Source organism: Robertmurraya kyonggiensis, assembly GCF_005116465.1.
In the GTDB taxonomy this organism is placed as follows: Bacteria; Bacillota; Bacilli; order Bacillales; family Cytobacillaceae; genus Robertmurraya; species Robertmurraya kyonggiensis.
The window spans coordinates 1-57,671 of the sequence record NZ_SWBM01000003.1 but is presented as its reverse complement, the minus strand read 5'-3'; the positions used below and the strand labels follow the sequence as shown (position 1 = coordinate 57,671).

The window sequence follows — 57,671 nt, the reverse complement described above, 5'->3', positions numbered from 1 at the left end:
TCTGCTCTATCTGATCGAAACGTTCATTCATTCGACCTTCTAATTGTTGTATTGCTTTAAGTATGTCATCCATTTTATTCACCTCCTTCTTATTCATTATAAATGTGGTTATACGAGATTGAAAGCTGGGAAAATAGGATAATATTTGAACATTTTAAGTCTGTTTCACATCCAGAAATCTTTTTCTATGAGCAAGAATTTCTTCTTTTAGGATTTGAAGCTGAAGTATTTGTTCATCTATTTCTTTTAGTTTCTTATCAGCGAATTCAATTATACGCTCTCTTTCCACTTTTCCCTCAGGGTTTGATTCATATAAATCGATCATTTCTTTTATTTCCTGAAGACTGAATCCGAGCTTTTTCCCGCGAAGAATCAGTTTTAATCTACGACGTTCGGTATTTGTATAGCTTCGTTGCTTTGTTAGGCTCTCTCGAGTTACGGAAGTCAGCATTCCCATTTCTTCGTAGTACCGAATAGTTCTAGAACTAATATCAAATATGTTTGCTAGTTCGCTAATGGTAAAATATCTTTCTTCTGACATAGAATACCCCTCCAAGTTGACGTTAACGTACACTTAGATATATAATAATTCTGAAAAATATAATTTGTCAAATTTGATGAAGGGGTGACATTCTATGACGTTGGCTCCAGAAGAATTGCAGACGAAAGGGTACAATTCCTACAGCTTCAATGATTTTGTTCAAAAACGAGAAGAGTTAGATTGGTACAAGGATGAACCATTCTTACGAAAAACAGTGGAAAAATTTCTAGGAAAAGAGTTCGATACAATTCATGAAAGACTCTTAGATTTTTCTCCGAAGGTATCAAAAGATTGGAATCGACTTGCAGAACAACTAGCAAGACCAGAAGTCCGTCCTTATATGTTACATTATGATGCTTTTAACAATCGAATTGATCGTATTGTGAGACCTTCTGAAACTCATCAGTTAGAACAAGCTGTGTTTGGAGAGGGCCTTTTTTCGAGCAAAATGTCACCATGGGAAAGCTTTGTTAAAAGAATACTCATTCATCAATTAGGAGAAGCAGGTGTCGCTTGTCCTTTGACATGTACACATGGCCTAGTGGCACTTTTAGGCCAGTTTCCAGATGATGAGTATCCTGAACTTCATGAAATCTTGCTGCATACAAAAGAAGGAATAGATGGGGACTTCGCGATTGGGGCTCAGTTTATGTCGGAGATTCAAGGAGGCTCTGACTTACCTGCCAACGTCTTAGAAGCTGTTCCAGAAGGAAAGTACTATCGTTTATACGGTAATAAATTCTTCTGTTCAGTTGCTCACGCCGATTATTCCGTGGTGACCGCGAAAATTTCGGGAACAGATAGGGTATCAACTTTTATTGTTCCATCATGGCTACCGGGCGATAAAGTGAAGGAAAAGAGAAATAGCTATCAAATAAATCGTATTAAATGGAAAATGGGGACTGCGGAACTACCAACAGGGGAGATTCAATATGATGGGGCGATTGCTTATTCAATTGGTCCTAAGGATAAGGGTATTGCTGTAGCAGTTGGAATTGTGTTAACCCTATCGCGACTCGAAATTGGGATTGCTTGTGCTGGGTTCATGCTACGTGCATCAAGGGAAGCGCATTTGTATAGCGATTTCCGTACCGTATTTGGGCAAAAAATCAAGGACTACCCTTTATCAGCTGGTAAGCTGAAGAAAATTGAAAATGCTGCTCAAAGAACGACAGCAGGAGCTTTTAAAATATATGATCTATTTTTGCAATTAGATAAGCCATTAAATCCAGGCTTAAAATCAGATCAACCACTTGAAGTGAGAAAGCAATTATTTAATCTAAGAGAATTAGTTTTACTGCAAAAAATTTGCACAACGAGTGAGGGAGCGGAAGTACTGAAGGAGGCTATTTCAGTATTTGGTGGACATGGAGTGATGGAGGAATTCTCATCACTGCCACGGATTTTCCGTGATGTAGTCGTTAATGAGCAGTGGGAAGGTCCAAGAAATCTTCTGCTGACGCAAATCTATCGAGATATAAGTAGAGTGGTGGATTGGTATGCTCCAGATGAATTTGTTAGAAACATCCTTGAAGGTGCATCTGAAGTAACGATAGAAAAATTCGCAGCTAAATTGACGGATTTGCTGAAGATGCCAGTTCTTGGCCATGTTTCAGATGAATCAATAGAAGCGGCAATAGAGTGGGATGCGTTTTGTAGCGCATTTTTTAAGGCTTATCAGGAAGTTGCGTTAAACGAGATTAGATTATAAAAGAAAAAGGTAGTTCCCAAAGGAGCTACCTTTCGTTATGAAAACGGTCTAAATGAATTTTTATGATAAAGGATGGCAAGTAGGAATAGCATGACGATATCTAAGCGAGCTTGGAAGGCGAACGTTAATATACCTGCATGAAGTAAAGGAACTTTTGTTAAGATAATGGCAGCAATCATTATTAGGATTAAAGGAATGGAAGCTGTTTTGACCTTTTTATTTGCTAAAATGAGACCTCCACAAACGATTTCAGTCAACGCGACTACATACATAAAATAAATTGGATAAGGAAGACCTAGGTTTATAAAGGTAGTTGCAAGTTCCTCACTTAAGATTTTCATTGTACCTGATATGATAAATACATATGCGACCGAATATCTGATGAAATTCATTGAATGCATATCATCCCTCCTCATAAAAACTATATGAGCATAAGGGACAAACCATGAGGATTATTTTTGTAGCCATAGGATCAAAAAAAGCAACCGATATGGTCGCTTTTACTATTAGTCTAAACTAATCCAGAAAGATGAATTTTTGATAGAAAGTTTGATTTTTGGAGCATCTTTAATCGCTTTTACATTATGAAGGAAATAATTGAAATTCTTAATGTCCTTCAATGTCTCCATATAACTAACTTCTGAAAAATTCTTGGAGTGATGAAATTTAATATAATTGCGGCAAACTTTCTCATCTATAAATTCAATATACATGACTTTTGTTTGCTCATAGATGAAAGAAAATAAACGGTTTAGTGACTTGCTTAGGTCGTCGTTCGTAAATGTTGGTGAATCCAAATTGAATTGAGCACGTAAAATATCATACCGTGTCGATTGATTCAAAAGTTTCAAGATCTATTCCCCTCTAACACAAAATATTTAGGTTTGAGCACCAAAGTGGGACATGTCTTGTCAATAAGGACCTTTTTCTTACATAATAAATAAACCCTCATAGCATGAGGGTTATACATTGAATAATGTATTTATTCATTCATGCAACTGGCTGGCATAGTATTTCGAATACGTTAGCCCCTATAGCTTTGCGTCCCCACTTTTCAATGGCTTTGCCTATTAAATTTTTATTATACAGGTATTATAACCTATAAGTATAAAAAATACGATACTAAAGTCTCTATTTGTAAGAAAATAACACTTTTTAGAAAGTATACTTTTTTCGGAAAATATGGTAAAAATATAGTATCATATTATTGGTATTTAGCCATAATATGAATGACTAAAGGATTTAAGGAGATTATTTTATGGAAATTGGAGTTCTTAACTAAACGTAATTTCATACGTGCGTGTCTCAAAAAAATCGTGTATAACTTGGGTTTCTTTAGTGATCACTTTTTTTGAAGACAGGAATGTTAAGAACACAATTTGCGCTTGCTCCTAATTCTGATGAAATGGGCTTAATGGTCTGTTTCGTTATACCTATACGATCAATCGCAAAGGGACAATTCTGTTCTTTTGCGATTTTTTTATGGAATAAAATAAATACGCTTTTGTTTCTTAATTTCCTCGCACGTGTATGGTTCATACCTAAAGGAGGAAGAAAAAATGAATTCACAAACAATTGAAGTTTTGCAATTTCATGATTTAAAAGAGGATATTGCATCAATGGCCATTTCAGAAATGGGTAAGGAACGGATTCAGAATCTCCAGCCATCTTTTGTAAAAAAACAAATTGAAGCATGGCTAAGGGAGGTCACTGAAGCAAAGGAAGTTTTGAAGATTAGTACGAGTGTCCCTATCCCTAGTTTAAAAGGAATAAGTACGATTCTTCGAAACCTTCATAAGGGGATAATCCTTAGACCGGAGCAGCTAATGGAAATTCATGAGCTCTTAGTCTGTATCAATCGAATTAAAAGATTTATGAAGGATACAGAATATAGCGCTCCGACCATAAGTACCTATGTGTACTCCTTGTACGATTTACAAGATATTGCAGATGAAATTATTCGCTGCATTCGCAATGGAAGAGTGGATGATTATGCGAGTAAAGAACTATTAAAGATTCGAAAACAAGTTTCGATTTTAGAAGAGAGAATTAAGGGACGTGTCGAGCAAATATTAAAATCATCGAAGAATAGTAAGTATCTACAAGAAAATATCGTAAGCGTACGTAATGGTCGTTATGTAATCCCAGTGAAAAAAGAATACAGAAAGAATATCAATGGGGTTGTGTTAGATACTTCTGCTTCTGGTTCTACGGTATATATCGAACCAGCGGAGATTGGAAGCATACAAGATGAAATTGAGCTTCTCAAGCTTCAAGAAGAGGCAGAGGAGCACCGAGTATTATCTGTTTTAACAGGACTGATTGAAGATAAAGAAACCGAAATCAAACTTGCAGTAGACATTATGGTTCAGTATGATGTGATTTTTGCAAAAGCGAAATACAGTAATCTAATTGGTGGTATTGCGCCACAAATCAATGAATATCACACAATCCGGTTAAAGAAAGCAAGGCATCCATTATTAGGAGAGAAGGCTGTGCCACTTGATTTTGTTATTGGAGAGGAATTTGACGCACTTGTGATTACAGGACCGAATACTGGTGGAAAAACGGTTACGGTTAAAACAGTGGGGCTATTAACAATGATGGCACAGGCGGGACTGCATGTCCCCGCGGAGAGTGGAAGTGAGATTGCCATTTTTGAAAAGATTCTTGTAGATATTGGTGATGGGCAAAGTCTTGAACAATCGCTAAGTACGTTTTCTTCCAGAATCAAAAATATTATTCAGATTCTTGGGGATACGACTCCCAAGTCACTTGTTCTATTAGATGAACTAGGTTCAGGTACTGATCCAGCAGAAGGGATGGGATTAGCAACAGTAATCCTAGAAGAACTCTATCATAAAGGTGCGACTTTATTAGCAACGACACATTATAGTGAGATCAAAGCTTATGCAGACGAGAAAGAGGGCTTTGAAAATGGAGCGATGGAGTTTGATATGGATACCCTCCAACCAACATATCGCTTGATTATTGGAAGAGGTGGCGAAAGTCAGGCCTTCGATATTGCTCTAAGACTCGGTATGCATCCGAAATTGATTGAAAAAGCGCATGGGATTACCTATAAGGAAAACAGAGATTACGAGGCATCGCCTAAGTACTCAAAACAACAGTTAGAAAAACAATTAGCGCTAAATACCAAGCATATTTGGAAAATGAAGCATGGTCACAAAATAGAGAAGTCTCTTGAAGCTATTCCATTTAAACGAGGAGATAATGTCCAGATTCCTTCGATAAACGAGATGGGAATAGTCTCAAAGCCAGCAAATGAAAAAGGTGATTTGGAGGTTTTAGTGAAAGGGGAAATGATGATTTTCAATCATAAAAGGCTCGTCATGTATATTCCTGCGGAGGAGCTCTACCCAGAGGACTACGATATGGACATCATCTTTGAAACGAAAGAGAATCGCAAGCTACGTCATGCAATGAGTAAAAGACATATCGACGAAGTGATCGAGGATTGAAAAAAGGTACCTGGTACTGAATGATAAACATTCAGCGCCGGGTACCTATTATTATTTTCTATGCATCTTAAATTGTAAGAAGAAATCGTTGTACATCGCGAGATTCTTTTTACCGAGATTTTCGTAAACTTCAAGTTTCTCCGTTAGTTCAGGTGATGGATAGAAACGTTCATCCTCAACCATTTCCTCCGGCATAAACTCTAATGCTGCTTTGTTCGGTGTAGAGTAGCTGACCCATTCTGTATTTTGGGCAGAAACTTCTGGATCGAGCATGAAATTAATGAATTGATGAGCTGCATCCACATTCTTCGCAGTCTTTGGAATAACCATGTTATCAAACCAAAGATTTGAACCTTCGGAAGGGACGACATAATCTAGGTTTTCATTTTCCCACATCATGTCAGCGGCATCCCCTGACCAAACGACACCAACTGCTGCTTCTTCATTAGCGATGAGGATTTTGATTTCATCTCCGACAATTGCTTTGATATTAGGTGTCAAAGAATCCAATTTTTCCTTCGCTTCTTTTAAATGCTCTTCCTTCGTGTCATTGAGTGAGTAGTTTAAACTGTTTAATCCCATTCCCATCACTTCACGGGCACCATCGACTAAAAGAATTTCATTTTTTAAGGCAGGGTCCCATAAATCACTCCAACTAGTAATCTCGATATCATCTAGCATTTTGGTATTGTACACAATTCCGACAGTTCCCCAAAAATACGGAACAGAATATTTGTTAGTAGGATCAAAAGGAAGATCCATGAAGCGTTCGTCGATATTTTTCAAGTTGGGAATCTTTGAATGATCCAAAGGAATCAGTAAGTCTTCCTCACGCATTTTATCAATCATATATTCAGATGGTACCGCAATATCATAGGTCGTTCCACCTTGTTGGACTTTTGTTAACATCGCTTCATTGGAATCGAATGTTTCGTAAATGACCTTAATACCTGTTTCTTCTTCAAAACGGTCAATTAGTTCGTCGTCAATATAATCGCCCCAGTTGTAAATGGTTAAGGTATTATCACCAGCGAAGCCTTCTGCTTTATTTAAGCGATTGATAGCAAACAATAGTAGGGCAGAGGCGATAACTACTGCTAAAAAGACGCGGATTAGTCTGTTCATTTTCTAATCCCCCCAATTTGAGCCTTATTGTTACGCTGGGTGATGAAGTAATAGATGACGACAAGAATAATCGTAAATAGGAAAAGCAATGTTGACAGGGCATTAATATTTAGCGATATTCCTCGACGTGCTAAAGAGTAAATTTCTACAGATAGGGTTGTAAAGCCATTTCCTGTGACGAAAAAAGTTACCGCGAAATCATCGAGTGAATAAGTTAAAGCCATGAAAAATCCTGCGAAAATTCCAGGAGTAATAAACGGCAAAATGACTTTCGTTAATACGTTTAAGCGGTTTGCGCCAAGGTCACGGGCCGCATCAATTAAGGTTGGACTCATTTCCATAAGCTTTGGTAGCACCATTAAAACAACAATCGGAATACAAAAAGCAACATGGGAAAGTAGGACGGAATAAAAACCGAGCTTTAGTCCTGCCATGGTAAACAGAATTAAGAATGATGCCCCGATTATAACGTCTGGGCTCACGATTAACACATTGTTTAAGGAAAGAAGCGTATTTTTTGTCTGACGCTTTTTCACTTGGTAGATGGCGATTGCACCGAGTACCCCAATGATCGTGGATATTAGGGATGAAAGCAGCGCTATGACAAGTGTATTTAAGACAATGATTAGTAATCTTGTATCCTGGAATAACTCTTTGTACCAATCAAGAGTAAAGCTTTCAAAATCAAACATTGTTCCACCACTATTAAAAGAGTAGAACACTAAAAAGAAAATCGGTGCATAGAGCACAAGAAAGATTAGAAACAAGAATCCTTTTGCTAAAGGGGATATTTTTTTCTCCAACTTAGATACCCCGCTTTCTAGTTCCAGTGACACTCATAAATAGGAACATAATAATAATCAAGAATACCGCAATCGTTGAACCCATACCCCAATCCTGTGTGACAAGAAAATGCTGCTCAATCGCTGTACCAAGTGTAATGACACGATTTCCTGCAATTAAGCGAGTCAGCATAAATAGGGATAGTGCCGGGATGAATACGACCTGACAGCCCGATTTTACGCCATCAATCGTTAATGGGAAAATAACGCGACGGAACGTTGTCCACTTCGATGCACCTAAATCATTGGCTGCATCAATGAGTGTTGGATTCAATTCGATGAGCGAGTTAAAAATCGGTAAAATCATAAATGGAATAAAGATATAAACCGATACAAAAATAAAGCTAAAGTCGGTAAATAAGATTTGTTGTGAGCCAATGCCAATCACTTCAAGGAAGCTATTCGTAATCCCATAAGTACCGAAAATACCAAGAAAGGCATATGCTTTTAACAATAAATTGATCCATGAAGGAACGATGATTAATAATAGCCATAATTGCTTATGTTTTGTTTTCGTTAATAAATACGCTGTTGGGTAAGCGACGATTAAGGAAATTAAGGTAATCAAAAAAGCATACCAGAATGAACTTAACGTCATTTTTAAATACACTGGTGTGAAAAACTTTTGGTAGTTAACGAGTGAAAGATTGCCCTCAATATCGAAGAAAGAATAATAAAGTACAAGTAGGATAGGGGCAATTACAAACAAGGCAATCCACAGTGCATAAGGGACCATGTATATATTGCGTGTGAACTTATTTTCCATGGCCTGCTTCTCCATCTGTATAAGCTTCTAAACGCTTATCAAATTCTTCTTCCGTCTCACCAAGTCTCATTACGTGAATCGCTTCTGGGTCAAAATACAGTCCGATTTCATCGCCAACATTTGCCGCTTTTGTAGAATGGACAAGCCACTCGTTGCCGTCCTTGTCATAGCAACTAATTTCATAGTGAACGCCACGGAAAAGTTGAGAGTCAACACACACCTGAAGTTTGCCACGCTCGAGCGTTGTGATTTCTAAATCTTCTGGTCGGATAACGATTTCGATTGGCTCATTTTTATCTAAGCCTTGGTCGACACATTCGAATTGCTTTCCAACAAACTCAACTAAATAATCATCTAGCATACGGCCTTTAAGAATATTGGATTCTCCAATAAAATCAGCAACGAAACGGTTGATTGGTTCATCGTAAATATCTTTAGGTGTTCCACTCTGTTGGATTTTTCCTTGATCAAGAACAAAGATTTCATCTGACATGGCCAGTGCTTCTTCTTGGTCATGAGTGACAAAAATAAAGGTAATGCCAAGGCGACGTTGTAGTTCACGAAGCTCGTATTGCATCTCGTAACGAAGCTTTAAGTCTAGGGCAGATAGTGGTTCATCTAGAAGTATGACCTCTGGTTCATTGACAATTGCACGGGCAATGGCCACACGTTGTCTTTGACCACCAGACATTTCACGAATTTCTCGATTCTCATAGCCCTTTAGGTTCACGAAGCTAAGTGCCTCTTTGACCTTTTTATCAATATCTATGTTATTCATTTTTTTAATCCGAAGTCCGAATGCGACATTTTCATATACATTCAAATGAGGGAATAGGGCGTAATCCTGAAAAACGGTGTTCACCTGCCTCTTATTAGCAGGAACATCATTGATTTTTTTACCGTTAAAAAAGATTTCACCATTTGATGCTTCTGTGAAGCCAGCGATCAGTCGCAGAATCGTCGTTTTCCCACACCCAGAAGGACCAAGTAGGGTATAAAACTTTCCTTTTTCAATCTCGAAGCTTACATCATTGAGGACTGGTGGATCGTTATCGTACTGTTTTGTTACATTTTTAAATTGAATAATTGCCTCGTTTTTCAAAATATTAGCAACCTCCCTCGTATAAAAATAAACGTATCCTATGATACGATTGGGTTGAATCTACTATTATTATTCGATTCGGAATAATTATACATGAAAAGACATCTCATGCCATATTTTTTGATTTTAAATTTCAGAAAAGCTGTTAGGGGATCTTACAAAGATAAAATTAAAAAATTTGCATAAACCCCATTGACCTTCACGCGACGTAAAGGTGTATCGTTATCTCATAAGGAGGTGAGCAACCGTGGAATATACAGTGCAGAAATTAGCGCAGTTGGCTGGAGTGAGTTCAAGAACTCTTCGATATTATGATGAAATTGGGATTCTTAAGCCGGCAAGAATCAATTCATCTGGTTATCGAATCTATGGGCAAAAGGAAGTGGACCGCCTACAACAAATTCTTTTTTACCGAGAATTAGGTGTGAACTTAGAGACGATTAAGGACATTATGACATCTCCTTCTTATGACGGAGCCAATGCGCTGAAAGAACATCGGGAGCAGCTCCTTGAAAAACGCAAACAGCTAGATTTGCTGATTTCAAATGTAGAGAAGACAATCGCTTCAACAGAAGGGAGAATAGATATGAGTAATAAAGAAAAATTTGAAGGATTTAAGAAGAAAATGGTCGAAGAGAACGAACAAAAATACGGCAAAGAAATTCGTGAAAAGTATGGGGAAGAAACAGTTAATAAATCGAATGCAAAGCTATTGAATATGAGTGAAGAGGATTATAAGGCTGTAACCCAACTTGAAGCACGATTGTGGGAAACCCTGGCTGAAGCTTTCAAAATTGGTGATCCTGCGAGTGAAACAGCTCAGAAAGCAGCCGATTTGCACAAACAATGGCTCACGTACTATTGGGCTGAATATAGCAAAGAAGCCCATGCAGGACTTGCACAAATGTATGTGGATGATGAAAGATTTACTGCTTATTATGACAAAGAGCAACCAGGTACCGCAGAATTCTTAAGAGATGCCATTCATATTTACACAGGACAAAAATAATCAAAATGTAAAAATCGATTGGGGACGCCTAATCGATTTTTCGTTTATAATGAGATGGAAGAAAGGTAATTTTGAAGGTGATAGCATTAAAAAACTTATAAACGTTATATTCATTGTTGCTGGGTTCTTGAGCCTAGGAATTGGTCTGTTAGGCATCATCTTACCAGTTGTCCCGACAACACCGTTACTCCTATTAGCATCCTTCTGTTTTATGAAGGGCTCAAAAAAATTCGAAGCTTGGTTTAAAGGAACGAAAATATACAGGAAGTATTTAGAACAGTTTGTGAAAAATAAAACGATGACTCGGAAACAAAAAGTAATCCTAAACTTAATTGCAGATAGTATGATTGCAATCGGATTTTTTTCGGTTGATAACTGGATTGTACGAAGTATTTTGATTCTAACAGTGATATATAAATATTATTATTTCTTCACCAAAATAGAAACAAGAAGGGCCCCAAGATAGGGGCCCGTTCTCATATTATTTAATACCCTTCATAAAGGTCTGAATTTTTGGTGCAAGGATTAATAGAAGGATACCTAAAACAATCGCAACTCCACCGATAACTCCAAAGTAAAGCATTTCTGTTTCTGGAGAGTAGAATTTAACTACTTGTGCATTTAGCGCCTGTGCAGCAGCACTTGACAAGAACCATAGGCTCATTGTTTGCGCTGAGAAAGCAGAAGGAGCTAATTTTGTTGTAGCAGATAATCCAACTGGAGATAAGCAAAGTTCACCAAGTACAACGATGAAGTAGCTTAGTACTAGCCATAATGGATTTACTAATGATTCTGTTCCTGCAAAGTATGCTGGTAAAAGAATCACGATAAATGATAAACCGGCAAATAATAATCCAAATGAGAATTTTTGCGGGATTGTTGGTTGACGTTTACCAAGCTTCATCCACATCCATGCAAAAATAGGTGCAAAAATGATAATAAATAGTGGATTTAAAGATTGGAATAAAGCTGGTGAAATAGTGAAACCAGCGAAATCAAGTTGAGTTCTTTTATCAGCGTAGTTCGCTAAGATAGTTGACCCTTGTTCTTGAATTGCCCAGAACATAACAGATGCAATGAATAATGGAATGTACGCTAAAAGACGTGAACGCTCAACATCTGTAGTTTTGTTACTACGATACATCACTGTGAAATAAATAATTGGTAAGGCAACACCTAAGATACCTACAAGTGCAACAAAGCTATCAAAAGTAAGTAGTCCCATTGGAATAGATACAGCAACAAGGACTGCTAATATCACAACTGCAATTGCGATGATTGTGAAGATTTTTTTCTTCTCAGAAGTAGATAATGGATTGTTTACAAATGTACCAGCTAATCCAAGGTTCTTTTTCTTAGTAAATAAGAAAAGAAGTAATCCTAAGAACATACCGACTGCGGCAACACCAAATCCTAGATGGAAAGAATGTTTCATACCGATTTCACCAGTAATTAGTGGTGAAATGAATGCACCAAAGTTAATTCCCATGTAGAAAATACTAAAGCCTGAATCTCGGCGCTCATCATTTTCGCTGTAGATTTCTCCAACAATGCTTGAAACGTTTGGCTTAAGTAATCCAGTACCTAAAACGATAAACACCATTGATACAAAGAACATCGTGATGTTTCCAGGAATAGCTAAGGCAATATGACCTAGCATGATCAAGATACCACCATAGAAAACCGCTTTAGAGGTACCGAAAATTCGATCGGCTAACCATCCACCAATAATACCAGACATATAAACTAGGGAACCATAGATAGAAACAATGGCTAGAGCAGTAGACTCATCAATTCCTAGTCCGCCTTTTGAAACCTCGTAATACATATAATAAACGAGGATAGCTTTCATACCATAGTATGAAAATCTCTCCCAAAATTCTGTAAAGAATAGGGTGAATAATCCTTTAGGATGCCCAAAGAAACCTTTTTGTGGCACACTTGCTACAATTTTCTGTTTATTTTCGTTTGACATGATGCAACCTCCTTAACATTATTCCATAATACTTTTAATAGTTTAGTATTGTCAAAAAAATTTTTTAGTCTGGAAGGAAATACCTTTGAGTTAATCGCTTTCATTGTATATAATGTAAAAATTTGTTTGGAAAACATATTATTTCAAGATAGGAAACACATTTAATAAAGTTCTCATAGGTCTAGAAATTTATTCCATTGGGACCAGAAAATCAGTAAAATAAAATAGAAAAAGAAGAAACAAAAATGTTCACCTCAAACAGACAAAAAAAGCAAAATGTCTACAGACGGTACCAGGTACCTTAGAGTAAAGGGGGAGTTATGTGTGATTGTTGGGAAGGTTCAAGAGATTGTACGACATCCTGTGAAATCATTTCGCGGGGAAAGTGTGGAAAAGACGAGGGTAGAATCTTATGGTGTGTATGGCGATCGAAGTCATGCATTTTTAGATGACACAAGACCAGGAAAATATCTAACTTTAACTCAAGAACCAGTATTGGCTAAATATCATGCAAAGTTTGTGGGTGAGGAAAACTTAGAAAAGTATCCCATCGTTAAAATTACATCACCCTCTGGCAAGGAATACGAGTGGGGAGAGGAAGAACTTTTACAAGAACTGGAACAATTCTCTGGGAAAAGTCTCACGCCCATTCAATATTCACCTGACTATGTACCTTTAGGTGCAATAGAAGAAGACGACTTACTGATCACAACAAAGTCATCGATTAAGAAAATCGAGGAACTATGGGGAAGTAAGGTGGATGTCCGACGCTTCCGACCGAATTTCGTGCTGTCTACTGAAAGTGATGAACCATTCATAGAGGAGACTTGGTTAGGAAAAAAACTTTTAATCGGAAATGTCAAAGTAATTGTGAATGGACTGTGTGAAAGATGTTCGATAATCAATATCGATCCAGATAGTGCGACCATTGACACGTCTATGTTAAAAACGGTTTATAAGGAACGAAATAATTGCTTCGGAATCTTTGCGTCTGTAATTAAAACTGGGGAAGTAAATGTTGGAGACGAAGTTACACTTCTATAATTAAAAGAAGAGCTGCCTTCTTTGGGCAGCTCTTAAAGGTTTTCTAGTTGCTTATATAGTTCTTTTAAGTCGGTTTCAATTTGACCGATTTGTCTTTCCAATGGAGAAAGGTTTCCGTGGACAGATTCAAGCTTTTCTAAATCATTTTGTAGCCGAACATACTCCATTTTCAAATCCTGAATCTTATATTCTATTTCTTTACGCTCCAATTTCAGCACCTCGTTTCTTTACTTCAATAATTTCAACAGACGCTTCTGATTTTCATCAAAAAACTCTCAGACTTTTTTTAGAAATTAATCGGCTTTGCTTTTTCACTAGTCTCCAGCACATATTGATTTCGGCCCGCCCCGTATCCAACGACAGTCATGATAATAGTTACGAGAATTAATAGTAGCAAAGGAACTGTCCAGGAATGAAGGGTGTCAAAAAGAAATCCTAAGAAAAATGGTCCCAATGCAGCTAAAAAGTAACCAATCGATTGGGCCATTCCCGATAAGTTGGCGGCTTGCTCCGCATTTGCAACGCGAAGTCCCATTAGTGTTAACGCAAGACTTATTGCAGCCCCTGTCCCCATCCCGATACACATAATCGACATCGTGATAAGAAAAATGTTGTCTCCAACAAGGAGACCGAGAATCCCAATCAAGCATAAAGCCCCAATTCCAATTGCCAAGGCTTTCTGATTGGAAAGGCGATCGGCTATTACAGGGATAATGAAGTTTGCTGGAATTCCGGAAAATTGAAAGATAGATACCATCCATCCTGCCGTTGCTGCACTAATTCCCTGACTATAGAGCATTTCGGGAAGCCACGTAATAAAGCAAAAATATATTAACGATTGGAGTCCCATAAAAAGGGTTACCTGCCACGCCAGTGCTGAAGAAAGCATCGATGCTTTTTTCGAATCATTAGCCATTGTTTTCTCTTTATATCTTCTTTTTCTCACCTGAGGAAACCACACAATAAGAGCCAATCCCATTAACACGAGCCAAACACTTAATGAACCTCGCCATCCCATATGTAATGTGTCTGCTAACGGAAAGCTAATCCCTGGGGCTATACCTGCAAATGTCCCCATTGAAACCGTGTATATTCCGGTCATTAACCCAACTTTACCCGGAAAGCTTTGTTTAACGATTCCAGGCAAAATAACATTACAGAAAGCAATTCCTAACCCTACAATCGCTGTACCGAGGAATAAAGTAAAAACCATTCCAGAAGAACGAATGACTAACCCAATTCCTAAGAAAATGAGAGCCAGAAAGATTGTCATTTCCTTTCCGATTTTTTGCGCCAGTTTTGGTGCTAGTGGGGAAAGAAAGGCAAATGCAAGGAGTGGTAAGGTTGTAATCAAACCAGCCACACTATTTGACATCCCAGTGTCTGTCCGAATGGCGCCAATTAAAGGCCCAACTGCCGTAATTGAGGGTCTTAGATTAAAGGCGACAAAGATTATCCCAAAGATTAATAGTGTATTTTTTGTCGTGATATTCTCTGATTTTAATAGTGACACCTTTTGCATAATCCGCCTCCTTCTTATAATTGGAAGCTATCATAAATTTGATTATTTAGGAACTGAGTAATTGCGGATAATGAAAAAGGCAGGGAATCCCTACCTTTTTCCATTCTATTCGGCTCTTTCCTCGAATAATCTTAAAATCTCCACAATCACATTCGTAGCTTTTTCCATATTGTCTACAGAAACATATTCGAACTTACCGTGGTAGTTCTCGCCGCCTGTAAAAATGTTTGGAGTCGGCAATCCCATATAGGAAAGCTGAGAACCATCAGTACCACCGCGAATTGGTTCAACGATTGGTTCAATTCCAAGATTGGTCATCGCATCGTGAGCAATATCGACGATTTCCTTCACCGGTTCAATTTTTTCACGCATGTTGTAATACTGGTCGTGTAAATCAAGAATAATGTTATCTTCTCCGTATTTTGCCTTCATATCAGACACAATTTTTTTAATCGTCTCTTTTCGGTTGTTAAAATTATCTCGGTCAAAATCTCGAATTATGTAATAGAGCGTTGTTTTTTCTACATCTCCATTATTCGAAAGAAGGTGGTAAAAGCCATCATAGCCATCTGTATATTCAGGGGCTTCTTCGACAGGTAATTTACTGTTGAACTCCATCGCGATTTTACCAGAGTTCACCATCTTTCCTTTTGCAGTACCTGGGTGAATATTATTGCCCTTAAAGGTGATTTTCGCAGCTGCTGCACTAAAGCTTTCATATTGAAGCTCGCCAAGTGGTCCTCCATCAATCGTGTAAGCATATTGTGCGTCAAATGCTTCTACATCAAATTTATGTGGCCCTCTACCAATTTCCTCGTCTGGCGTAAAGGCAACTCGAACTTTGCCGTGCTTGATTTCAGGGTGCTCCATTAAGTACACAAGGGCGGTTACAATTTCAGCAATCCCGGCTTTGTTATCTGCCCCTAGTAATGTAGTCCCATCAGTTGTAATCAGCGTATGTCCAACATATTTATTGAGGTTTGGATATTCCTTTGGTGAAAGAACAACCTTTAAGCTTTCATTGAGGACGATATCATTGCCATCATAAGTCTCGACAATTTGTGGGTTCACACCAGCACCGGTAAAATCGGTTGCCGTATCGACATGAGCTAATAATCCAATCGTAGGAACGTCCTTTGTAGTATTGGCAGGAAGTGTAGCCATCACATAGCCGTTCTCGTCTATTGTCACTTCTTGCATTCCGATAGTCTTCAATTCATCTACCAGCATATTTGCCAGAGTGATCTGACCAGGTGTGGAAGGGCAAGTCTCAGAATCTTCATTGGACTGAGTATCAACCTGTACATATCTTACTAATCTTTCAATTAATGCTTCTTTCAAAATTGTCCACTCCTCTTTATTAGTTTCGTCACATGGCTTCATTATACTATCGTTTCAAGCGGAAGCATAAATAAAAGTTTCGAAATTTTTCATCAATAGATTGACGCATGTGTTTATTTAACTCAATATAATTTAAGTTGGATTAATTTGGATTTTTTTTGCAACTTTTTACGATCGTTAAACGTGGATATAGTGAAAGGGGGAGCGTGGTTGGACTTAGATGAAGCTTATCAAGAATATGTGAATGACTTATATCGCTATCTCTTTTCCCTTTCGAAAGAGCATTATACAGCAGAGGATTTGGTTCAGGAGGCTTTTTATCGAGCATATCTTCACTTGGAAAATGAAGAAATACTGAATATAAAAGCATGGCTGTTTAAAGTAGCGTACAGGGTGTTTATCGACTACTCTCGAAAGCAAAAACGGGTTGTCGTTAGCGAAAAGGTAGGAGAGGTACAGGATAAGGAAGTACAAATGACTACACCAGAGAAGAGTTTATTAGAAAAAGAGAATTTTCGTCTCCTGCTTGATGACATACATACTTTGAAAGAGCGGGAACGAGATATCGTGCTTTTGTGCGATCTCCACAAAATGAGTTATCAGGAAGCGGCCGATATTTTGGAGATGAACTTGAATACTCTTAAAAGTCATTTGCTTCGAGGTCGAAGAAAAATAATCGCTCGAGTTCAAGAAAGGAGGAAGCGTGATGACAGAGAATCATAAGGACGAATTAGAAATATACGAGTCAATACTCAATGAATCGATACAAGAGTTTGAAGAAACGCATTCTCATAGTGAAAAGGAACAAAAAAGAATCATTAAAAAAGGGAAAAATACAGCTATAAGAACGAATATCCTGATTAGTTTAGCGGTCATATTATTGATTGTTCCGGTGTTGACTCTTAGTACATACTTGTACTACGCCATTGGTGGAAAGGCCAATAATGCCATTGATGTTGCAGCAAAGACGATTTATGTCACAGAACCAAACATGAGCTTAGAAGAAATGGAGATAGAAGAGGATATCGGCTTCTTTTCTATGTCGATTGCACTTGATGTTTTTAAAAGAATTGGTAGAGAGGATTACAAAGCAGGTGATTATGAAATCTATTTTGCCTTTGATAGTCCAAGTTTTCCAGAAAGAAGGATGTTACTAGATAGACCAATGCAAGAAATAGCAAACATTGATACAGAATGGTTGGTGCATCCTGATGCCCCTATTCCATATGGTCGAAGTGATGAATGGGATATTTTAAAAGGACTCCCAGATGGAACGGTAGGGGAAGTTTATCTTTCATTGGCTGAATTAATGGAACCGAAGGAATTAGAAGAAAAGCTTGGTAAACAGATTGAAGTTCGTTGGCTTGCGGTGGATACGGGCTTTGAGGAAAGGCAAGTCGATAATGAAGGGGTTCCTGTTGGCGTGATTGGTTATCCTGCCCAAATTGATTCAACAACCTGGTCTCCTTTCAATGGTAGAGAACAATCGAATAAAGAAGTATTCATGGAAATTTTAGAACTATTAGAAAAAAATGAAGAGACTGCAACGAAGATTGCGAGAAGTAAATCGCTTGTTCTTTCTGAACGAATAAATTATTTAAAAGAAAATGGAATTCATGTGTATGGAGCTGTTGTTACCGGACCTACACCTGAATTACGTAAATTAGAAAACAATGAACTTATTCAGAGTATAAAAGTAGGGGAAGTGAAGCTATGGAATTGGAAATAAATAAGAAACGCGTCGGGATTACAACAATTACTGGACTACTCTCTTTCTTAGTTGCACTGGTTTCTTTGGCCGGATTGAATATAGGTCTCTTATTAGATTCCGATGAATTTCCGGATTTTTTCCTTGTGAAGCTTCCGATGGTAGGGTTAATTCTGGGTTTGATAGGGCTTGTTACAAAAGGACATTCTCGTCTCTATGCTATTTGGGGGATCGGTCTTTGTCTATTTATCTTCATATTTACTTTTATGATGTTTGGTTTAGCGTGGGTGATTAATCCAAAACCTTAAAATAGTTGGATGGATGATCTCAATCACTTCTGAATTACATCAGACCGATTATGATGAAGTTGTAAAACATTAACCGTAATTGGAAAGGTGTGCTGACATTGAAACAAGTGAACCTACATGATTATATAGAATATAGTGAAGAAAAATTTACAAAACGGATTGTTTTTAAAGAAGGAGAAAGTACCGTTTTTGTCCTTAATTTTTCTCCGAAACAGGCATTGCCTCCCCATAAACATCCAGGTACAAATGTATATCTCCTTGTTGTGGAAGGAGAAGGAACGTTCACGATAGACGGAAATGAAGTCAAAGCAAAGAAGAATGACGTTATTGTAGCAGATGGTGACGAAGAATTTGCTTTTGTGAATGATAGTGATAATAACACAAGTCTTTATGTGATGTTGAACAAAATACCAAGTGAGCAATATGCACCAAAATATTTGAAATGAAATGTACCCAATGGTCATCTAGTTGGGTACATTTTTTTGAATAAGTCTGATGCGCAATGGCTCTAAATGTTAAAATAGATATCAGAAAGTTCTGGTGATAAATGGAGGGGATTACGATAAAAAAATCGATGCTGTGGATGTTTTGTTGTTTGCTGTTCCTCGTGACGGCTTGTTCTCAAAGTGGTGAAGAAGATACAGAGAAAATTTCAGGGGTAATCAGTAAAGGGCAAGTTTTGGGGTATGAATATGAAACAGCTATAGAAGGAAGTTCCTTTTTATGGAAAGTTGGTCATAAACAAGATAGTTTATATATCAAAGAGAGTGATAGCAACAAGGAGATTTTAGAGGATTTTATGGTGGCCGTTAATAAAGGAACATCTGTCCTAGTAACATTAATGATTTCTTTGGGGTACATTGTGATTATTGCTATAACAACCTTTATCCTTTTTAAGAAAAACAGAAAAATAATTAAAGCTAGTAGTGGGATTCTAATTGCATTTTCAGTTATTGCAATGTTCATTGCCTTTGAATCAGCCACTGATTTTAATCGAATATTACATGATGCTGAATACTATTTTTTAGTATTAAAAAATATTTAAAGAGAGGTTGGAATCCTACTCCCAACCAACCTCTCAATATTCTACTTTCCCTTTACTTATCATTTCAATTAATAACCTCGTCACTAAAGAGAGTGTCTTCATTTCGTTGTAGACAAGATAGAAATAGCGCTCATCATGAAAATCTTCAAGCTTATGTATTTGCAAGTTTGTGCCTGTACAATATTCCTTCGCAGCAATTTCGGAAATAATTGCGATGCCGATCCCTTGCTTTACAAATTCAATAAGTGATTGGCTACTTTCTGTGTAAGCTACTACATTTAATTGTTCCTCTTTGATCTGCTGCTTCTTTAAAAACTTCTCTAAAATGGCTTTTGTACCAGAGTCTGAGCTTCTCATAATAAAAGGATTGTGAATAATATCATGAATCGAAACAGACTCAGCAAGAGCAAACTCTTTGGATGAAATTAGTACGAGCTTTTCCTTCATTAAAGGGATGTAGTGCAGCTTGTCATTCTCGTACTTTTCGCCAAGGAAGCCCATATCGACCGTTCCGCTCATAACTTTTTCTGCGACTATCTTGGACGGATATTCGCTAAGCGAAAACGTCACATTTGCATACTCCTTGCGGAACTTCTTGACGATTTTTGGAACGAGAAACTGTCCCGGAACAGAACTGACTCCCATATGAATGACACCTTTTAATTCCGTAACACTTTCTTTGATATCAAAAAGAGCTTCGTCTTTTAGCTGCAATAATTTAAGGGCCCAATGATATAACCGCTCACCATAAGGCGTAATAACGGTTTCTCTTCCAACTCGGTCAAACAGCTGGACATTCAATATTTTTTCCAAGGATTGAATATGGGAGCTAACAGTTGACTGACTTAAATAAACCGCTTCAGCTGCTTTGGAAAAGCTTTTATGCTCTACTACTTTTGTGAACACGTATAACTGATGTAAATCCATCTTAACACCCCTAACTATTTGCCAAAACGATTTGTTTCAATTGATTTCATCGATAACGTAAATTCATCTTATCATTTTTTCATAAAGTAGGGAGTGTATTATGTCTATTCATTTGTGATTTCAATCTAGCACCTTCATATGATTCATTAAGGTTCATCCACTAACGACAGCTCTGGGAATAAATTATATTCAGCCAATTTCATGCCGAACTTATCGGATTTTTCTCGAAAATAAGCATTGTCATCCAACATAGCACGATTTCCATCCTCAAATACCAATTCAAATTCGGAGAAGGTTCCGATTTCATTACGATAATGAATGACTTTTTCAATGTCTTCCCATTGATACGTATGCTTTTTAAATTCGAACAGAGAGCTATAGGAAATTTTATCGTTTGATAATGCAACAAATGACTGAGAAGCAATATAGAAGGTAAATAATCCTAAGCATAAAAAGAAGATGCTTATAGCTTTGGATAATTTTCGTATATTTAAAAAGAAAAGGAGAATAGAAGCGATAAAGAGAAACCCGCAACCAATGGCGAATGAAGTAAAATTCTCTTTTGGAGTCGATACATACCAGGTGTCTTCTTTATAATGGACGACATCTCCCAAAGTTTGTGGAACAAAAAAATAAAAAATAGGGGAGAGTATAGCTATTAAAATCGCGATGGTAAAATAGATATGTCTTGTTTCATAGTTTTTCTCCATTCGAAACACACCTTCCAAATTAATCCTTTTTTATAATTGAATCAAAAATTATAACCTTTGTATACTATGAAAATTGTTAATTTTTATCAAATGATAGGAACGCGTTTAATAATAGAAGGAAAGGGAGTATGATAGAGAAAATATCTCGTTTCATTTGGATGGAGTGGTAAGAGATGAAAATTTTTCGAATTACTTGGTATGCAGTTGTTGAAGATGATTCTGTATTAGAGGGTCGCAGTCTCATTTCAGCAGAAACACAAGAAAACGCAATTAGTGAACTCATTTCCAAAAAAGCAAACGAATATCGCTTAAAACCGTATATGGTTAAAATTCAATCCATCTTTGAAATATGAGCATAAAAGAAAGATTACCCACAACCTTATCCACACAAAAACATGATAAAAATAACCTTTTATGAAGTTATTAACAAAATCCACAAGAGAAGAACGAGTTTCTTATACACAAACAAGAGGCTTTCTATTACCTGTAAACCGTTGATTTTGAAATTTTTATCCACATTACCCACAACCTTGTGGGTATCTTTGTTCACAATTCTGACATCAATAAAAGAAATATTGTGAAATAAATGTGACAGCTATTGTTTTCACTATTATCAAGGTATATATTATAAGTGTAAAGAGAAAGTGAAAAACATCACAAAACAAATTAAATCTCTTTACCACAGAATAAGCGGGCCAGCTTAAACAAGAACTTATAACAAAATTTTTTAAGATAATATGTGAATAATTTCACAAAGGAGAGATTTATCATGAAATGGATGAAAAACCCAAAAGTAGCGGTTGCTTGGACAATATTGAGAGTATGGTTAGGAATTCAATGGATAGAAGGTGGCTTAGGCAAAATAACTGGCGGAGGATTCGATGCTAGTGGATTTATCAAAGGTGCGATAGCTGGAGCAGGTGGCGACCACCCAAGTGTACAAGGTTGGTACGCAGCATTTCTTGAAGGAGTAGCATTACCAAACGCAGAAATATTCAGCTTCTTAGTACAATGGGGCGAAGTATTAGTAGGTGTTGGACTTATCCTTGGAGCAGCAACAATCCCAGCGTTAATCGCAGGTGCATTCATGAACTTGAACTTCATGTTAGCAGGAACAACTAGCACAAACCCAATTTTATACACAGTAGCAATGATTCTATTATTCGCAGGAACAGCAAGCTACTATTACGGAGTAGACAGATTCGCAGTACCATTCCTTAAAAAACAATTAAACAAGAACGAAAATAACGATGTCATAGCAAACAACTAACAATAACTTATAATAAGAGGGCGGAGCCAAAAGGTTTCGTCCTCTTGTTTTGCTTTCAAATCGTCTATAATATAGAAAGTATTATAACTGCCTCGGGAAGGAGTCCTGCATTTTGGCTATCAAACTAAGTCCGAAAATTATTAAAGAAATGTGTGGAGACATCTCCTTCAAGCGAGGAGAAGCGTTTTATCGCGGGAATAAAGTTCAATTTCAAAACGATGCACCTCATTCTTCTGAAGCAATCGTCAAAGCTGGAGAAGATTTTTATGTAAAAGTTGAAACGAAAGAAAATGGGGAAATTCAAACGAGCTGTAGCTGTCCGACACTAGCATCTTTTCAAAAGGATTGTCAGCATATCGCAGCAGTCTTGATTGCGATTTATGAAAAACAAAGAAGAGGGATCGGCTCGATAGACGAGTCTGAGGACTCAAGCTTAGCAGAAGGACTGCTAACGATTTTTCAGGAGCAACCGAAACGTTCTAGTGGGCATCAGCTCCATTTTGAAGATAGGCAAGTTCTAGATACAAGATTTATTTGTAAAGTGCTACAAATGGACAATGGTGAGCGAATGTTTGGTATAAGCATTGAGATTGAAGAGACATCTGTCTTTCATATTCGCCGTTTCTTGGAGGATGTGAGAGAAGGGAATCAAAGTGTGTTATCACCGATCTTCACCTATGATCCGCGCATTCATTGTTTTGACCGCTCCGTGGATGAAATTCTTCATCAACTCATACCAAACAATCATAAGAAGAATCCTTCATCCTATAAAAGCACATTAGCCATTCCCGCATCCGGATGGAAGAGGCTAGTGCCTTTACTCGTAAAAGAACCTAATGGAAGAATCGAGTATTATGGAGAAGTATTTGAGGGACCAAAAGTAACGGAGGAAACACTCCCTTTACACTTTGATTTTCAAACTGAATCAAGTGGCTACCAGCTTTCAATCAAGGGCTTCGAGCAAATTGTCATCATGGATTCATATGATTGTGTTCTTAATTGTGGGAACGTGATTCCTTTAGAACATGCCGATTGCAAGAGGCTGTTAAGCTTAAAGGAAATGCTCGATAGTTCTGGAAGGAATCGAATACCTATTCCAAAAGAGCAAATGGATTTTTTCCTAGAAAAAGTATTACCTGGTTTGAAAAAGCTAGGAGTTGTAACAATTGCGGATGAAATAGCAACAAGGTTAGTTCAAACTCCGCTTGTACCTAAGCTTTATTTAGATCGTGTGAAAAACCGTTTGCTTGCTGGCTTAGAATTTCATTATGGAAACATCATGATTAATCCGGTTTCCAATGATAAGGAATTTGCTCGTGCGTTGCTTGTGAGGGATGACAGAAAAGAGGATGAAATTCTTCAATTAATGGACGAGAGTGAATTTGCGAAAACAGATGGAGGATATTTTTTACAAAACGAAGATCTTGAGTATGAGTTCTTGCATCATATCCTGCCAAAGCTACAGAAGCTTGTTCAGGTATATGCAACGACAGCGATTCGCAATCGGGTTTTTAAAGAGAATTCTCACCCTAATATCAAAGTAAAAGTGAAAAAAGAACGAACCAATTGGCTTGAATTTAAATTTGAAATGACCGGCATTCCAGAAAACGAAATTCGGGATTTGTTGCAAGCCTTAGAAGAAAAACGAAAATATTATCGTTTGCGTAATGGTGCACTTCTTACGTTAGAAACGAAAGAGTTTGAAGAAATGGACCGATTTTTAAGGTCACTTCCGATCGATTATGATGAAATCGAAAAAGGGCTAGATATGCCTGTCCTAAAGGGAATCACTTTTCTTGATTCGATTATGGACAATGAAGTGTTTTCTCCCGAGGAATCTTTCCGACAATTTCTAGAAGAGATAACAAATCCGCATCAATTTGAAGTGCCGAAAAGCTTTGAGTCGATTTTGAGGGATTATCAAAAGCATGGATATCAATGGTTGAAGACTCTTGCTAGCTATGGTTTTGGTGGGATTTTAGCCGATGATATGGGGCTTGGGAAAACAGTCCAGAGTATCGCCTATATTGAGTCTGTTCTTTCAGAGGTGAAAAAGGATAGTCGACCTGTCCTGATAGTCTCTCCCTCGGCAGTTACCTACAACTGGCTCCACGAGTTTATCAAGTTTTCACCTGACACAAGGGCGGTTGTAGCAGACGGCGTGAAAAAAGAGAGGCAGAAGGTGTATAAGGAAATCAATGAAATTGACGTCTTGATCGTTTCTTACACACTGCTCCGAAAAGATATCCATTGGTTTGAAAGCCAGGATTTCCATACGGTGTTTTTTGATGAAGCTCAAGCTTTTAAAAATCCGATTACCCAAACAGCTAAGTCTGTAAAGAAAATAAAAGCGAATCATCGCTTTGCTCTAACAGGGACGCCGATAGAAAATTCTCTAGAGGAGTTGTGGTCGATTTATCACGTCGTTTTTCCAGAGCTGTTTCAGGGTTTAAAAAATTACAGTCAATTGACACGAAAACAAATTGCGAAAAGGACGAGTCCGTTTCTTCTAAGGAGAATGAAATCAGATGTCCTTCATGAGCTGCCGGAAAAAATGGAGCTACCAGAATATGTGGAACTCTATCCAGAGCAAAAGAAGCTGTATGCTGCGTACTTAGCGAAGCTTCGCCATGATACCTTAAAGCATCTGGACAAAAACACGATACGAAAAAACAGAATCAAAATTTTAGCAGGCTTAACAAGACTGAGACAAATATGCTGCCATCCTGCTTTGTTTGTTGATGGATATAAAGGAAGCTCAGCGAAGTTGAATAAGCTCATGCAAATTGTTGATGAAGCCAATCAAGCAGGGAGAAGAGTGTTGATTTTCTCTCAATTTACAAAAATGCTTGAACTGATTGGACGGCAATTGGCGTTAAAAGGGATAACATTTTTTTATCTTGATGGTCAAACGCCTGCAGAGGAGCGAGTTGAATTGTGCGCCCGCTTTAACAAGGGCGAGAATAGCTTTTTCCTCGTTTCATTGAAAGCCGGGGGCACAGGTTTAAATTTAACGGGAGCGGATACGGTTATTCTCTATGATCTATGGTGGAATCCTGCTGTAGAGGATCAGGCAGCCGACCGAGCTTATCGGATGGGGCAGGAGAATACGGTGAGAGTCATCAAGATGATTACCAAAGGAACTGTTGAAGAAAAAATGGATGAACTACAGGATAAGAAGCGAAATCTTGTTCAAGAAATCATCGATACAAAGGAAAGCAATGCATCCACGTTAACAGAGGATGACATTCGGGAGCTTTTAACGATTGAATATGCGACTAGGTGAATCCGCTATGGATTCACCTAGAGTGTGTTATTTTTTCTTTTTCTTTGCTCTTTTATCTGCTGCGTTCGAGCGAGCCATCGCCTCTAAATCAGCATGGTCTGCTAAATCACGGTCAAACTCCACATCGCGGCCATCTGATTTCATATTTTTTGGCACTTGTGGAAGACTTGCTTTATTTTTGTCTCTTGTTTTTCGGCCTTGTCCACGTCCCAATCGTAAAACCCCCTTCAAAATGAAAAGTACGAAAAAACATTTACGTTTTTCCGTACTTATTTTTCACGATTGTCATGGAATTTATGAATTAATGTCGCGCCTTCTTCTTTGTGAATCCTCCAGCTTGGTCAGCCATTTTGAACTCATGTGAATAATTCATTTCTTGCATACTGGACAATGTACTTTTAGACTTGTCTTTTCGTTTCTTATCAGACATTCGCAACATCCTCTCTTCACAAATTAATAAGACTACACTTCCTATTTTTCCCTTATTTAAAAGGATTGATACTTAAGCTTGATAAATATTTACTAAAGCTTCTTCTACTTTTTCAAAAAGAAATTGGAATCCTGCTTGTTGTAATTTTTCCGGAAGGACACGTTGTCCTTCTAAAACCAATAGACTCATTTCACCTAGGGCTATTCTTAAAGCAAAAGTGGGAGCAGGCATCCAATGAGGACGTTTCATAGCTTTTCCAATGGCTTGCCCTAATTCCTTCATCGAGACTGGGTTTGGGGCAGTAAAATTAACAGGCCCAGCAATCTCTTCATGCTCAATTAGAAAAAGAGTCGCTTCGACAACATCTTGAATGTGAATCCAGGACGTCCATTGCTTTCCGCTACCTACCGTTCCGCCAGCAAATAATTTATAAGGTAGTACAATTCGCGGCAAGGCTCCTTCTGTTTTGTCTAAAATAATCCCATATCGACATAACACCGTACGAGTAGTGGATTTTAAGGCTATTTCTTCCCATTTTTTAACGGTGGTGGCTAAAAAATCTGTTCCAGCTGTTTCATTTTCTTCTGTAAATTTATCCGTTAAAGAAGTGCCGTAATAACCGATGGCGCTGGCGTTAATGAATGTCTTAGGAGGGCTCTTTTTCATGAGGTCGAGAACTGCTTCTGTTGCTTCCATACGACTGGAGAGAATCCGTTCCTTTCGCTCTGTCGTCCAACGTCCACTACTAAGCGATTCACCTGCTAAATTTATCATGACGTCAAGATCTTGTATTGTGGGAGTTTTTCTTTCGTTTAACCATTGAAGGTATGCCGGATTTCCTCCTATTTGTGACTTCTTTCTTGTTAAAATAATGACCTCGTGTCCTTTTTCTATTAACCGTTTTGTTAAGGCTTTTCCTACAAAGCCAGTTCCGCCTGCTATCACAATTTTCATGAGTATATCACCCCTATGAACTAATTAGCTTTTTATCATGGAAAACCCTGTTTTTGAGCGGAGATTTTTCAAACAATGTGGTACATTTATAGGGAGGTGAGGACATGGCTACGATTACAAAAATCACCGTCCAAAAAAAGAATACGGATCGATATAATATCTTCTTAGATCATGGAAAAGGTGAGGAGTACGCTTTTAGTGTCGATGAAGATGTTTTAATTAAGTTTAATTTGAAAAAAGGTATGGAGTTAGACGACTTCGCTTTAATGGAAATTAATTATCAGGACGATATACGAAAGTCATATAATTTAGCGATCCACTATTTAACACGTGTTATGAGAACGGAGTTTGAGGTGCGCAAGTACTTAGCGGATAAGGAAGTTGAAGAACCTGTTATCCAAGAGGTTATCCATAAATTGTACGAATATCAATTTCTAAATGATAAAGAATATGCGAATGCTTACGTTCGTACACAAATAAATACATCCGATAAAGGAATTGTCGTAGTTCGAAGAGACCTTCAGGAGAAGGGGGTTGCCGCTCCGCTCATTGAGAAAGCACTAAAGCAGTTTTCTTTAGAAAAACAGATTGAGAAAGCAAAAGTACTCTGGGAAAAAACTGTGAATAAAAGCGCTAAAGAATCGGAACGAATCCTGAAGCAAAAGGCTGAGCAATATTTGCTCAGAAAAGGCTACCCATTTGAAGTAATCTCCATCGCCATGGAAATGGCAGAATCAAAAAAAGATGAAGATGATGAAATGGAAGCTTTACGATATCAGGGAGAAAAAGCACATCGGAAGTACGCACAATTAGATGGCTATGAATACGAACAAAAAATGAAGCAGGTCCTATATCGAAAAGGGTTTTCAATGGAGAAAATCGAACAATTTTTAGCTGAGGAAAAAGATTATTAATATAGTAAAATAAGGTTAGAACTTCATAAGGGGTGAGCAAAGGTGGAAGAAAAACGCTACAGTACGATGACGGAGTATGAGTTGAAGCAAGAGATCTCTAAGCTCCATGAACAAGCACGTAAAGCTGAACAAATGGGGATGGTAAGTGAATTTGCCGTATTAGAAAGAAAAGCAATCATGGCTAAGGCTTATTTGCTAAACCCTAGAGATTTTAAGAAAAAAGAAATCTACGAAATCGATGGTGACCCAGGAAAGTATTTTCAGATTGAGTATATGAATGGCGTATTTGCATGGGGATATCGACTAGGAGAGAGTAAAGAAGAAGAAGCTTTACCGATTTCTATGCTGAAAGTAATTAAGTAAACCAGAGCCCTAAAAAAGGCTCTGGTTAAAGCTTTACGAATTTTTTCTGATTTGGTGATGGAGAATAATGATGTCTTGCGTTTCTTTTGTTTCCCCATTAACTTGAGAATGGGCATGCTTCAAACGAACATTTGGTGAAGTAAATGGGCTTGAGTAAGGATTGTTGTCAAAGAAATTTTTACTTTTTCCCATTTTATTCAGCCTCCCGTAGTAGTATTTCTACTCAAAAAGCTCTGACGTGTCAGATTCTCTATTGCTTGAGGCCCTCATCCGTTCTTGAGGATGAGTATTTGTCGTACCATTCGCTCTTTTAGAAGCATACTCAGCTTTTGCACGAGGTTCACCCTCGAATTTATTTTCTCCTTGATATGGGAAATTCTTTGCTTTATTTCGCAATACAAGACCCTCCCTAACAAATCATATCCAACGTGATAAGCACTGCTGATCAATGCTTATCACGTACACATAGTATGAACCCAATTAGGTTGAAGTATCAGCATTCATCATGATAAAAAGTTGGCAAAAGAGGTGATTAAGTTTGAATGAATATCAACAAAAGCTAGTTGAATTATTATTGGAAAAGAACCCTTCATTATCTGTGCATCAGGCGCAAACTTGGGTTGAACTTTTATGGGATGATTTTGAAACTACCCGTGCAAAGGCAGGAAGAGAATATAAGGGGAGTGAAATGACGGAACGAATTGTGCGGCAATTAATTGAAAATCATGGAGCAAGGCTTCATGAATTTTTCGCGACAAATCCAAAGTACAAACATTTATTTGAAAATGGACAGGAGCATTAATAAAAGCGAGGGCATAGCGCCTCGCTTTTTTAACCTGGTAATATCTCCAGTTTTTTTCTAAGTTTTTCTTCACTAAAAATCCAGCCTGTGTAAGAGGATTGGATATTCAAGTCTAGGTCCAGCTGAACAACAGCCACAAAAGGATAATGGTCCTTGCTTCGGTAACGCAAATCAATGAATTTTACTTCATAATAATCATCGTATTCATCCACTTCCCAACGATAAACGGGAGAAAAGGATAAGAAGGCAGATAAATTTTTATCCTTTTTCGCTGCTTCAATCACGGGGGAAGAAGGAACTTTCACGCGATTAAATTGGTCAAGTATGGTCACATCATTTTTGTATGCTCGACCAACAAAAAATTGTTGCTTATTCATGACTGCAATTCGCCATTGAGAAAATTTCATAGTCGGCGAGATGATGATATCGGTCGCGTCTGGAATTAAGGTTTTTACCTCTTGAACAACCCTTTTTTGTGCGAAAAAACGTATAATGTAGTAGCCAACAAGAACAGCATAGACGACTAAAAATGTGAATCCAGGGTGTGCGCCTAGTCCCCAAACAATTAATCCAAGGACATGCAAGCCAAAAATAATCGGATCAAACGTATTGATCATGCCGAGAGCAACCCATTTTGGAGAAAAAGGGCGTAGTGCTTGCGTGCCATATCCATTAAAAATATCGACGAAAACGTGTAAAAATACAGCTAAAAAGGTCCAAAGCCATAAATGTAACAAATTGGTCTCTGGTAAAAATGGATAAATTACTGCTGTTATTGCAATTGGCCATAGTAAGACGGCTGGAATTGAGTGGGTGATTCCCCGATGATTCCTTATATAAACAGCGTTGTTTCGAAGTTTAAGTACTGTATCGATATCTGGAGCTTGTGATCCGACAATGGTTCCTATCATGACAGCTGTTGCAGTTGTTGAATTTGCAGCAACTTCTGGGTCTAATGTTGCGAGTCCAGCAAGGGCAAGCCCCATAACTATGTGAGTACCTGTGTCCAAAAGGTAGAACCTCCTTAGAATAGGCTGATGTTAAATTAATTTTATCAGCAAATGGGTTGTAAATGTTGAATTAAATCGATATTTTAAAAAGAGTTAAAAAATGTTCACATGGTTTATATATATGTTTAACAGCAGGTGGTGTAATCATGACAGATTCCTTAAAAAATCTAAAATTAGTTAACAAAGATGCCTTTCAACACGACTTGATCGAGTGGTTTTCAAACGAACAAAGAGATCTACCGTGGCGCAAGGATAAAAATCCATATAAAGTTTGGGTATCGGAAATCATGCTTCAACAAACGAGAGTGGATACGGTTATTCCATATTTTAACCGATTCATCGAACAGTTTCCGACCATCAATGATTTGGCAGATGCAGAGGAAGAAAAGGTTTTAAAGGCATGGGAGGGACTAGGATATTACTCTCGCGTGCGAAATCTACAATCTGCAGTGAAGGAAGTAAAAGAAAAGTACGGTGGGAAAGTCCCAGATACGAAAGAAGAAATCTCAACTTTAAAGGGAGTCGGTCCTTATACAGCTGGAGCGATTTTATCAATTGCTTATGGAGTCCCAGAGCCAGCAGTAGACGGTAACGTGATGAGGGTGATTTCTCGGATCTTGTCCATTTGGGAAGACATCGCGAAGCCTTCCACACGTAAAACGTTTGAAACTGCTATCTATGAACTCATTTCTCATGAAAATCCGTCCTATTTCAATCAAGCATTAATGGAACTTGGGGCATTGATTTGTACACCAACCTCACCATCTTGCTTGCTCTGTCCAGTGCGTGAGCATTGTCACGCTTTTCATGAAGGAGTTGAGAATGAACTTCCTGTAAAAACCAAGGCGAAAAAGCAACGTCAAGTGCAATTAGCATCCGTTGTGATTCGCGAAGATGAAAAGACTGTTATTCATAAGCGCTCGAGCAGTGGCTTGCTCGCAAATCTTTGGGAATTCCCAACAGTTGAAGTAACCTCGCCTTTTATGTTTGATAAAAGTTATGTAGAGGCTCTTTTGATGGAGGAGATCGGAATTGAGGTTAAGTTAGGACAAGCTGTCGGTAAAATTGAACATGTCTTTTCTCATTTAAAGTGGGATATTCAAGTATTTGAGGGAGAGTTAAAAGCTCCGATTAAAGAGGATGAAAATTTAAAAGTAGTCTCACCCGAGGAAATCGTCGAGTATCCGTTCCCTGTGCCACATCAGAAGATTATGAAACAGTACTATCATGAGGAGTAAGAAGTTTGTTGTTTTCGGTAGGAATGAGTGACAGAATTGCTGTTGGAAAGTGAAATTCTGTCACGCAAAGTGGGAACTCGTGACAGAATCCCGGGTAAAAAGAAAAATCTGTCACCCAAATCAACAATGCAGGACAGAATCCCAACCCGACAAGCAAATTCCGTCCCAAAAGCAGGCACCCACCAAAACTAACTCATTGATCACCCTTAATTCCACCGCGATTTTCAATTTCCTCAATGATTTCACGGTGGATGCTTTGGCCCTCTGAATTTAAGTACGGCATGATTTGCTGAAATGAATGATGAAAATAAGCTAATTCGCTATCATTCCAATCTGCTTTGGACATCATGGAAAGCTCTGTCATATCGCGGCCAGAATACATTCAAGAAACCTCCTAGAACTTAGCTTTTCTAAGGTTAGTGTTGTATTCCGTGTTGATATCTATTCATATAATGTCTAAAATGAAAACAAAAGAGAAGAAAGGAATCAAACATCATGACAAAGGTTGCATTAGTTACAGGAAGTAGTCGTGGAATTGGGAAAGCTACTGCCCTTCGATTAGCAAAAGAAGGTTACGATATCGTTGTCAATTACGCACGAAGCAAATCAGCAGCATTGGAGACAGCTGCTGAAATTGAAGCGCTTGGTCGTAAAGCACTTCTAATTAAAGCAAACGTTGGAGACGTGGAAAAAATCAAGCAAATGTTTGTAGAAATTGATGAAACATTTGGACGTCTTGATGTATTCGTCAGCAATGCGGCTTCAGGTGTTCAACGTCCAGTGATGGAGCTTGAAGAGTCTCATTGGAATTGGACAATGAATATTAATAGTAAGGCCCTTCTTTTTTGTGCCCAAGAAGCGGCGAAGTTAATGGAGAAAAACGGTGGCGGAAAAATTGTCAGCATCAGTTCTTTGGGAGCGATTCGATATCTTGAGAACTATACGACTGTTGGAGTATCCAAAGCGGCTGTTGAAGCCCTTACACGTTATTTAGCGGTTGAATTAGCAGAAAAGAATATTGTCGTCAACGCAGTTTCTGGTGGAGCGGTTGATACAGAAGCACTGAAATCCTTCCCGAACCGTGAAGAACTCCTTGCTGAAGCAAGAGAGAAAACACCTGCGGGAAAAATGGTTGAAATCGACGATATTGTGAATGCTGTTATGTTCCTAATCAGCGATCAAGCAAGTATGATTAGGGGGCAAACAATTATTGTGGATGGCGGAATTTCTTTACTTGTCTAACTAATTTTTTCCAAAAAAATATTTGGATAGTAACCTCTGCGCATGGACAAATTAATATGCGTGGAGGTGATAACATTGGCAAAACAACCAAACAAATCTCAAGCTGGAACTAACATTCAACAAGTACGCCAGCAAAATGCACAGTCTGCATCTTCTGGTTCACAAGGTCAATTTGGTACCGAGTTTGGTAGCGAAACAGACGTTCAAAAAGTGAAACAAGCAAACCAACAAGCTGAAGCTAAAAAATCTCAAGGTTCCGGCCAAGCTGGTCAATCTTAAAGAGAGCATATACTTAGACGAGCGAGCCCTTTCAAAAGTTGAAAGGGCTCGTCTTTTGTACGGACATTTTTCGACAAAACTTCCATTAACCTTACATAACTAGTCAAAGGAATAGTTGTTTATCCCTCGAATATATTAAAAGCGTGGAATGAATACGACTATAGGGCGGTGTGAAACATGAATCAGTTTAACCGTTTAGTAAGTGCACAAATGGAGACAATGGAAAAATTATTATTCCTTCAATCAGAAATAGAGCGTTGTCAAGGCTTAGAGGAGGAACTAAAAGAGCTTCAACAAGAGACAAAGCTAGAAAGCATCCAGGAAGATATTGCGAGAATGAAGGCAGAATTGAAGGACATTCACGAGACATTTGAAAAACAAACCGAGGAATTGATACAATCTTATCAGGAAGTCAGTACAGTCGGATAATGATCCTTAACAAAGGTGCTAAAAGTGTAGTCATTGAAATATTTCAATGGCTCTTTGTTTTAAATTCTAACTTTTACCGTTATAATAATAGAAAGAGAAACTGGACAGGCCGATTTAAATAAAGGTTTTAGAGTGTTCGGAGAATGAAAGTAGGGAGAAGAAATGGACGTACCTGTGGAGGGTGAACCGATACAAATTCATAGTTATAAGCACAATGGACATATTCATCGAGTTTGGGATGAGACAACGGTTCTAAAGGGATCGCAAAATTTAGTCATTGGTGCAAATGATCGGACAATCGTGACAGAATCCGACGGCAGAACGTGGGTTACAAGAGAGCCTGCGATTTGTTATTTTCATTCGCAGCTATGGTTTAACATCATCGGGATGATTCGTGAAGATGGAATTTATTATTATTGTAACCTGAGCTCTCCATTTATTTTTGATGGGGAAGCATTAAAGTACATAGACTACGACTTGGATATTAAAGTCTTTCCTGATATGACATTCAATTTGCTTGACGAAGACGAATATGAAAGACATCGTAAGGAAATGAATTATCCGGAAGTCATTGATCAAATATTGAAGGCAAATGTTGATAAATTGATTCGTTGGATCCGCCAAGGAAAAGGACCATTCGCGCCAGATTTTATCGACATTTGGTATGAACGATACTTAACTTACAGACGCTAAATAATGTAGTGAAAAACGCCTGTTGATCTTGATTCAACAGGTTTTTATACGTAATCTAGTTTCATCTAGGGGGGAACAGGTTGGACAGCATACGTAGATACATGAATTTTGTTAAGCCTTATAAGTTCCAAATTTTTGGAACCATTCTTATTGGGATCTTGAAGTTTGCCATTCCACTGTTGATTCCGTTGCTCATTAAGTTTGTACTTGATGGTATCGTGCAAAACGTTGAATTAACAACGGATGAAAAAGTAGGCAAGCTCGTCATGGTCATGTCGATTATGGTTGTTATTTTTCTCATCTTACGACCACCAATTGAATATTACCGACAGTACTTTGCCCAATGGACAGCGAGTAAAATTCTATACGATATTCGCGATCAGCTTTTTACACATATTCAAAAACTAAGCTTTAAATATTACGCGAATACAAAGGCTGGAGAAGTTATCTCTCGAGTGATCAACGATGTTGAGCAGACGAAGACATTTGTTATCACAGGATTGATGAATCTATGGCTAGATGTTGCAACGATTGCCATTGCGGTTGCGATCATGATGACGATGGATATAGAATTAACGATTGTTTCCCTTATCCTCTTTCCGTTTTATGCTTTTTCTGTGCGTTACTTTTTTGGCAATTTAAGAAAGCTGACGAGAAAAAGATCGCAGGCCCTTGCAGAGGTTCAGGGGTATTTACATGAGCGTGTTCAAGGGATGCCAGTAATTAAAAGTTTTGCGATTGAAGATGAAGAGCAAAAACGATTTGATGCGCAAAACAACAACTTTTTAACAAAAGCCATTGATCATACGAAGTGGAATGCAAAGGCTTTTGCCGTCGTCAATACGATTACCGATATTGCTCCATTGCTTGTGATCGGCTTTTCTGGCTACCAGGCGATTCGAGGAGATTTATCCATCGGGGAAATGGCGGCATTCATCGCTTATATTGATCGTCTCTACAATCCTTTAAGACGCCTAGTCAATTCTTCAACTACTCTAACCCAATCGATTGCATCGATGGATAGGATGTTTGAATTAATTGATGAAAAATACGATATAGATGACAGTCCTGATGCAATTCCTTGTGAAAATGTTCGAGGACACATTCAGTTTGAGAATGTGAGTTTTTCTTATGAAGCAAATGAAGAGACCATTTTGAAAAATATTTCCCTTGATGTTAAGGAAGGGGAAACAATTGCCCTTGTTGGAATGAGTGGTGGAGGAAAGTCTTCTTTGGTAAGTCTCCTTCCGAGATTTTATGATGTCACAGAAGGAAGAATTCTTCTTGATGGAACAGATATCCGTTCTTTCAAGGTTCGTTCTTTAAGGGATAAAATCGGGATGGTTTTACAGGACAATATTCTATTTAGTGAATCCGTTAAATCAAATATTTTAATCGGAAAACCAAATGCGACTGATGAAGAAGTGATAGAAGCTGCCAAAGCTGCCAATGCACATGATTTTATTATGAATTTACCTCAAGGCTACGATACAAAAGTTGGCGAGCGTGGTGTGAAGCTTTCTGGTGGTCAGAAGCAACGTGTTGCGATTGCACGGGTATTTATTAAAAATCCGCCAATACTTGTTCTAGATGAAGCAACATCGGCATTGGACCTTGAAAGTGAACACTTATTTCAAGAGGCACTTGAAAAGCTAGCAAAGGAACGAACAACCTTTATTGTTGCCCATCGTCTATCTACGATCACCCATGCCGATCGAATTGTCCTGATTGAAAATGGTGAAATTGTCGAGATTGGCCGTCATGAGGAACTAATGGAGAAACAGGGAAATTATCATAAGTTGTTTCAAATACAACAATTAGAGCACTAAAAAGGCGCCCAAAAGGGTGTCTTTTTTTGCGCGAAAAAAGTTTATCGAAATAGTATTTTAAAGCACTAAAACCTAGCAATAATAGGGTTCTTAATCAAAATTTATATTAATGCAAAAATTTATTATTTAATAATAATTCAGATAAATAGTAGACGGATTGAGATTTTTTTTATAAAATGGACAATATTAGAAAAATCAGAAAGCAACAAAGGAAGGAGTAAAAGTGTGACTCAAGCTCCAGTTTTAGATGTAAAAGAACTAAAAACCTCTTTTTTCTCTTCAGATGGTGAAGTTCCTGCAGTAGATAATATCAGTTTCTCTGTAAACAAAGGAGAAATCCTCGGGATTGTCGGCGAATCAGGGTGTGGAAAAAGTGTAACATCCTTATCGATTATGAAGCTCATTCCTCAGCCACCAGGAAAAATCGTCGGCGGAGAAATCCTCTTAAATGGTGAAGATATCGTACCTGCTTCCGAAAAAAGAATGCGTGAAATCAGAGGAAATGATATCGCGATGATCTTTCAAGAGCCAATGACTTCATTGAACCCATTGTTCACAATCGGAAATCAGCTCGTAGAAGGGATTATTTTACATAAAAAAGTAAACAAGAAAGAGGCCTTCAAAATCGGGGTAGAGATGCTTAAGCTTGTTGGTTTGCCAAGAGCAGAGCAAATCATGAAGGAGTATCCGCATCAGTTATCAGGTGGAATGCGACAAAGGGTTATGATCGCGATGGCTCTCTCATGTGACCCGAAGCTCTTGATTGCTGATGAACCTACAACCGCATTAGACGTAACCATTCAAGCTCAAATTTTATCCTTAATGAAAAACTTAAATAAAAAACTCGATACAGCAATCATTATGATCACTCATGATTTAGGGGTTGTCGCTGAGGTTTGTCAACGAGTTATTGTTATGTACGCCGGAAAAGTCGTGGAAGAGGCTAGTGTTCGAGACATTTTTAAGAATCCAAAGCATCCGTACACAGTTGGTTTACTAGAATCAATTCCTGATGTTCGAGAGAAAAAGGAAAGACTTTATTCGATTCCAGGGAATGTACCGAAGCCAGGTGCTATCAAGCAAGGCTGCCGCTTTGCTGCACGATGTGCGAATGTACACGACCGTTGTTTCGTAGAAGATCCACCTTTATACAAAGCTGCTGATGGGCACCATGTTCGATGCTTCCTCCATGCAGCAGGAGGTGAAAATTAATGTCTGAGGTTTTATTAAAAGTAGATAAATTGAAAAAATACTTCCCGATTACTGGCGGAGTTTTAGGCAGAAAAGTTGGCGAAGTAAAGGCTGTTGACGATGTGAGCTTCTTTGTAAACAAAGGAGAGACACTCGGGCTAGTTGGGGAATCTGGCTGTGGAAAATCGACGACTGGTCGTGTCCTTATGAGATTACTAGAACCAACAGAAGGAACTGTCGAATTTGAAGGACAGGACTTAACCAAGCTGAAGGCAGAAGACATGAGACGAATGAGAAAAGAAATCCAAATGGTGTTTCAGGACCCGTTCGCTTCATTAAATCCTCGTCATACAGTGGAGAAGATTCTTGAAGAACCACTCATTGTTCATGGAGTGAAAGATAAAGAAGAGAGAAAACGTAGAGTAAGAGAAATGCTTGAGGTCGTTGGCTTGAATAGCTACCACGCAAAGCGTTATCCGCATCAATTCAGTGGTGGACAAAGACAACGTATTGGGATCGCTCGCGCGTTAATGACGAAGCCGAAGCTCATTATTGCTGATGAACCAGTATCTGCGTTGGATGTTTCCATTCAATCACAGGTTTTAAACTTACTAGAGGACTTACAAAAAGAATTCCAATTAACTTACATATTTATCGCTCATGACCTTGGTGTCGTCAAACACATAAGTGATCGTGTCGGGGTGATGTATTTAGGTAGATTAGTAGAAATTACCGAGGCAGATAAGCTTTACGAAAAGCCCTTACATCCATATACGAAGGCACTTCTAGCTTCGATTCCAATTCCAGACCCAGATGTGCAGCAGGAAAAGGAGCTATTAAAAGGAGATCTACCAAGTCCAGCAAATCCTCCACTAGGTTGTGCATTCCATACGAGATGTAGTGCATGTATGGAAGTATGTAAAACGACTAGACCAGAATTGGTGGAGATTGAGCCAAGTCATTTTGCTGCTTGTCATTTATATAACAAGTAAGCATTGATGATAAATAACAAAATAAATAGGGGGAATATCATGAAACAGCGTAAAGGTATTTGGGCATTAGTTTTGATGCTGTTGTTTTCATTAGCGTTAGTTGGCTGTAATAAATCAGCAGGCACAGATGAAAAGCCAGCTGATGAAGGTGATACAGCAGGAGAAACTTCAGGTGGACAGCTTGTATTTGGACGCGGTGGAGACTCTACTTCACTTGACCCAGCGGTAACAACTGAAGGGGAAGCTTTCAAAGTAACAAAGAATATCTATGAAACACTAATCGAATTTGGTGACCAAGATACTGAGATTCATCCAGGTCTTGCAACTGAATGGGATACAAGTGAAGATGGTTTAACACATACACTTAAGCTTCGCGAGGGTGTTAAGTTCCACGATGGAACAGATTTCAATGCAGAAGCAGTTGTATTTAACTTCGAGCGTTGGAAGGCAGGAAACGCTGAGCAGTTTTATTATTACAACTCTCAATTTGGAGATAAAATTGATTCCGTCACAGCAGTAGACGAGTACACAGTTGAATTCAAATTGAATACTCCAATCGCTCCATTCTACAAAAACTTAGCAATGTCACCATTTGGAATTGCGAGCCCAGCTGCAATCGAAGAATTTGGTGAAGATTTCTTTAAAAATCCAGTTGGTACTGGTCCATTCAAGTTTAAAGAGTGGAAGGAAAATGACTATATTACAATTGTTAAAAACGAAGAATACTGGCAAGAAGGATTACCGAAGCTTGACGAGGTTATCTTCAGGGTAATTCCTGAAAACTCTACTCGTTTGAATGAATTAGCAACAGGTGCAGTGGATTTAATCGATGGCGTGAACTTTAGTGATAAAGCAACGATCGATGCAAATCCAGATTTACAAATTTTTGAACGTCCATCTTTAAACATTGGTTACCTTGGATTAACATCAACACGCGGTCCATTAAAAGAAAAGTTAGTACGTCAAGCATTGAACCATGCTGTTAACAAGCAAGAAATCATTGATGCATTCTATGCTGGAGCAGCTGAGCCTGCAATTAACCCAATGCCACCAGTCGTTGCTGGCTATAATCCTGATGTTGCGGATTATGAGTATGATCCTGAAAAAGCAAAAGAATTACTTGCTGAAGCTGGATATCCAGATGGATTTGAGATGGAACTATGGGCTATGCCAGTTCCAAGACCATATATGCCTGAAGGACAAAAAGTAGCGGAAGCTCTTCAAAAAATGTTTGAAGAAGTTGGAGTTAAAGCGAAAATCGTCACTTATGAATGGGCTACTTACCTAGAGAAAGCTAATGCTGGGGAAGCAGATACATTCTTACTTGGTTGGACAGGTGATAATGGTGATGCAGATAACTTCTTATATGTATTATTGGACCAAGATTCAATCGGTTCTAACAACTATTCACAATATCAGAATGCTGAAGTTCATGAGCTTTTATTAAAAGCACAAGCAAGCTCTGACCAAGCTGAGCGTGAAGAGCTTTATAAGCAAGCGCAAGTCATCATTAAAGATGACGCACCTTGGATTCCTTTAGTACACTCTACACCGTTATTGGCGGGTAGTGCCAAAATCTCAAACTTCTTAGCTCATCCAACAGGTTCAGATTTCTTAGCAAACGTTGAAATCCAACAATAAGGCATGAGGAAGAGGGAGCTCGATTTTGTGACTCCCTCTTCATTATCCTGCTCATATAGAGGGCTATTTTTCCAAGCGAGATGTTTTGAGAAAGAGCCTTCTATATGAGCCTCATTCCCTTGCAAGAGAGGTGTATGTATGCTTTCCTATACAGTCAAAAGGCTTCTATCATTGATTCCAGTATTATTAGGTCTTACGCTCATTGTCTTTTTCATGATTCGTGCGATTCCAGGGAATCCGGCACAAACGATATTAGGGCAATTAGCAACAGATGAAGCGGTAGCAGCATTAACGAAACAGCTTGGACTCGATCAACCGTGGTACACACAATTTTTTCACTATCTTGGTGGTCTATTTACTGGGGATTTAGGCGAATCGTTAAGAACGAAATCTCCGATTAATGAAGAAATTTGGCCATTCCTTGCCGCAACTGCTGAGCTTGCCTTTTGTGCCATGATTATTGCGATCGTAATCGGGGTGAATGCAGGGATTATCAGTGCCTGGTTCCAAAACTCTTGGTTTGATTACGTGGCGATGATTCTTGCATTAATTGGTGTTTCGATGCCGATATTCTGGCTCGGATTAATGGAACAATGGGTATTTGCCATTAATTTAGAATGGCTCCCGACTTCAGGTAGAGAGAATGTACGTGCCCCGATTGAAACCATCACGAACTTCTATATTCTTGATACGTTGATACAAGGAAGGATGGACCAATTCTGGGTGGTTGTGAAGCATTTAGTGATGCCAAGCTTTGCCTTGGCAACGATTCCAATGGCGATCATTGCTCGTATTACTCGTTCTACGATGCTTGAGGTAATGAAGTCTGATTTCATTCGTACCGCAAGAGCGAAGGGATTAAGAATGTTTTGGGTTGTGTACAAGCATTCCTTGAAAAATGCCATTATTCCTGTACTAACGATTATCGGTCTACAAACAGGGCTCCTACTTGGAGGAGCGATTTTAACAGAAACGATTTTCAGCTGGCCTGGAATCGGACGTTATATTTATGACGCGATTAACTATCGTGATTATCCAGTAATACAATCAGGTATCTTAATTATCGCAGTTATTTTCGTGACGATTAACTTAATTGTCGATCTGCTCTATGCCGCGATTGATCCAAGGATTAAATACAATTAGTAAGGGGGAGAGAATATGGAACTTTCAACGAATAAAGAAATGCAAGTACCAATTGAACCAGCTGAAGAAAAAGCTGTCTCCCCTTGGTTAGAGGCATGGAGGAGTTTTCGAAAAAATAAATTAGCTGTCATTGGGACTTTTATTGTATTATTTTTTGTCCTTTTAGCGATTTTTGCACCATACATTGCGCCAGAAGGAATCAATGAACAGAAGCTAACGACCAGTGATCGATTACAAGCCCCTTCAAGTGAGTATTGGTTTGGGACAGATGACTTTGGACGAGATGTATTTTCAAGGGTCGTTTATGGGTCAAGAATTTCACTTTGGGTTGGCTTTTTAGCTGTTATAGGCTCAATTGTAATCGGTTGTCTACTTGGAATTGTGGCTGGTTATTATGGAAAATGGGTTGATTCAGTGATTTCAAGATTTTTTGATATATTATTGGCGTTTCCAAGTATTTTACTAGCGATTGCCATTGTAGCAGTACTCGGACCTTCCTTAAGAAATGCCTTAATTGCGATTGCAATCATTAATATTCCGAACTTCGGACGACTCATTCGCTCGCGAGTCTTAAGTGTGAAGCAAGAGGAGTTCATTATGGCTGCCAAAGCAGTAGGGATGAAGAATAGCCGGATTTTATTCCATCATGTTATGCCGAATAGTATAGCACCAATTATTGTTCAAGGGACTTTAGCGATTGCAACTGCTATTATTGAAGCTGCAGCACTAGGTTTTCTTGGACTAGGAGCAGAAGCTCCAAATCCTGAATGGGGAAAAATGCTTTCTGATGCTAGAGCATTTCTTACTCAAGCACCATGGACATTGTTTTTCCCTGGTCTAGCTATTGTACTTACCGTACTTGGATTTAACTTAATGGGTGACGGATTGCGTGACGCACTCGATCCACGCATGAAAAATTAGAACACAAAAAAGCAGCTGAAAATTCAGCTGCTTTACTCTTGTACAGGTTCCTCGATATTTACTTCATTTTCCTTCTTATGATAAGACTTAAAGCTCGTCACTAAAACATCTAAATGGTCCAGATGCTCATCGTACTCAATAATAAAGGAAATAAGCTGCATGATATGGAAGAACGTTACGTCGTATTCGTAATCAATTTCTTTTTGCTTTGCGATAAATAGACCGAATAATTCCTTGCGATTCAAGCATAGTCGATCGTCTTCACTTGTAGTCTGTGGCTTAATTTTGCCAATAAACTTCAGCATAAGTTGCTCATGTCGATCAATTAAGTAATCAAGCTGATGCTGTATTTCCAAATGAAAGTCTTCTGGTAAGTTCGTAACATCATTTTCAAAACGATGTAGTCTTTTCAGAATTTCGATTGCCTTTTTGGTTGTTGCAATCATATGTCTGTAAATGACCAGTTTTCGAGTCTTCGCAATTGTGTTCTTCTTGAAATAGCTTCGTTCCTCTTTATACATGAGATAAAGCTGATTAAGCTTTGTTAAATCGTCCTTAATTTTCTCAATATCCTTTTTTAAAAAAGTATGCTCTGACGCGTGTCGAGAATTAATTCGGATCCACTTTGTCGCTTCCTCGGTAATATTAGCAATTCTAAAGTATAGCTTGTTTTCATATTTTGGAGGTAAGAACACTAGGTTCACCACAAAAGCGGATAGAATCCCAAGCATAATCGTTAAGAATCGAATTATCGCAAACTCAATGAATCCATCTCCGGGAGCTTCCATAATCGCGATTAATGTAACGAGGGACAAGCTTATTGTATTCGAGATTTTTAATTTTAAATTAATAGTAATGACGATAATGGCTGCAAGCCCAATCATCGCAACGTTGTTTCCTAACGTGAGTACGAAGGTAACCGCAATGATGGCACCAATAATATTACCCTGAATCTGCTCAATAATCGATAGATAGGATCGATAAATGGTTGGCTGAACCGCGAAAATTGCAGCAATCCCAGCAAAAATAGGTGAAGGAAGTTCAAACACCTCAGCTAGTAAAAGTGATAATACAATTGCAATTCCCGTCTTAAATATGCGGGCACCAAGCTTCATAAATAAATATATCCTTTCTTTTACACAAAAATAACACTTCCCAGTGTGTGAGACGTGTATACATACTTTAAACTATTTTCCTTTGTTAAACAACAGAAAAAATTTCTCAACAGATGAATATAGTACTATTTGCGCATTTGGGTTTTTAATAATGTTTCCTATTTCGTCATAATTGAGTCATTCAAATAATTTTTTTGGCTAGCTCTATGGTTTAGAAAAAGCTTAAGTTTGCTGGTTTGGGAGGGTTTGCACGCCAAGATGAGAGTGAATCTGTTCAAGTTGACCGGCAAATGTGATATGTACGTCAAGATGGGGGGGAATTTAGTAAATCTGACCGACAAATGGCATTTGTACGCCAAGAAGAGGGAGAATCTGTTCAAGTTGACCGACAAATGGCATTTACACGCCAAGAAGAGGGAGAATCTGTTCAAGTTGACCGACAAATGGCATTTACACGCCAAGAAGAGGGAGAATCTGTTCGAGCTGACCGACAAATGCATGGTGGTTACCAAGTATCACCCAAAGGGAGCTATAGTTGGCAGTCAAAAACAGGCGATTACTAAACGGCACTCCATAATCTAACCGCACCCACCAAAACCAACAAACAAAAAACGCCCGCACTTTCAAATGTGCGGGCGCTCAACTAAATCATCAAATATCACTCTGTAGAAACGGAAGGGTCTGCTTGTTCCTTCACTGGAACAACTTGAACAAAGTTTTCTTCAGGTGCTTGAAGGAGAAGAGCTAATTCTACAGCTTCTTCAACCTGACCTTGTTCTTTTAACATTTCAACGTATTGACCAAGAAGCTCTGTTATATCGGAAAGTCCTTTTTCAGACAAACCTGTAAGGGAAACCTTTGCTCCTTTGGCAATTCGTCTTTGTAAGGCATCCTTTGTTAAGCCTAATTCAGGTTGATGTCTTAAGTAAACAACACCGCCAGTCATCCCTGCGCATAACCATGGACCTGGATCTCCTAATACTAAAGCACGACCATTTGTCATATATTCAAAGGCGAATCCTTTAATATTCGCTTTAGAACCAATGTTACCATGTTCAATTGCTGGAATTGGGTGCTTTACTTGACCACCGATAATGATATCAGCACCAGAAAGTCTAATTCCTGCACGAGCATCAGCATTACCTTGTGCAACTAGTAAGCCGTGTTGTGCTCCATAACCGAAGCCTTTACCAACGGAACCATTGTAGTATTGGCCGTTTTTTCCTTTAGACTTGAAGATAAGAATCTGTCCGCCAACGGAAGTTTTACCAGTACCGTCCTGAGAACCACCTGCAACTTCGATTTTAATGCCTTCGCTATTGTAAGCACCAAGACCGTTCCCTGGAATAGAGCCGTTCTTATACTTAAGCTCAACAGCAGGTAAGTTTTTGTAGGAACCATCAAGACGTCCGCGTACACGGTGGCAAGAAACACGGCTTCCTAAAACTCTTTGTTCAGAAGTTACGCTGTGATACTCACGAGATTGTTGAAGCTCTCCAACGTTGGCATCTAAGAATTCTGCACCAACTGCCATTTGAAGCTGTGTTGTTTCAGAAGCAGCAGCTGCTTCTTTTTGTTCAAACTGGCTAATATCAAGAGTTTTCAACAAGTAAGTTAAATCAAGCTGGTCTTGACCTTTAACTTGCTCAAGTAAGTCTGAGCGACCAACGATATCCTGTAAATTTTTATAGCCTAATGAAGCAGTAAGGTCTTTTAGCTCGTTCCCAAATGCCGTAAAGAGATTCATGATTCCTTGAACAGCAAGGTCTAATTGTCTTGGAACGAATCTTCTTAATCCGTGATCCTTCGCTTGAGCCTCAGACTCAATTTGCGTTGCAATACCAACGTGACAAGTATCTAAGTGACATCCACGACATGTTGTACAGCCGATTGCAATCATCGATAATGTTCCAAAACCAATGCGGTTTGCTCCTAAAAGCATAACTTTTAATACGTCCTGAGCACTCTTGATTCCGCCGTCTGCCCAAAGCTCAACATTCCCGCGAAGGCCAGCTTCAAGTAATGCATTGTGTGCAGCTTTTACGCCGATTTCTACAGGGAGCCCAACGTATTGTAGGGCATGAATTCTAGCTGCTCCAGTACCGCCGTCGAATCCACTTAAGGTAATGATATCAGCGCCGGCTTTAGCAATACCTACAGCAATTGTTCCGATGTTTGGAACAACAGGAACTTTGACAGAAACTTTTGCCTTGTCATTGGCAGTTTTTAACTCATGAATCATTTGTGCTAAATCTTCAATTGAGTAAATATCATGGTTATTAGACGGTGAAATCAAGTCAGAACCGATTGTAGCATTTCTCGCTTCAGCAATTTTTTCCGTCACCTTAGAACCAGGTAAATGTCCACCTTCTCCAGGCTTTGCCCCTTGACCAATCTTAATCTCTAGGAGATTAGAAGAATTCAAGAGTTCTGCGTTAACACCAAATCGACCAGAGGCAATTTGCTGTCCGCGTGTTCTTGGATATTTTCCAAGCATATCTTTAATTTCTCCACCCTCACCGTTGAGGCTGACCATGTTAAGACGGTCTGCACCTTCGGCATAAGCACGGAAGGCAATCTCATTTTGTGACCCGAAGGACATGGAGGAAATGATAAATGGTAAGCTATGCTCGCCAACACTAATATCTACATCATTTGCAGTGACAGCTGAACTAGATTGCTTAAATCCAGTTAAGTGACGAATCGTTGTAGGATTCTCTGTTTCTTGCTCTGTGATTTTTTCACCATAAGCAGTGTAATCTCCACTTGTAGCAACATCGCCAATCGCTTTCCAAATACGAGGGAAGAGGTTGAAAGACTTTCCAACTCTTTCTTTCTCGTTTTCATAATCTGCAGCTCTTGCAACTGCGTCTTCTTTCATCGCTTCAAAATTATAGCCAAGCTCTTCGGAACCAAAGAAGTTCACGATATTGAGCACTTTTGATACTTCTTCATTTAATCCGATGGCTGAGAAAAGTCTGCCATAGCCACGGAGCTCATGGATTCCGATAGTAGAAATGACTTTTTCCAAACCTTTAACCAATGCAGAATATAGATTCATTAACGGTTTTGTAGAATCATCGAGTACAGTCATGAACATATAATATGGGCTGATTAAGTCAGCACCAAGTCCGAACGCTAGAATAATATCATGTAAAGAGCGAATTGCAGCTGAACGTAATAAAATCGAACAATCGCGTCTAAGCTCTCCCTTCACTAACGCTTGATCAAGAGCGGAAATCACTAAGTGTGGGTCAAGCCATAATTGGTCATCCATATGAGCACGGCCATCATCCACAACGATTAGTGTCTTGCCATCTTTTACAGCAGAAACGACTTCCGTTTGAAGACGTTCTAAAGCTTCTTTTACTGTTTCTTCTTTATTAAGAGTTGCAGATAAATAAGCTGATAGATTTTCTTTTTGGAAAAGGGCTGTTACTTGATCATAGCTAGGCTGTTGCAATTCTGCTGAACATTCAAATCCTACTGCACCTTCAATAAGAAGAGGGGAAGTAAGCTCAATAACAGTACCAGTGGCATTTTTCACAAATAAAGTAGGGCGGCGACCGATAATGGTACGAGTCGAGAAATGTTCAGATTCACGATCGCGGTCGATCGCAGGGTTTGTAACAACAGCTACACTTTCCTTGATAAAATCAGCGACGTTTTTACGATTCGGATTAATCGCAGCAAGTGGTGAATCTGTACCAAGGGAACGAATAGGCTCGACACCTTTTTCAGCCATTTGTTCAAGTAACTGAATATGATCGCGCTCCCAACCAAATGCTTTGTACTGTCCGTTGTGAATTTTCTTCGGATATGTGACAGAGACCGTCTTTTCTAATTTCGGAACAGAAAGTCTCTTTCTAGCATTCTCAAGATTTACTTTTTGCGCAAATCTTTCATATACAGTCTCTTGAAAATCATTCTGCTCATATACTTTTAATACATCGCCATCCCATTTGAAACCAACCTTTTCTCCAGGAGCAAGTGGTTTCGGGTCATTGACATATTCGCTTGAAGGAATGATTCCTGGTTCTGATGAGAACAAATAAGATTTTTCAGTCTCGAGCATCCAAAGAGGACGTAATCCAAGCGCATCGACGCTAAATACAGCCTCATCGCCAAAACGAGAAATAATCCCAGCTGGTCCTTGTGCAAAATGGCCCCATGCTTCACGCATATATACATATAAATCCTGAAGATGAGTAGGGTATGCTTTGATTTCATTAATAATTGGTGGGAAAAGTAAATCCAACGCTTCAAATAACGTATAGCCATCACGACAGATAAGCGTTTCAATCGTTCTGCTTAAATCCTGTGAGTCACTGCCGTCTTTTACGAGCGGTACGCCAATCATTTTTGCTTCATCACGAAGCTTAGCAATCGTATTGATTTCGCCGTTATGTCCAAGGATTGTAAAAGGCTGTACACGATTGAAGCTTGATAATGTATTTGTTGAATAGCGGTTATGTCCTAATGTAATCGTTGAAGCGACGATTGGATTCGCAAGGTCTTCATAATATTTCGGTAAAATGTCACCTGCACCCATTACTTTATAAACAGCATGGTACTGACTAAGTGAAGCCACGTGAACAGCTTCATCTAATTCCATTTCAACCGTTAATTCAAAAAGCTTTTTAGAAAGCTCTTGACCAGTCACATCGCTTAAGCAGGCAATCTGCCAAAAAACAGGGTTCTCCTGAATAGCAATTGGTCCTAATGCAGAAGCATCTGTTACTTCTTCTGATTCAAAAAGGATGTCTAGATTATAGTTTGCAAGCTTAGTAGTTAATTTTTTCTTAATGGATTGAGGGTCATCTTTTCTACTGATAAAGATGTGACCAACGACAAATCCGTCCTGATCAACAAGACTTGGGTCACTACCGTTCTTTCTTAGTTTTTCTTTCCATAGGGCTCTTGGGATATCGACGTGAATTCCAACACCATCGCCTTCGCCGTTAATAAAACCAGCGCGATGGTTCATTGTGACAAGAGCATTAATACAATTAAATATATTTTCGCGAGTAGGAATATTGTTTTTTTCTAAAGAGGCAACAATTCCACAAGCATCGTGCTCTTGACGGTGAAATTCTTTAAAAAGTGAGGGGCTCCATTGTTGATTAGTCATTAAAAATTGGCTTATTAGGGTTGACCCTTAATAGCCGTTCACCTCCTGTAAAAATTCTTCACAAGGTCGACCATTTTACGCGGATAATTCTGTAAGAAAATCTTACAAAAATCTTCAAACCAATCTCTTATAAAATACAGTCAGACCAGGGGTTAAATGAGAGTATTCAATAGAAAATGTAAAAAACTTTGCTCTCACTTTTGGAGGTTGTCGAAAAGATAAAACAACCTAATCAAAAGTAGCCAAATAATATTCCTATTATATCATGAGAATTTTCAGAAATCAATTAATTATACAAAAAGATGGATAATTTTTTCTTCGAAAACAGGTAATAATTCCCTATAAAAACCCATAATGCAAACGGTTTCAATGTATAGACTTCTGAAAAAACGGAGCGGTATCACGCTCCGTAATGTATAAAATTTGAATATTTATTCTTCTGCAAGTTCAGAAAATGCATTTTCAACAGCATGGATGGTTGCCTCGACATCATCTGCAGTATGGGCAATTGTTAGGAACCAAGCTTCATATTTAGAAGGGGCAAGATTAATCCCGCGATGAAGCATTAGCTTGAAGAACTTCGCGAACATTTCTCCATCTGTATTCTCCGCTTGCTCGTAATTTTCGATTTTCTCGTTTGAGAAATAAACAGTAAGTGCGCCTTTTAAGCGATTGATGGTAATCGGAATATTGTGCTTCTTCGCTGCATTGGCGATACCCTCTTCAAGCAAAGCACCAAGTTCATCTAAATATTCGTATACACCGTCTTGTTTTAACACTTCTAAACAAGCAATTCCAGATAAAATGGATGCTGGGTTTCCAGCCATAGTTCCTGCTTGGTAAGCTGGACCAAGTGGAGCGACACTTTCCATGATTTCTTTCTTTCCGCCGTATGCTCCGATTGGAAGTCCGCCACCGATGATTTTCCCCATCGCTGTTAAGTCAGGTTGAATTCCTAATAGATCTTGCGCACCACCATACATAAAGCGGAATGCAGTAATAACTTCATCATAAATGACGAGTGCTCCAGCTTCGTGAGTCAGATCGTTAACTTGTTGAAGGAAGCCTTCTTTTGGCTCAACGATTCCGAAGTTCCCAACGATTGGTTCCACTAATACAGCTGCAACTTGGTCGCCCCATTTGCTAAGAGCTTCTTTAAAAGGTTCGATATCATTGAATGGAACCGTAATAACTTCTTGAGCAATACTTTTAGGAACTCCAGCAGAGTCAGGTGTTCCTAATGTAGAAGGTCCAGAACCTGCTGCTACTAAAACTAAGTCAGAGTGTCCGTGGTAGCAGCCAGCAAATTTAATGATCTTATCGCGACCTGTGTATGCACGAGCTACACGGATTGTCGTCATTACTGCTTCTGTTCCAGAGTTCACAAAACGAATTTTCTCTAAATTCGGCATTGCATCCTGAAGCATTTTCGCGAATTTTACTTCGTGAGGGGTTGGAGTACCGTATAACACTCCCGACTCAGCTGCTTTCTTAATCGCTTCTGTAATATGTGGATGAGCATGTCCTGTAATGATGGGACCGTAGGCTGCGAGATAATCGATGTACTGATTACCGTCGACATCCCAAAAATAAGCTCCTTTTGCTCTTTCCATCGCAACGGGAGCACCACCGCCAACTGCTTTATAAGAACGTGAAGGGCTATTTACCCCTCCAACTATGTATTGTAACGCTTCTTCATGAAGCCGTTCAGAATTTGTGAAATGCATATTGATCCTCCTAAAAATAATATCCATAGACCATTTTAGCACTTTTTTAAGAAGAATGTTGATTAGACAGACTGTTCTATAAAAAAGCATAAGCACGTATAAATAGAAGAGATAACTTTAGCATGAGATGAGGGATCTGATGGTATTTTACACCTCGTTAATCTTAATCGTCATTTGTATCGGAGGTAGTGTACGGCTTCTTTTTACACCGTATAAAATAAAAGGGAAGCGAGTCTCTTTAGAGAATTTTTTCTTTTTAGCTTCCATTTATGCCACAGTAATGATTAGCTTCGGCCTGATGTATATTATGTTGGAATTGCATGGTTACGCTGTATTAGATGATGGATATATTCCATCTGAGAATATATTTTTGGCCCGTTTAGAGACGGGCCTCTATTTTAGTGCCATCACGTTGTTCTCTGTTGGCTATGGAGACATCGCACCAATAGGGATTGGACGAATTATTGCTGTGTCAGAAGCATTAATTGGCTACACGATTCCTGCAGCCTTTGTAGCGCGAACGGTTTTAGATATGGAGAAGTCCTAATGCTTGTTTTTCCTTTCTTATTTCGATACGCTAAAAAATATCGTCAATCGAAACGGAGGAATACATATGACAATTGAAAAAGGTCAGTTGGCACCAGATTTTGAATTGCCGGCAAGTGATGGAAAACAGGTCAAGCTTTCCGATTTTCGCGGGAAGCATGTTGTGCTCTATTTTTACCCGAAGGATATGACACCGGGCTGTACAACAGAGGCTTGCGATTTTCGTGACCAGAATAAAAGCTTCGAGGAATTAGATGCGGTTGTATTAGGTGTGAGTCCAGATCCGGTTGCTCGCCATGAGAAATTCATCGAGAAGTATGGCTTACCATTTACTTTACTCGCTGATGAAGACCATGAAGTTGCAGAACAGTACGGAGTATGGAAGTTAAAGAAAAACTTCGGTAAAGAATACATGGGGATTGAACGTTCTACTTTTATCATTGATAAAGAAGGAAAAGTGGCACGTGTTTGGGATAAAGTAAAGGTCAGCGGACATGTGGAAGAAGCGCTGGAATTTATTAAGGGAAATTTATCGTAAAAAAACGAAGCTATCCGATTAGGGGTAGCTTCGTTTTTTTAGTTACTTAAGACTTGTTTGAAGGATTTCTAGAGAATTGTAACTTATGAAAGGTTCATGCGGACACTGTTCATAGGAATCCAGCAAATAGTGTCTCCGTGAAGAGCTCACGAGGACACTATAAGAGTAAACAACCAAATAGTGTCCGCATGTCATGAATGCCTCCATTCATTAACCGAACTTTACGTATATCCTATGAATTCCTATTCGAGAACTCTTGATTTAATCCACGGGTCGATTTCTTCCACTTTCATTGGCTTACTATAATAATAGCCTTGCATGATGTTGCAACCCAATTGAGTCAATGACTCAATTTGTTCCTGACTTTCCACACCTTCAGCAATAACATCCAAGTTGAGATCGGAGGCCATCAATAGAATAGCGTTGATAATAGCACGTTTACTGGAGGTTTCAAGATCGTTGGTAAAAAGTCGGTCTAATTTCAGAGAATCTATAGGGATTCGATCAAGTAAACCGATGGACGAATAACCTGTACCGAAATCGTCCATCGAGACTTTCACTCCAAGAGAACGAATGGCGTGAAGTTGGCGGATGATATCATCAATATCTAAAAAGACCATGGATTCAGTGATTTCTAATTCTAACAGATGTGGATCTAATACAGTTTTTTCTAACACATCTTTTACGAAATTAATCAATGTATCTGTTTGAAAAAGTCGAATGGAGATATTAACTGAAATCGGGTTAACGCATCCCCGACTTTTCCATTTCTTACATTGACGGCAAGCTTCATTTAATGTCCATTTTGTTAGTGAAACGATAAGCCCTGTTTCTTCGGCAATGGGAATAAATTCACCAGGTGAAACCACACCTAATCGTGGATGGTTCCAACGGAGTAAAGCCTCAAATCCTACTAAACTATTTGTTTGAACATTCCATTTTGGTTGATAGACAACATAAAACTGTCCAGCCTCTATAGCCCACTGCATGTCCTTTTGCAATTCCATTTTTCGAAGCTCGGTGTTACCAGTTTGTTCATTATATACTTGATATTGATTCTTTCCGGAGTTCTTTGCTGTATACATGGCTGTATCTGCAGTCTTAAGAAGCATGGCTCGGTCATGGTTCTTGATGGAACTAATACTAATCCCGATGCTTCCGGTAATATAAAGTTCATTCCCCTCAATTCGATAGACTTCCTTAATGCTTTCCAAAATATCGGTAGCTAATTTCTCTGCTTGTTCTTGATTGCTGTTTTCAACGATAAACAAGAACTCATCTCCACCAATTCGATAAGCTTGTTGTCCGTTCTTCATAAATCTACGTAAGCGGCAACCAACCTCTTTTAAAAGAATATCTCCAATATTGTGGCCCAACGTATCATTAATTACCTTAAATTGATCCAAATCGATAAATAAAACAGCAAAACTTTTGTTCCCGACATACGTATCGAAAAAACGATTCATTTCGTTACGGTTAGGTAAACCGGTGATATTATCCTGATACGCCATTTTCTCTAATATAGTGCGGTCGAAGAATACGGCAGCCCAAGAGATAAATAAGATTAACACTATCGTTATAGTAACTCCGTACAATAAAAAAAGATTCACAGAGGAGTGGGAATCCATTACTATCTCGTGATGAGAATGGAATTTAGTTGCTTTCATCCCTGTGTAATGCATCCCGCCAATCGCGAATCCCATTGTAATGGCGGATAACCATTTTAACCAACTAGTTGATGATTGGCTTCGGAAACGCAAGAATAAGAATAAAGCTGAATAAGACGCGACTAAAGCAATAATTGCGGATAGGAGCCATAGATTCCGGTCGTAAGTCATTTCCATCGGCATGATCATGGCTTCCATGCCCATATAATGCATCGTCACAATACCGCTGCCCATGATAAGGCCGCCGATCACCATTTTGAACCAATTGTTTTTCGGTTCTTTCGTAATATAAAAGGCAATAAACGAGGACAGGAAACTAGCTAACATAGAAAGGGAGGTAAGGACCCCATCGTATTTGACATCCATAGGAAAATGGAAGGCAAGCATGCCGACAAAATGCATAGACCAGATGCCACCACCCATAGTGAGGGAGCCACCCAATAACCAGAAAAGTCGATGTTTTCCTCGCGTATGTGCTACCTTTGCTGAAATACTTAAAGCTGAATAAGATGCTAAAATTGCGATTGCTATTGATAAGATGACAATCGAGTAGTTGTAACTTCCTTCAAAATACATTCCGTTTTCTCCTTGTTGATTCATTTCTTTCTATATCTAGCAAATCATTAAATTAAAAGAGTAGTACAAGTTATTTTATGTCATACTTTCGAACTAAACAATTCTTTTTTGCGCCAAAGAGAGGTGTTTCTGCGACAAGATAAACAGTAAGGGAGTGCTATTATATAGGTATCTATCAAATAGCTCCTATTATTTGCCACCTTATTTTTACGGAAATTAAATAAAATAGAGTGTGATTCGATGTTATCATAAAGAAAGATGTACTATGTAGAAAAGCATACAAGCTGGTTTCCGACGTGCTTGCGGAATGCCTCAGACTTCAAGTTATTGCTAACTTAATATATTTTTTAGGAATTTTTTCAAAAAAATGAAGTAATTAGGGCTTCTCATACGTCTATTAATTATGTACTTATTTATTCTTTTAAAAATTTATATAGGTAGGTGAAAAAGTGGCCGAAAAAACAGTCTATATTCTCCTAACAGATACAGGTACATGGTTTTCGGAAATGATTAAGCTCTATACAAGATTTCCTTATAATCATGTCTCAATCGCTTTAGATGAAGAGTTAAATGATATTTATAGCTTTGGCAGAAAAGTGTACAATAACCCTTTTTCAGCTGGATTTGTGAAAGAACGAATGGATCAAGGTGTCTTTTTTCATCGAAAGGAAACGAAATGTGTCTTGTACAAGCTCACGGTTAATGAAGAGCAGTATGATCGGTTATTAAAAATCATTTACCAGTTTGAAAGCTTCGCAGCGAATTATCGTTACAATTTAATCGGGATTTTTGCGATCGCGATGAACATGAAACTGAAAAGGGATAACGCATATACGTGCTCACAGTTTGTGGCCACGGTTTTAAAGAAGAGTGGTTTGCATCTGATGAAAAAATGCCCAGAACTTATACGACCAGATGATTTTGTGGATATTCCGATTTTAGAACTTATATATGAAGGAAAGCTTCATGAATATCCTGCGTTTGAACAAGAGACAAATACTTTTAGAGTAACAAATGTTGTAGGAGTATAAAGTTATTGCTATTATTGCCTATTTTTCTTATTTTGTGCGTATGTCCACTCCGATAAACAAGTTTTGAATATGTATGTATTAGGGCATACCTCCTCAGACAAATGTTGCTTGCAGGTCATAACTGACCTGCTCTTTTTATGTGGAAAATTCGATGTGATTTTTGGTGGAAATTTTCTGACCTTTTTCACCTTTGTTTTGCTACAAACGATTATAATAGAAGAAAAAAGGGGGATCGTCCATGAAGATTGTTTCATCACTTTTACCTGAACAGGCATTACAAAAAGATATCCAGGAGAAATTTCCTGAAATCCAATTTCAATTTTTAAAAGGGATGAAGAATGCTTTCGAAAGCTTTCAAGAAGCGGAAGTCTTTATTACATATGGAGAAGATTTAACAGAGGATCACATTCATTCTGCACGCAACCTTAAATGGATAATGGTGATGTCTGCCGGATTGGAAAAAATGCCTCTAGCTGCTTGCGCAGAAAAAGGAATACTTGTGACAAATGCGCGAGGAGTTCATAAGATTCCAATGGCGGAGTTTACACTAGGGTCGATGCTTCAGTATGTAAAACAAACAAAGCTGATTGCAGAGAGAGAAATAGAAGAGAACTGGGACAGAAAAATTCCGATGGCTGAGTTATGTGGAAAGACGATTCTTATTTTAGGTGTTGGAGCGATCGGTGGAGAAATTGCTCGATTAGCGAAAGTGTTCCGAATGAACACAATTGGTGTGAACCGCAGCGGAGAGCCGGTAGACTATGTGGATGAATTGTATACAATGAAGGAAGTGCTCAAAATAATAGAAAAGGCTGACTTTATTGTATCTGTTTTGCCAAGTACAAATGAAACGTCGAATTTCTTAACATATGAACATTTTCAAGCAATGAAAAATACGGCGGTTTTTATCAATATCGGCAGGGGAGATTTAGTTAAGAACGAAACACTTGTAAAAGCTTTGGAGAATAATGAAATTGCTCATACTTACTTAGATGTATTTGAGCAGGAACCATTACCAAAAGGGCATCCGTTCTGGAAGTTGGAAAATGTAACAGTAACGCCACACTTATCAAGTATAACCAAGAATTATTTACCAAGAGCTTTTGAAATATTTGAGCAGAATCTACATACATATAATAAAAAAGGTGGAAAATTTATAAATCGAATTGATTTATCAAGGGGGTATTAGTGAGATATTCATACATCAAAGGTTGATATATTGACAAAAGTCGTTGTTTCCTAGTACACTATTTATAAATATTATAAAGTAAGAATTTATACTAGAAAAGAGGTGGCATGGCGGTGTCACATAATGAATTAAAAGAAGCGCTTGATACCTTAAAAGGAACTGGAGTTAGAATAACTCCACAACGTCATGCGATACTTGAATATTTAATAAGCTCGATGTCACATCCAACTGCTGATGATATTTATAAAGCGTTGGAAGGGAAATTTCCAAATATGAGTGTGGCAACAGTTTACAACAATTTAAGAGTATTTCGTGAAGTTGGACTAGTGAAAGAATTAACGTATGGGGATTCTTCTAGTCGGTTCGATTTTATTACCACTCAACATTATCATGTTATTTGTGAATCTTGCGGTAAAATTGTGGATTTCCATTATCCTGGTTTGGATGAAGTGGAACACCTTGCTTCACACGTAACTGGCTTTAAAGTAAGCCATCATAGAATGGAAATTTACGGTACATGTCCTGATTGCTCAGCAAAAGACGCGCATTAACTGATAGTTGAAGCTATCAGTTATTTTTTTAGTGATTGATAAAAAGATAAAAAAACAACTCGGCGCAATTGACCGAGTTGTTTTCCATTTCATGAACAAACTATATGTTTAGGATTCAACATTCTTTTTACTGTTATATTTTTCGTCAAAATCTACACCTTCAAGATTTGGGTCGAGAGTCAATGGTTCATTGCAATGCATGCAAATATCTACTCGACCAAGAATCTTAGTAGGCTTTTCACAGTTTGGACATTTAACCTGTACAGTTCTCGTTGAGAGCATGCCGATCCAAAAATAAACGACTGTACTAGCAATAATAGACAGTAAGCCTAATAACATAAAGATTGTCATTAAAATGGCTGATTGTCTAAAAAATATTCCGAGATACATAACAATGAATCCAATAAAAACTAAACTTAATGCAAATGTGCGGATTTTATTAATTTTACTTGAATATTTAGCCATAATCGAACCCTCCTAAAACAATACTATACCATCTAGAAGCTATGAAATAAATGGTAATGAAGCACGGGTGTCGAAATATGTCTAGAATTTAAGCAGGAAATCAATTAGAATTGTCGAAGATATAGGCTAACAATAAAATGGGGGGAATGATGATGGAAGGCATTCTTCGTCCGATATATCAAGAACGGGCAAGTCATCCGAACACGCTTGGTGTATTAACAATAGAAAAGAACCAACATTCAATACCGACAACAGATACATTTGATACTGTCCTATTAATCATTGTAAGTGAAGCAGAACAACCACTGTTTGTTAAACATTACACATATGAAGGCAAGAAAGCTGCGCTTCATATCGTAACAGAGAAAAAACTAAGAGAGTGGATTCTGCTTGGTTCGAACAGAAGAATATTTGATTGGCTCTATAACGGAAAAGTGGTATTTGATCGAAATGAATTTTTAGCGGAGTTAAAAGAGGAAATGAAAGAGTTCCCTTTTTACGGCCGTAAAATTAAGATGGGCTTAGAATTTGCAAAACTCATTCGTAGATATATGGATGGGAAAGCATTTTTTGAAAATCAGCATTATCTGGATGCCTATAATCATGTGATTCATTCCTTGCATCATTTAGCAAGGTTGTCTGTGATTGAAAATGGATTCCACCCAGAGGTTACTGTCTGGAATCAGGTAAAACAAATTGAACCAGAGATTTACAAGCTTTATGTGGAGCTTGTAAATAGTGATGAAACGATGGAAAAACGCCTTGAGCTTCTTTTCTTAGCGAGTGAATTTCTCATTTATTCACGAACAAAGGTAGGGATTGCGCATTTAATCGATGTTCTTGAAGAACGTGAATACTGGACGTTTAATGATATGATCACACATGACGAGTTAGTTGAGTATTCTGTGGATCTAGGGATTTTGCTGGAGTATTTAATTGACCGTGGATTCATTAATGTAAAGAATGTAGAAACCAAAGGGCAGGGTGTATTCCACCGATATTATTTTGTTGCGAAAAAATTATCCTAGAAAAACATCAAAAAGGGTTGACCTTTGCTGAAATACTTGTTATATTAATATCCGTCGCTAAGAAATGTATTGAAAATTACTTTTCTAGATGACGGATTTCTTTTTAAAAAGATGTTGACACTAACGACGTCACATGTTATATTAAGAAAGTCGCTTCTGAGCGATGGTGATAATTTTCTTTTTAGGAAAATTCATCCTTGCACTTTGAAAACTAAACAAATCATACGTCAACGTTAGTTTTATTTTAATGAAAAATATTTTCGCTAACGCGAAAAATTTTAGAGCTAATTCTTACTCTTTATTGGAGAGTTTGATCCTGGCT

60 protein-coding genes and 1 riboswitch (1 of these 61 running past the window's edge) are annotated in these 57,671 nt (G+C 38.3%); of the genes, 34 read left to right on the top strand and 26 right to left on the bottom strand.

Annotated elements, in window-relative coordinates; translation table 11 throughout:
- Positions 1 to 73 carry the 5' end (the start) of a hypothetical protein gene (locus FA727_RS14050; protein ID WP_136831867.1) on the bottom strand. It extends 293 nt beyond the left edge of the window, so the window shows 73 of its 366 coding nt (coding positions 1-73); the start codon lies at positions 71 to 73; the stop codon falls past the left edge of the window.
- Positions 74 to 154: 81 nt separating this feature from the next.
- Positions 155 to 541, bottom strand: coding sequence for a MerR family DNA-binding protein (locus FA727_RS14045; protein WP_136831865.1), 387 nt, complete (start codon positions 539 to 541; stop codon positions 155 to 157).
- A 94-nt stretch (positions 542 to 635) separates the two neighbouring features.
- On the opposite strand from FA727_RS14045, the gene FA727_RS14040 reads away from it, so the two are divergent.
- Positions 636 to 2,252, top strand: coding sequence for an acyl-CoA dehydrogenase family protein (locus FA727_RS14040; RefSeq protein ID WP_136831863.1), 1,617 nt, complete (start codon positions 636 to 638; stop codon positions 2,250 to 2,252).
- Between the two features lie 35 nt (positions 2,253 to 2,287).
- On the opposite strand, the gene FA727_RS14035 is transcribed toward FA727_RS14040, so the two are convergent.
- Both FA727_RS14035 and FA727_RS14030 read right to left on the bottom strand, forming a co-directional pair.
- Positions 2,288 to 2,653, bottom strand: coding sequence for a DoxX family protein (locus FA727_RS14035; RefSeq protein ID WP_246041890.1), 366 nt, complete (start codon positions 2,651 to 2,653; stop codon positions 2,288 to 2,290).
- A 105-nt stretch (positions 2,654 to 2,758) separates the two neighbouring features.
- Positions 2,759 to 3,103, bottom strand: a complete 345-nt coding sequence (locus FA727_RS14030) for a hypothetical protein (RefSeq protein ID WP_136831859.1) — start codon at positions 3,101 to 3,103, stop codon at positions 2,759 to 2,761.
- Between the two features lie 139 nt (positions 3,104 to 3,242).
- A riboswitch (cyclic di-GMP riboswitch) is annotated at positions 3,243 to 3,330 on the bottom strand.
- 481 nt (positions 3,331 to 3,811) lie between these two features.
- On the opposite strand from FA727_RS14030, the gene FA727_RS14025 reads away from it, so the two are divergent.
- The gene (locus tag FA727_RS14025; RefSeq protein WP_136831857.1) at positions 3,812 to 5,734 is read left to right on the top strand and encodes an endonuclease MutS2; all 1,923 of its coding nucleotides are present in this window, start codon (positions 3,812 to 3,814) and stop codon (positions 5,732 to 5,734) included.
- A 51-nt stretch (positions 5,735 to 5,785) separates the two neighbouring features.
- Here the strand turns inward: FA727_RS14025 and FA727_RS14020 are convergent, their stop codons facing one another.
- The 4 genes from FA727_RS14020 to FA727_RS14005 are packed head-to-tail and all read right to left on the bottom strand — an operon-like array spanning position 5,786 to position 9,569.
- The gene (locus FA727_RS14020) at positions 5,786 to 6,859 is read right to left on the bottom strand and encodes an ABC transporter substrate-binding protein (RefSeq protein ID WP_136831855.1); all 1,074 of its coding nucleotides are present in this window, start codon (positions 6,857 to 6,859) and stop codon (positions 5,786 to 5,788) included.
- Complete coding sequence (locus FA727_RS14015) at positions 6,856 to 7,662, bottom strand: ABC transporter permease (protein ID WP_126410978.1); 807 nt, start codon at positions 7,660 to 7,662, stop codon at positions 6,856 to 6,858. Before FA727_RS14015 ends, FA727_RS14020 begins: the two co-directional genes overlap by 4 nt.
- Before the next feature lies 1 nt (position 7,663).
- The gene (locus tag FA727_RS14010; RefSeq protein ID WP_136831853.1) at positions 7,664 to 8,467 is read right to left on the bottom strand and encodes an ABC transporter permease; all 804 of its coding nucleotides are present in this window, start codon (positions 8,465 to 8,467) and stop codon (positions 7,664 to 7,666) included.
- Positions 8,457 to 9,569: an ABC transporter ATP-binding protein gene (locus tag FA727_RS14005; RefSeq protein ID WP_136831851.1), complete on the bottom strand. Its 1,113-nt coding sequence runs from the start codon at positions 9,567 to 9,569 to the stop codon at positions 8,457 to 8,459. Before FA727_RS14005 ends, FA727_RS14010 begins: the two co-directional genes overlap by 11 nt.
- 247 nt (positions 9,570 to 9,816) lie before the next feature.
- On the opposite strand from FA727_RS14005, the gene FA727_RS14000 reads away from it, so the two are divergent.
- Complete coding sequence (locus tag FA727_RS14000) at positions 9,817 to 10,578, top strand: MerR family transcriptional regulator (protein ID WP_136831849.1); 762 nt, start codon at positions 9,817 to 9,819, stop codon at positions 10,576 to 10,578.
- A 49-nt stretch (positions 10,579 to 10,627) separates the two neighbouring features.
- Positions 10,628 to 11,044, top strand: a complete 417-nt coding sequence (locus tag FA727_RS13995) for a YbaN family protein (RefSeq protein WP_136832478.1) — start codon at positions 10,628 to 10,630, stop codon at positions 11,042 to 11,044.
- Positions 11,045 to 11,059: 15 nt separating this feature from the next.
- Here the strand turns inward: FA727_RS13995 and FA727_RS13990 are convergent, their stop codons facing one another.
- Positions 11,060 to 12,553: a peptide MFS transporter gene (locus FA727_RS13990; RefSeq protein ID WP_136831847.1), complete on the bottom strand. Its 1,494-nt coding sequence runs from the start codon at positions 12,551 to 12,553 to the stop codon at positions 11,060 to 11,062.
- A 324-nt stretch (positions 12,554 to 12,877) separates the two neighbouring features.
- On the opposite strand from FA727_RS13990, the gene FA727_RS13985 reads away from it, so the two are divergent.
- Positions 12,878 to 13,597 (top strand): MOSC domain-containing protein, encoded by a 720-nt coding sequence (locus FA727_RS13985; protein WP_136831845.1) that lies wholly within the window; start codon positions 12,878 to 12,880, stop codon positions 13,595 to 13,597.
- Between the two features lie 32 nt (positions 13,598 to 13,629).
- On the opposite strand, the gene FA727_RS24420 is transcribed toward FA727_RS13985, so the two are convergent.
- The 3 genes from FA727_RS24420 to pepT all read right to left on the bottom strand — a co-directional run bounded on the left by FA727_RS24420 (position 13,630) and on the right by pepT (position 16,460).
- Positions 13,630 to 13,806 (bottom strand): SE1832 family protein, encoded by a 177-nt coding sequence (locus FA727_RS24420; RefSeq protein ID WP_170209272.1) that lies wholly within the window; start codon positions 13,804 to 13,806, stop codon positions 13,630 to 13,632.
- 77 nt (positions 13,807 to 13,883) lie between these two features.
- Positions 13,884 to 15,119: a CynX/NimT family MFS transporter gene (locus tag FA727_RS13980; protein ID WP_136831843.1), complete on the bottom strand. Its 1,236-nt coding sequence runs from the start codon at positions 15,117 to 15,119 to the stop codon at positions 13,884 to 13,886.
- Positions 15,120 to 15,224: 105 nt separating this feature from the next.
- Positions 15,225 to 16,460 (bottom strand): peptidase T, encoded by a 1,236-nt coding sequence (gene pepT, locus FA727_RS13975; protein ID WP_136831841.1) that lies wholly within the window; start codon positions 16,458 to 16,460, stop codon positions 15,225 to 15,227.
- 210 nt (positions 16,461 to 16,670) lie between these two features.
- Between pepT and FA727_RS13970 the strand changes: the two genes are divergently transcribed.
- The 5 genes from FA727_RS13970 to FA727_RS13950 all read left to right on the top strand — a co-directional run bounded on the left by FA727_RS13970 (position 16,671) and on the right by FA727_RS13950 (position 19,521).
- The gene (locus tag FA727_RS13970; protein WP_136831839.1) at positions 16,671 to 17,183 is read left to right on the top strand and encodes a sigma-70 family RNA polymerase sigma factor; all 513 of its coding nucleotides are present in this window, start codon (positions 16,671 to 16,673) and stop codon (positions 17,181 to 17,183) included.
- Positions 17,167 to 18,189, top strand: a complete 1,023-nt coding sequence (locus FA727_RS13965) for an anti-sigma factor (RefSeq protein WP_136831837.1) — start codon at positions 17,167 to 17,169, stop codon at positions 18,187 to 18,189. Before FA727_RS13970 ends, FA727_RS13965 begins: the two co-directional genes overlap by 17 nt.
- Positions 18,174 to 18,476 carry a hypothetical protein gene (locus tag FA727_RS13960; RefSeq protein ID WP_136831835.1) on the top strand — a complete coding sequence of 101 codons (303 nt, stop codon included), beginning with the start codon at positions 18,174 to 18,176 and terminating at the stop codon, positions 18,474 to 18,476. The genes FA727_RS13965 and FA727_RS13960 overlap by 16 nt, the downstream gene beginning before the upstream one ends.
- 98 nt (positions 18,477 to 18,574) lie before the next feature.
- Positions 18,575 to 18,922, top strand: coding sequence for a cupin domain-containing protein (locus FA727_RS13955; protein WP_136831833.1), 348 nt, complete (start codon positions 18,575 to 18,577; stop codon positions 18,920 to 18,922).
- A 128-nt stretch (positions 18,923 to 19,050) separates the two neighbouring features.
- A complete protein-coding gene (locus FA727_RS13950) occupies positions 19,051 to 19,521 on the top strand; it encodes a hypothetical protein (protein WP_158318874.1) in 471 nt (156 codons plus the stop codon).
- 33 nt (positions 19,522 to 19,554) lie between these two features.
- Here the strand turns inward: FA727_RS13950 and FA727_RS13945 are convergent, their stop codons facing one another.
- Complete coding sequence (locus FA727_RS13945) at positions 19,555 to 20,448, bottom strand: selenium metabolism-associated LysR family transcriptional regulator (RefSeq protein ID WP_136831829.1); 894 nt, start codon at positions 20,446 to 20,448, stop codon at positions 19,555 to 19,557.
- Between the two features lie 146 nt (positions 20,449 to 20,594).
- On the bottom strand, positions 20,595 to 21,158 hold the full coding sequence (locus tag FA727_RS13940) for an MFS transporter (protein ID WP_136831827.1): 564 nt from the start codon (positions 21,156 to 21,158) through the stop codon (positions 20,595 to 20,597).
- Positions 21,159 to 21,331: 173 nt separating this feature from the next.
- Between FA727_RS13940 and FA727_RS13935 the strand changes: the two genes are divergently transcribed.
- From FA727_RS13935 to FA727_RS13925, 3 genes are all read left to right on the top strand, one after another.
- Positions 21,332 to 21,511: a hypothetical protein gene (locus tag FA727_RS13935; RefSeq protein WP_136831825.1), complete on the top strand. Its 180-nt coding sequence runs from the start codon at positions 21,332 to 21,334 to the stop codon at positions 21,509 to 21,511.
- A 416-nt stretch (positions 21,512 to 21,927) separates the two neighbouring features.
- Positions 21,928 to 22,428 (top strand): DoxX family membrane protein, encoded by a 501-nt coding sequence (locus FA727_RS13930; protein WP_136831822.1) that lies wholly within the window; start codon positions 21,928 to 21,930, stop codon positions 22,426 to 22,428.
- 112 nt (positions 22,429 to 22,540) lie between these two features.
- On the top strand, positions 22,541 to 25,714 hold the full coding sequence (locus FA727_RS13925; protein WP_136831820.1) for a DEAD/DEAH box helicase: 3,174 nt from the start codon (positions 22,541 to 22,543) through the stop codon (positions 25,712 to 25,714).
- A 27-nt stretch (positions 25,715 to 25,741) separates the two neighbouring features.
- Here FA727_RS13925 and FA727_RS13920 read toward each other — a convergent pair whose 3' ends face one another.
- The 3 genes from FA727_RS13920 to FA727_RS13910 form a co-directional block, all read right to left on the bottom strand.
- Positions 25,742 to 25,927, bottom strand: coding sequence for a YfhD family protein (locus tag FA727_RS13920; RefSeq protein ID WP_136831818.1), 186 nt, complete (start codon positions 25,925 to 25,927; stop codon positions 25,742 to 25,744).
- Between the two features lie 88 nt (positions 25,928 to 26,015).
- Positions 26,016 to 26,144: a YfhE family protein gene (locus tag FA727_RS13915; RefSeq protein WP_136831816.1), complete on the bottom strand. Its 129-nt coding sequence runs from the start codon at positions 26,142 to 26,144 to the stop codon at positions 26,016 to 26,018.
- Between the two features lie 72 nt (positions 26,145 to 26,216).
- Positions 26,217 to 27,098, bottom strand: a complete 882-nt coding sequence (locus tag FA727_RS13910) for a TIGR01777 family oxidoreductase (RefSeq protein ID WP_136831814.1) — start codon at positions 27,096 to 27,098, stop codon at positions 26,217 to 26,219.
- A gap of 104 nt (positions 27,099 to 27,202) precedes the next feature.
- On the opposite strand from FA727_RS13910, the gene recX reads away from it, so the two are divergent.
- Positions 27,203 to 28,012, top strand: a complete 810-nt coding sequence (gene recX / locus FA727_RS13905) for a recombination regulator RecX (protein WP_136831812.1) — start codon at positions 27,203 to 27,205, stop codon at positions 28,010 to 28,012.
- A gap of 42 nt (positions 28,013 to 28,054) precedes the next feature.
- Positions 28,055 to 28,375: a YfhH family protein gene (locus FA727_RS13900; protein WP_136831810.1), complete on the top strand. Its 321-nt coding sequence runs from the start codon at positions 28,055 to 28,057 to the stop codon at positions 28,373 to 28,375.
- Between the two features lie 33 nt (positions 28,376 to 28,408).
- Here FA727_RS13900 and FA727_RS13895 read toward each other — a convergent pair whose 3' ends face one another.
- A complete protein-coding gene (locus tag FA727_RS13895) occupies positions 28,409 to 28,567 on the bottom strand; it encodes a YpzG family protein (protein WP_136831808.1) in 159 nt (52 codons plus the stop codon).
- Between the two features lie 27 nt (positions 28,568 to 28,594).
- Positions 28,595 to 28,771 carry a small, acid-soluble spore protein K gene (locus tag FA727_RS13890; RefSeq protein ID WP_136831806.1) on the bottom strand — a complete coding sequence of 59 codons (177 nt, stop codon included), beginning with the start codon at positions 28,769 to 28,771 and terminating at the stop codon, positions 28,595 to 28,597.
- Between the two features lie 142 nt (positions 28,772 to 28,913).
- Between FA727_RS13890 and FA727_RS13885 the strand changes: the two genes are divergently transcribed.
- The gene (locus tag FA727_RS13885; protein WP_136831804.1) at positions 28,914 to 29,177 is read left to right on the top strand and encodes a YfhJ family protein; all 264 of its coding nucleotides are present in this window, start codon (positions 28,914 to 28,916) and stop codon (positions 29,175 to 29,177) included.
- 29 nt (positions 29,178 to 29,206) lie between these two features.
- On the opposite strand, the gene FA727_RS13880 is transcribed toward FA727_RS13885, so the two are convergent.
- A complete protein-coding gene (locus tag FA727_RS13880) occupies positions 29,207 to 30,187 on the bottom strand; it encodes a metal-dependent hydrolase (protein ID WP_136831802.1) in 981 nt (326 codons plus the stop codon).
- A 146-nt stretch (positions 30,188 to 30,333) separates the two neighbouring features.
- Here FA727_RS13880 and mutY point away from each other — a divergent pair, with 146 nt between their 5' ends.
- Positions 30,334 to 31,425, top strand: a complete 1,092-nt coding sequence (mutY, locus tag FA727_RS13875) for an A/G-specific adenine glycosylase (RefSeq protein WP_136831800.1) — start codon at positions 30,334 to 30,336, stop codon at positions 31,423 to 31,425.
- A 193-nt stretch (positions 31,426 to 31,618) separates the two neighbouring features.
- Here mutY and yfhS read toward each other — a convergent pair whose 3' ends face one another.
- Positions 31,619 to 31,807, bottom strand: a complete 189-nt coding sequence (gene yfhS, locus FA727_RS13870) for a mother cell protein YfhS (protein ID WP_136831798.1) — start codon at positions 31,805 to 31,807, stop codon at positions 31,619 to 31,621.
- Positions 31,808 to 31,917: 110 nt separating this feature from the next.
- Between yfhS and fabL the strand changes: the two genes are divergently transcribed.
- The 10 genes from fabL to FA727_RS13820 all read left to right on the top strand — a co-directional run bounded on the left by fabL (position 31,918) and on the right by FA727_RS13820 (position 41,785).
- Positions 31,918 to 32,667 (top strand): enoyl-[acyl-carrier-protein] reductase FabL, encoded by a 750-nt coding sequence (gene fabL / locus FA727_RS13865; RefSeq protein ID WP_136831796.1) that lies wholly within the window; start codon positions 31,918 to 31,920, stop codon positions 32,665 to 32,667.
- A gap of 75 nt (positions 32,668 to 32,742) precedes the next feature.
- Entirely contained in the window at positions 32,743 to 32,946 is a 204-nt protein-coding gene (locus tag FA727_RS13860) for a gamma-type small acid-soluble spore protein (RefSeq protein WP_136831794.1), read from the top strand.
- Positions 32,947 to 33,123: 177 nt separating this feature from the next.
- Positions 33,124 to 33,375 (top strand): YgaB family protein, encoded by a 252-nt coding sequence (locus FA727_RS13855; protein WP_136831792.1) that lies wholly within the window; start codon positions 33,124 to 33,126, stop codon positions 33,373 to 33,375.
- Positions 33,376 to 33,537: 162 nt separating this feature from the next.
- The gene (gene ntdP, locus FA727_RS13850; RefSeq protein ID WP_136831790.1) at positions 33,538 to 34,068 is read left to right on the top strand and encodes a nucleoside tri-diphosphate phosphatase; all 531 of its coding nucleotides are present in this window, start codon (positions 33,538 to 33,540) and stop codon (positions 34,066 to 34,068) included.
- Positions 34,069 to 34,148: 80 nt separating this feature from the next.
- Positions 34,149 to 35,897 carry an ABC transporter ATP-binding protein gene (locus FA727_RS13845; protein ID WP_136831788.1) on the top strand — a complete coding sequence of 583 codons (1,749 nt, stop codon included), beginning with the start codon at positions 34,149 to 34,151 and terminating at the stop codon, positions 35,895 to 35,897.
- Between the two features lie 225 nt (positions 35,898 to 36,122).
- Positions 36,123 to 37,109, top strand: a complete 987-nt coding sequence (locus tag FA727_RS13840; protein WP_126410884.1) for an ABC transporter ATP-binding protein — start codon at positions 36,123 to 36,125, stop codon at positions 37,107 to 37,109.
- Positions 37,109 to 38,080, top strand: a complete 972-nt coding sequence (locus tag FA727_RS13835; protein ID WP_136831786.1) for an ABC transporter ATP-binding protein — start codon at positions 37,109 to 37,111, stop codon at positions 38,078 to 38,080. Before FA727_RS13840 ends, FA727_RS13835 begins: the two co-directional genes overlap by 1 nt.
- 39 nt (positions 38,081 to 38,119) lie before the next feature.
- Positions 38,120 to 39,721, top strand: a complete 1,602-nt coding sequence (locus FA727_RS13830; protein ID WP_136831784.1) for an ABC transporter substrate-binding protein — start codon at positions 38,120 to 38,122, stop codon at positions 39,719 to 39,721.
- 138 nt (positions 39,722 to 39,859) lie between these two features.
- Entirely contained in the window at positions 39,860 to 40,864 is a 1,005-nt protein-coding gene (locus FA727_RS13825; protein ID WP_136831782.1) for an ABC transporter permease, read from the top strand.
- 15 nt (positions 40,865 to 40,879) lie between these two features.
- Positions 40,880 to 41,785, top strand: a complete 906-nt coding sequence (locus FA727_RS13820) for an ABC transporter permease (RefSeq protein WP_136831780.1) — start codon at positions 40,880 to 40,882, stop codon at positions 41,783 to 41,785.
- Between the two features lie 32 nt (positions 41,786 to 41,817).
- Here the strand turns inward: FA727_RS13820 and FA727_RS13815 are convergent, their stop codons facing one another.
- The gene (locus tag FA727_RS13815) at positions 41,818 to 42,900 is read right to left on the bottom strand and encodes an FUSC family protein (protein ID WP_136831778.1); all 1,083 of its coding nucleotides are present in this window, start codon (positions 42,898 to 42,900) and stop codon (positions 41,818 to 41,820) included.
- Between the two features lie 341 nt (positions 42,901 to 43,241).
- On the opposite strand from FA727_RS13815, the gene FA727_RS13810 reads away from it, so the two are divergent.
- Positions 43,242 to 43,463 carry a hypothetical protein gene (locus FA727_RS13810; protein ID WP_136831776.1) on the top strand — a complete coding sequence of 74 codons (222 nt, stop codon included), beginning with the start codon at positions 43,242 to 43,244 and terminating at the stop codon, positions 43,461 to 43,463.
- A gap of 95 nt (positions 43,464 to 43,558) precedes the next feature.
- Here the strand turns inward: FA727_RS13810 and FA727_RS13805 are convergent, their stop codons facing one another.
- Together FA727_RS13805 and FA727_RS13800 are read right to left on the bottom strand one after the other, a co-directional pair.
- A complete protein-coding gene (locus tag FA727_RS13805; protein ID WP_136831774.1) occupies positions 43,559 to 48,031 on the bottom strand; it encodes a glutamate synthase-related protein in 4,473 nt (1,490 codons plus the stop codon).
- Between the two features lie 431 nt (positions 48,032 to 48,462).
- Complete coding sequence (locus FA727_RS13800; protein WP_136831772.1) at positions 48,463 to 49,758, bottom strand: glutamate-1-semialdehyde 2,1-aminomutase; 1,296 nt, start codon at positions 49,756 to 49,758, stop codon at positions 48,463 to 48,465.
- 139 nt (positions 49,759 to 49,897) lie between these two features.
- On the opposite strand from FA727_RS13800, the gene FA727_RS13795 reads away from it, so the two are divergent.
- Both FA727_RS13795 and bcp read left to right on the top strand, forming a co-directional pair.
- A complete protein-coding gene (locus FA727_RS13795; RefSeq protein ID WP_136831770.1) occupies positions 49,898 to 50,305 on the top strand; it encodes a potassium channel family protein in 408 nt (135 codons plus the stop codon).
- 66 nt (positions 50,306 to 50,371) lie between these two features.
- Positions 50,372 to 50,842 (top strand): thioredoxin-dependent thiol peroxidase, encoded by a 471-nt coding sequence (gene bcp, locus FA727_RS13790; RefSeq protein WP_136831768.1) that lies wholly within the window; start codon positions 50,372 to 50,374, stop codon positions 50,840 to 50,842.
- Between the two features lie 242 nt (positions 50,843 to 51,084).
- Here the strand turns inward: bcp and FA727_RS13785 are convergent, their stop codons facing one another.
- On the bottom strand, positions 51,085 to 53,109 hold the full coding sequence (locus FA727_RS13785; RefSeq protein ID WP_246041889.1) for a bifunctional diguanylate cyclase/phosphodiesterase: 2,025 nt from the start codon (positions 53,107 to 53,109) through the stop codon (positions 51,085 to 51,087).
- Positions 53,110 to 53,534: 425 nt separating this feature from the next.
- Between FA727_RS13785 and FA727_RS13780 the strand changes: the two genes are divergently transcribed.
- The 3 genes from FA727_RS13780 to perR all read left to right on the top strand — a co-directional run bounded on the left by FA727_RS13780 (position 53,535) and on the right by perR (position 55,856).
- Positions 53,535 to 54,116 (top strand): hypothetical protein, encoded by a 582-nt coding sequence (locus FA727_RS13780; RefSeq protein ID WP_136831764.1) that lies wholly within the window; start codon positions 53,535 to 53,537, stop codon positions 54,114 to 54,116.
- Positions 54,117 to 54,354: 238 nt separating this feature from the next.
- Positions 54,355 to 55,305, top strand: coding sequence for a D-2-hydroxyacid dehydrogenase (locus FA727_RS13775; RefSeq protein ID WP_136831762.1), 951 nt, complete (start codon positions 54,355 to 54,357; stop codon positions 55,303 to 55,305).
- Between the two features lie 113 nt (positions 55,306 to 55,418).
- Entirely contained in the window at positions 55,419 to 55,856 is a 438-nt protein-coding gene (gene perR, locus FA727_RS13770; protein ID WP_170209270.1) for a peroxide-responsive transcriptional repressor PerR, read from the top strand.
- A gap of 108 nt (positions 55,857 to 55,964) precedes the next feature.
- On the opposite strand, the gene FA727_RS13765 is transcribed toward perR, so the two are convergent.
- A complete protein-coding gene (locus FA727_RS13765; RefSeq protein WP_136831760.1) occupies positions 55,965 to 56,321 on the bottom strand; it encodes a YgzB family protein in 357 nt (118 codons plus the stop codon).
- A gap of 152 nt (positions 56,322 to 56,473) precedes the next feature.
- On the opposite strand from FA727_RS13765, the gene FA727_RS13760 reads away from it, so the two are divergent.
- Positions 56,474 to 57,349, top strand: a complete 876-nt coding sequence (locus FA727_RS13760) for a nucleotidyltransferase-like protein (RefSeq protein WP_136831758.1) — start codon at positions 56,474 to 56,476, stop codon at positions 57,347 to 57,349.
- The last annotated feature ends 322 nt before the right edge of the window (positions 57,350 to 57,671 follow it).

What these genes read in the sequence shown, in the direction of transcription:
- FA727_RS14045 (WP_136831865.1), bottom strand. Translation starts at nt 541, where the DNA reads ATGTCAGAAGAAAGATATTTTACCATTAGCGAACTAGCAAACATATTT.
- FA727_RS14040 (WP_136831863.1), top strand. Translation starts at nt 636, where the DNA reads ATGACGTTGGCTCCAGAAGAATTGCAGACGAAAGGGTACAATTCCTAC.
- FA727_RS14035 (WP_246041890.1), bottom strand. Translation starts at nt 2,653, where the DNA reads ATGCATTCAATGAATTTCATCAGATATTCGGTCGCATATGTATTTATC.
- FA727_RS14025 (WP_136831857.1), top strand. Translation starts at nt 3,812, where the DNA reads ATGAATTCACAAACAATTGAAGTTTTGCAATTTCATGATTTAAAAGAG.
- FA727_RS14020 (WP_136831855.1), bottom strand. Translation starts at nt 6,859, where the DNA reads ATGAACAGACTAATCCGCGTCTTTTTAGCAGTAGTTATCGCCTCTGCC.
- FA727_RS14010 (WP_136831853.1), bottom strand. Translation starts at nt 8,467, where the DNA reads ATGGAAAATAAGTTCACACGCAATATATACATGGTCCCTTATGCACTG.
- FA727_RS13995 (WP_136832478.1), top strand. Translation starts at nt 10,628, where the DNA reads ATGAGATGGAAGAAAGGTAATTTTGAAGGTGATAGCATTAAAAAACTT.
- FA727_RS13990 (WP_136831847.1), bottom strand. Translation starts at nt 12,553, where the DNA reads ATGTCAAACGAAAATAAACAGAAAATTGTAGCAAGTGTGCCACAAAAA.
- FA727_RS13980 (WP_136831843.1), bottom strand. Translation starts at nt 15,119, where the DNA reads ATGCAAAAGGTGTCACTATTAAAATCAGAGAATATCACGACAAAAAAT.
- FA727_RS13965 (WP_136831837.1), top strand. Translation starts at nt 17,167, where the DNA reads ATGACAGAGAATCATAAGGACGAATTAGAAATATACGAGTCAATACTC.
- FA727_RS13960 (WP_136831835.1), top strand. Translation starts at nt 18,174, where the DNA reads ATGGAATTGGAAATAAATAAGAAACGCGTCGGGATTACAACAATTACT.
- FA727_RS13950 (WP_158318874.1), top strand. Translation starts at nt 19,051, where the DNA reads ATGCTGTGGATGTTTTGTTGTTTGCTGTTCCTCGTGACGGCTTGTTCT.
- FA727_RS13945 (WP_136831829.1), bottom strand. Translation starts at nt 20,448, where the DNA reads ATGGATTTACATCAGTTATACGTGTTCACAAAAGTAGTAGAGCATAAA.
- FA727_RS13940 (WP_136831827.1), bottom strand. Translation starts at nt 21,158, where the DNA reads ATGGAGAAAAACTATGAAACAAGACATATCTATTTTACCATCGCGATT.
- FA727_RS13935 (WP_136831825.1), top strand. Translation starts at nt 21,332, where the DNA reads ATGAAAATTTTTCGAATTACTTGGTATGCAGTTGTTGAAGATGATTCT.
- FA727_RS13930 (WP_136831822.1), top strand. Translation starts at nt 21,928, where the DNA reads ATGAAATGGATGAAAAACCCAAAAGTAGCGGTTGCTTGGACAATATTG.
- FA727_RS13915 (WP_136831816.1), bottom strand. Translation starts at nt 26,144, where the DNA reads ATGTCTGATAAGAAACGAAAAGACAAGTCTAAAAGTACATTGTCCAGT.
- FA727_RS13910 (WP_136831814.1), bottom strand. Translation starts at nt 27,098, where the DNA reads ATGAAAATTGTGATAGCAGGCGGAACTGGCTTTGTAGGAAAAGCCTTA.
- recX (WP_136831812.1), top strand. Translation starts at nt 27,203, where the DNA reads ATGGCTACGATTACAAAAATCACCGTCCAAAAAAAGAATACGGATCGA.
- FA727_RS13895 (WP_136831808.1), bottom strand. Translation starts at nt 28,567, where the DNA reads ATGGGAAAAAGTAAAAATTTCTTTGACAACAATCCTTACTCAAGCCCA.
- mutY (WP_136831800.1), top strand. Translation starts at nt 30,334, where the DNA reads ATGACAGATTCCTTAAAAAATCTAAAATTAGTTAACAAAGATGCCTTT.
- yfhS (WP_136831798.1), bottom strand. Translation starts at nt 31,807, where the DNA reads ATGTATTCTGGCCGCGATATGACAGAGCTTTCCATGATGTCCAAAGCA.
- FA727_RS13855 (WP_136831792.1), top strand. Translation starts at nt 33,124, where the DNA reads ATGAATCAGTTTAACCGTTTAGTAAGTGCACAAATGGAGACAATGGAA.
- ntdP (WP_136831790.1), top strand. Translation starts at nt 33,538, where the DNA reads ATGGACGTACCTGTGGAGGGTGAACCGATACAAATTCATAGTTATAAG.
- FA727_RS13835 (WP_136831786.1), top strand. Translation starts at nt 37,109, where the DNA reads ATGTCTGAGGTTTTATTAAAAGTAGATAAATTGAAAAAATACTTCCCG.
- FA727_RS13830 (WP_136831784.1), top strand. Translation starts at nt 38,120, where the DNA reads ATGAAACAGCGTAAAGGTATTTGGGCATTAGTTTTGATGCTGTTGTTT.
- FA727_RS13825 (WP_136831782.1), top strand. Translation starts at nt 39,860, where the DNA reads ATGCTTTCCTATACAGTCAAAAGGCTTCTATCATTGATTCCAGTATTA.
- FA727_RS13820 (WP_136831780.1), top strand. Translation starts at nt 40,880, where the DNA reads ATGGAACTTTCAACGAATAAAGAAATGCAAGTACCAATTGAACCAGCT.
- FA727_RS13815 (WP_136831778.1), bottom strand. Translation starts at nt 42,900, where the DNA reads ATGAAGCTTGGTGCCCGCATATTTAAGACGGGAATTGCAATTGTATTA.
- FA727_RS13810 (WP_136831776.1), top strand. Translation starts at nt 43,242, where the DNA reads ATGGCATTTGTACGCCAAGAAGAGGGAGAATCTGTTCAAGTTGACCGA.
- FA727_RS13805 (WP_136831774.1), bottom strand. Translation starts at nt 48,031, where the DNA reads ATGACTAATCAACAATGGAGCCCCTCACTTTTTAAAGAATTTCACCGT.
- FA727_RS13800 (WP_136831772.1), bottom strand. Translation starts at nt 49,758, where the DNA reads ATGCATTTCACAAATTCTGAACGGCTTCATGAAGAAGCGTTACAATAC.
- FA727_RS13795 (WP_136831770.1), top strand. Translation starts at nt 49,898, where the DNA reads ATGGTATTTTACACCTCGTTAATCTTAATCGTCATTTGTATCGGAGGT.
- bcp (WP_136831768.1), top strand. Translation starts at nt 50,372, where the DNA reads ATGACAATTGAAAAAGGTCAGTTGGCACCAGATTTTGAATTGCCGGCA.
- FA727_RS13785 (WP_246041889.1), bottom strand. Translation starts at nt 53,109, where the DNA reads ATGAATCAACAAGGAGAAAACGGAATGTATTTTGAAGGAAGTTACAAC.
- FA727_RS13775 (WP_136831762.1), top strand. Translation starts at nt 54,355, where the DNA reads ATGAAGATTGTTTCATCACTTTTACCTGAACAGGCATTACAAAAAGAT.
- FA727_RS13765 (WP_136831760.1), bottom strand. Translation starts at nt 56,321, where the DNA reads ATGGCTAAATATTCAAGTAAAATTAATAAAATCCGCACATTTGCATTA.
- FA727_RS13760 (WP_136831758.1), top strand. Translation starts at nt 56,474, where the DNA reads ATGGAAGGCATTCTTCGTCCGATATATCAAGAACGGGCAAGTCATCCG.